At 63.8% G+C, this 54,962-nt stretch carries 54 protein-coding genes and 1 tRNA gene (1 of these 55 running past the window's edge); 23 read left to right on the top strand and 32 right to left on the bottom strand.

Annotated features, from left to right (window positions below):
- Positions 1-159 precede the first annotated feature (159 nt).
- A complete protein-coding gene (locus RFN28_RS06460; protein ID WP_320286539.1) occupies positions 160-318 on the top strand; it encodes a hypothetical protein in 159 nt (52 codons plus the stop codon).
- Positions 319-535: 217 nt separating this feature from the next.
- On the opposite strand, the gene RFN28_RS06455 is transcribed toward RFN28_RS06460, so the two are convergent.
- Positions 536-2,605, bottom strand: coding sequence for an ASKHA domain-containing protein (locus RFN28_RS06455; protein ID WP_320286538.1), 2,070 nt, complete (start codon positions 2,603-2,605; stop codon positions 536-538).
- 89 nt (positions 2,606-2,694) lie between these two features.
- Here RFN28_RS06455 and RFN28_RS06450 point away from each other — a divergent pair, with 89 nt between their 5' ends.
- Positions 2,695-2,937, top strand: coding sequence for a hypothetical protein (locus RFN28_RS06450; protein WP_320286537.1), 243 nt, complete (start codon positions 2,695-2,697; stop codon positions 2,935-2,937).
- A 79-nt stretch (positions 2,938-3,016) separates the two neighbouring features.
- Here RFN28_RS06450 and RFN28_RS06445 read toward each other — a convergent pair whose 3' ends face one another.
- The 7 genes from RFN28_RS06445 to RFN28_RS06415 all read right to left on the bottom strand — a co-directional run bounded on the left by RFN28_RS06445 (position 3,017) and on the right by RFN28_RS06415 (position 8,352).
- Positions 3,017-3,994 (bottom strand): methyltetrahydrofolate cobalamin methyltransferase, encoded by a 978-nt coding sequence (locus tag RFN28_RS06445; RefSeq protein WP_320286536.1) that lies wholly within the window; start codon positions 3,992-3,994, stop codon positions 3,017-3,019.
- A gap of 79 nt (positions 3,995-4,073) precedes the next feature.
- Positions 4,074-5,165, bottom strand: coding sequence for a methylenetetrahydrofolate reductase (locus RFN28_RS06440; protein ID WP_320286535.1), 1,092 nt, complete (start codon positions 5,163-5,165; stop codon positions 4,074-4,076).
- Positions 5,162-5,761, bottom strand: coding sequence for a methylenetetrahydrofolate reductase C-terminal domain-containing protein (locus RFN28_RS06435; RefSeq protein ID WP_320286534.1), 600 nt, complete (start codon positions 5,759-5,761; stop codon positions 5,162-5,164). The genes RFN28_RS06440 and RFN28_RS06435 overlap by 4 nt, the downstream gene beginning before the upstream one ends.
- A complete protein-coding gene (locus RFN28_RS06430; protein ID WP_320286533.1) occupies positions 5,754-6,056 on the bottom strand; it encodes a virulence factor in 303 nt (100 codons plus the stop codon). The genes RFN28_RS06435 and RFN28_RS06430 overlap by 8 nt, the downstream gene beginning before the upstream one ends.
- Positions 6,057-6,190: 134 nt before the next feature.
- Complete coding sequence (locus RFN28_RS06425; RefSeq protein ID WP_320286532.1) at positions 6,191-6,973, bottom strand: formyl transferase; 783 nt, start codon at positions 6,971-6,973, stop codon at positions 6,191-6,193.
- Positions 6,974-7,116: 143 nt separating this feature from the next.
- Positions 7,117-7,695 (bottom strand): DUF4893 domain-containing protein, encoded by a 579-nt coding sequence (locus tag RFN28_RS06420; protein ID WP_320286531.1) that lies wholly within the window; start codon positions 7,693-7,695, stop codon positions 7,117-7,119.
- Positions 7,696-7,719: 24 nt separating this feature from the next.
- Entirely contained in the window at positions 7,720-8,352 is a 633-nt protein-coding gene (locus tag RFN28_RS06415) for a DUF1638 domain-containing protein (RefSeq protein ID WP_320286530.1), read from the bottom strand.
- A gap of 58 nt (positions 8,353-8,410) precedes the next feature.
- Here RFN28_RS06415 and RFN28_RS06410 point away from each other — a divergent pair, with 58 nt between their 5' ends.
- On the top strand, positions 8,411-8,548 hold the full coding sequence (locus RFN28_RS06410) for an EncA/B family entericidin (RefSeq protein WP_320286529.1): 138 nt from the start codon (positions 8,411-8,413) through the stop codon (positions 8,546-8,548).
- Between the two features lie 86 nt (positions 8,549-8,634).
- Here the strand turns inward: RFN28_RS06410 and RFN28_RS06405 are convergent, their stop codons facing one another.
- Positions 8,635-9,333, bottom strand: coding sequence for a cobalamin B12-binding domain-containing protein (locus tag RFN28_RS06405; protein WP_320286528.1), 699 nt, complete (start codon positions 9,331-9,333; stop codon positions 8,635-8,637).
- Between the two features lie 271 nt (positions 9,334-9,604).
- Between RFN28_RS06405 and RFN28_RS06400 the strand changes: the two genes are divergently transcribed.
- The 6 genes from RFN28_RS06400 (at position 9,605) to RFN28_RS06375 (ending at position 16,023) form a co-directional block, all read left to right on the top strand.
- Entirely contained in the window at positions 9,605-11,179 is a 1,575-nt protein-coding gene (locus RFN28_RS06400; RefSeq protein ID WP_320286527.1) for a trimethylamine methyltransferase family protein, read from the top strand.
- An 89-nt stretch (positions 11,180-11,268) separates the two neighbouring features.
- A complete protein-coding gene (locus RFN28_RS06395) occupies positions 11,269-11,958 on the top strand; it encodes a 4Fe-4S dicluster domain-containing protein (protein ID WP_320286526.1) in 690 nt (229 codons plus the stop codon).
- A 104-nt stretch (positions 11,959-12,062) separates the two neighbouring features.
- Positions 12,063-12,794 carry a dienelactone hydrolase family protein gene (locus RFN28_RS06390; RefSeq protein WP_320286525.1) on the top strand — a complete coding sequence of 244 codons (732 nt, stop codon included), beginning with the start codon at positions 12,063-12,065 and terminating at the stop codon, positions 12,792-12,794.
- 122 nt (positions 12,795-12,916) lie between these two features.
- Positions 12,917-13,480 (top strand): RNA polymerase sigma factor, encoded by a 564-nt coding sequence (locus RFN28_RS06385; RefSeq protein WP_320286524.1) that lies wholly within the window; start codon positions 12,917-12,919, stop codon positions 13,478-13,480.
- 2 nt (positions 13,481-13,482) lie between these two features.
- Positions 13,483-15,609, top strand: coding sequence for a vWA domain-containing protein (locus RFN28_RS06380; protein ID WP_320286523.1), 2,127 nt, complete (start codon positions 13,483-13,485; stop codon positions 15,607-15,609).
- Between the two features lie 132 nt (positions 15,610-15,741).
- Positions 15,742-16,023, top strand: a complete 282-nt coding sequence (locus RFN28_RS06375; protein WP_320286522.1) for a hypothetical protein — start codon at positions 15,742-15,744, stop codon at positions 16,021-16,023.
- Positions 16,024-16,139: 116 nt separating this feature from the next.
- Here the strand turns inward: RFN28_RS06375 and bmt are convergent, their stop codons facing one another.
- Positions 16,140-17,156, bottom strand: a complete 1,017-nt coding sequence (gene bmt / locus RFN28_RS06370) for a betaine--homocysteine S-methyltransferase (RefSeq protein ID WP_320286521.1) — start codon at positions 17,154-17,156, stop codon at positions 16,140-16,142.
- A gap of 103 nt (positions 17,157-17,259) precedes the next feature.
- A complete protein-coding gene (locus RFN28_RS06365; RefSeq protein ID WP_320286520.1) occupies positions 17,260-18,117 on the bottom strand; it encodes a helix-turn-helix domain-containing protein in 858 nt (285 codons plus the stop codon).
- A 227-nt stretch (positions 18,118-18,344) separates the two neighbouring features.
- On the opposite strand from RFN28_RS06365, the gene RFN28_RS06360 reads away from it, so the two are divergent.
- Together RFN28_RS06360 and RFN28_RS06355 are read left to right on the top strand one after the other, a co-directional pair.
- Positions 18,345-19,355, top strand: coding sequence for a fatty acid desaturase (locus RFN28_RS06360; RefSeq protein WP_320286519.1), 1,011 nt, complete (start codon positions 18,345-18,347; stop codon positions 19,353-19,355).
- Positions 19,356-19,430: 75 nt separating this feature from the next.
- Complete coding sequence (locus RFN28_RS06355) at positions 19,431-20,276, top strand: phosphate/phosphite/phosphonate ABC transporter substrate-binding protein (RefSeq protein WP_320286518.1); 846 nt, start codon at positions 19,431-19,433, stop codon at positions 20,274-20,276.
- On the opposite strand, the gene RFN28_RS06350 is transcribed toward RFN28_RS06355, so the two are convergent.
- From RFN28_RS06350 to RFN28_RS06335, 4 genes are all read right to left on the bottom strand, one after another.
- Entirely contained in the window at positions 20,238-21,584 is a 1,347-nt protein-coding gene (locus RFN28_RS06350; RefSeq protein ID WP_320286517.1) for a M24 family metallopeptidase, read from the bottom strand. The genes RFN28_RS06355 and RFN28_RS06350 overlap by 39 nt on opposite strands.
- Positions 21,585-21,598: 14 nt before the next feature.
- Entirely contained in the window at positions 21,599-22,999 is a 1,401-nt protein-coding gene (locus tag RFN28_RS06345; RefSeq protein WP_320286516.1) for an ArnT family glycosyltransferase, read from the bottom strand.
- Positions 23,000-23,283: 284 nt separating this feature from the next.
- Positions 23,284-25,866: a GcvT family protein gene (locus RFN28_RS06340; protein ID WP_320286515.1), complete on the bottom strand. Its 2,583-nt coding sequence runs from the start codon at positions 25,864-25,866 to the stop codon at positions 23,284-23,286.
- 182 nt (positions 25,867-26,048) lie between these two features.
- Positions 26,049-27,626, bottom strand: a complete 1,578-nt coding sequence (locus RFN28_RS06335) for a trimethylamine methyltransferase family protein (protein ID WP_320286514.1) — start codon at positions 27,624-27,626, stop codon at positions 26,049-26,051.
- Between the two features lie 211 nt (positions 27,627-27,837).
- Here RFN28_RS06335 and RFN28_RS06330 point away from each other — a divergent pair, with 211 nt between their 5' ends.
- Genes RFN28_RS06330 through RFN28_RS06320 form a run of 3 tightly spaced genes read left to right on the top strand, consistent with a single transcriptional unit; the run spans position 27,838 to position 31,551 of the window.
- Complete coding sequence (locus tag RFN28_RS06330; RefSeq protein WP_320286513.1) at positions 27,838-29,946, top strand: prolyl oligopeptidase family serine peptidase; 2,109 nt, start codon at positions 27,838-27,840, stop codon at positions 29,944-29,946.
- Positions 29,947-29,997: 51 nt separating this feature from the next.
- A complete protein-coding gene (locus tag RFN28_RS06325; RefSeq protein WP_066999731.1) occupies positions 29,998-30,120 on the top strand; it encodes a capsid protein in 123 nt (40 codons plus the stop codon).
- A 51-nt stretch (positions 30,121-30,171) separates the two neighbouring features.
- Complete coding sequence (locus tag RFN28_RS06320; protein WP_320286512.1) at positions 30,172-31,551, top strand: aspartate aminotransferase family protein; 1,380 nt, start codon at positions 30,172-30,174, stop codon at positions 31,549-31,551.
- Positions 31,552-31,898: 347 nt separating this feature from the next.
- Here RFN28_RS06320 and mmsB read toward each other — a convergent pair whose 3' ends face one another.
- A complete protein-coding gene (gene mmsB, locus RFN28_RS06315; RefSeq protein ID WP_320286511.1) occupies positions 31,899-32,783 on the bottom strand; it encodes a 3-hydroxyisobutyrate dehydrogenase in 885 nt (294 codons plus the stop codon).
- A gap of 24 nt (positions 32,784-32,807) precedes the next feature.
- A complete protein-coding gene (locus RFN28_RS06310) occupies positions 32,808-33,974 on the bottom strand; it encodes an isobutyryl-CoA dehydrogenase (RefSeq protein WP_320286510.1) in 1,167 nt (388 codons plus the stop codon).
- A 138-nt stretch (positions 33,975-34,112) separates the two neighbouring features.
- On the opposite strand from RFN28_RS06310, the gene RFN28_RS06305 reads away from it, so the two are divergent.
- Together RFN28_RS06305 and RFN28_RS06300 are read left to right on the top strand one after the other, a co-directional pair.
- A complete protein-coding gene (locus RFN28_RS06305; RefSeq protein WP_320286509.1) occupies positions 34,113-34,718 on the top strand; it encodes a dimethylsulfonioproprionate lyase family protein in 606 nt (201 codons plus the stop codon).
- On the top strand, positions 34,718-36,193 hold the full coding sequence (locus tag RFN28_RS06300) for a cobyric acid synthase (protein ID WP_320286508.1): 1,476 nt from the start codon (positions 34,718-34,720) through the stop codon (positions 36,191-36,193). Before RFN28_RS06305 ends, RFN28_RS06300 begins: the two co-directional genes overlap by 1 nt.
- A 68-nt stretch (positions 36,194-36,261) precedes the next feature.
- Here the strand turns inward: RFN28_RS06300 and RFN28_RS06295 are convergent, their stop codons facing one another.
- Positions 36,262-36,432, bottom strand: coding sequence for a hypothetical protein (locus RFN28_RS06295; RefSeq protein ID WP_320286507.1), 171 nt, complete (start codon positions 36,430-36,432; stop codon positions 36,262-36,264).
- Between the two features lie 52 nt (positions 36,433-36,484).
- The gene (locus tag RFN28_RS06290) at positions 36,485-37,270 is read right to left on the bottom strand and encodes a TSUP family transporter (protein WP_320286506.1); all 786 of its coding nucleotides are present in this window, start codon (positions 37,268-37,270) and stop codon (positions 36,485-36,487) included.
- A gap of 109 nt (positions 37,271-37,379) precedes the next feature.
- Here RFN28_RS06290 and RFN28_RS06285 point away from each other — a divergent pair, with 109 nt between their 5' ends.
- A complete protein-coding gene (locus RFN28_RS06285; protein ID WP_320286505.1) occupies positions 37,380-37,811 on the top strand; it encodes a TerB family tellurite resistance protein in 432 nt (143 codons plus the stop codon).
- A gap of 104 nt (positions 37,812-37,915) precedes the next feature.
- On the opposite strand, the gene RFN28_RS06280 is transcribed toward RFN28_RS06285, so the two are convergent.
- The 5 genes from RFN28_RS06280 to RFN28_RS06260 form a co-directional block, all read right to left on the bottom strand.
- Positions 37,916-39,538, bottom strand: a complete 1,623-nt coding sequence (locus tag RFN28_RS06280; RefSeq protein WP_320286504.1) for an ABC transporter ATP-binding protein — start codon at positions 39,536-39,538, stop codon at positions 37,916-37,918.
- Entirely contained in the window at positions 39,535-40,404 is an 870-nt protein-coding gene (locus RFN28_RS06275) for an ABC transporter permease (protein ID WP_320286503.1), read from the bottom strand. The genes RFN28_RS06280 and RFN28_RS06275 overlap by 4 nt, the downstream gene beginning before the upstream one ends.
- On the bottom strand, positions 40,401-41,348 hold the full coding sequence (locus tag RFN28_RS06270; protein ID WP_320286502.1) for an ABC transporter permease: 948 nt from the start codon (positions 41,346-41,348) through the stop codon (positions 40,401-40,403). The genes RFN28_RS06275 and RFN28_RS06270 overlap by 4 nt, the downstream gene beginning before the upstream one ends.
- Before the next feature lie 28 nt (positions 41,349-41,376).
- Positions 41,377-42,855: an ABC transporter substrate-binding protein gene (locus RFN28_RS06265; protein WP_320286501.1), complete on the bottom strand. Its 1,479-nt coding sequence runs from the start codon at positions 42,853-42,855 to the stop codon at positions 41,377-41,379.
- 117 nt (positions 42,856-42,972) lie between these two features.
- Positions 42,973-44,250: an acetylornithine deacetylase/succinyl-diaminopimelate desuccinylase family protein gene (locus RFN28_RS06260; protein WP_320286500.1), complete on the bottom strand. Its 1,278-nt coding sequence runs from the start codon at positions 44,248-44,250 to the stop codon at positions 42,973-42,975.
- A gap of 273 nt (positions 44,251-44,523) precedes the next feature.
- Here RFN28_RS06260 and RFN28_RS06255 point away from each other — a divergent pair, with 273 nt between their 5' ends.
- On the top strand, positions 44,524-44,955 hold the full coding sequence (locus RFN28_RS06255; RefSeq protein ID WP_320286499.1) for a L,D-transpeptidase: 432 nt from the start codon (positions 44,524-44,526) through the stop codon (positions 44,953-44,955).
- A 199-nt stretch (positions 44,956-45,154) separates the two neighbouring features.
- Positions 45,155-45,994 (top strand): hypothetical protein, encoded by an 840-nt coding sequence (locus tag RFN28_RS06250; RefSeq protein WP_320286498.1) that lies wholly within the window; start codon positions 45,155-45,157, stop codon positions 45,992-45,994.
- A gap of 93 nt (positions 45,995-46,087) precedes the next feature.
- Here the strand turns inward: RFN28_RS06250 and RFN28_RS06245 are convergent, their stop codons facing one another.
- The 7 genes from RFN28_RS06245 to RFN28_RS06215 form a co-directional block, all read right to left on the bottom strand.
- Positions 46,088-47,035, bottom strand: coding sequence for a lipid A biosynthesis lauroyl acyltransferase (locus RFN28_RS06245; RefSeq protein WP_320286593.1), 948 nt, complete (start codon positions 47,033-47,035; stop codon positions 46,088-46,090).
- 44 nt (positions 47,036-47,079) lie between these two features.
- Positions 47,080-48,108, bottom strand: a complete 1,029-nt coding sequence (locus RFN28_RS06240) for a zinc-binding dehydrogenase (protein WP_320286497.1) — start codon at positions 48,106-48,108, stop codon at positions 47,080-47,082.
- Between the two features lie 38 nt (positions 48,109-48,146).
- Positions 48,147-49,418 carry a beta-ketoacyl-ACP synthase gene (locus tag RFN28_RS06235; RefSeq protein ID WP_320286496.1) on the bottom strand — a complete coding sequence of 424 codons (1,272 nt, stop codon included), beginning with the start codon at positions 49,416-49,418 and terminating at the stop codon, positions 48,147-48,149.
- A gap of 79 nt (positions 49,419-49,497) precedes the next feature.
- Positions 49,498-50,688 (bottom strand): beta-ketoacyl-ACP synthase, encoded by a 1,191-nt coding sequence (locus tag RFN28_RS06230; protein WP_320286495.1) that lies wholly within the window; start codon positions 50,686-50,688, stop codon positions 49,498-49,500.
- A 35-nt stretch (positions 50,689-50,723) separates the two neighbouring features.
- Positions 50,724-51,005, bottom strand: a complete 282-nt coding sequence (locus RFN28_RS06225; RefSeq protein WP_320286494.1) for an acyl carrier protein — start codon at positions 51,003-51,005, stop codon at positions 50,724-50,726.
- Positions 51,006-51,240: 235 nt separating this feature from the next.
- Positions 51,241-52,386, bottom strand: a complete 1,146-nt coding sequence (locus tag RFN28_RS06220) for a slipin family protein (protein ID WP_320286493.1) — start codon at positions 52,384-52,386, stop codon at positions 51,241-51,243.
- A 364-nt stretch (positions 52,387-52,750) separates the two neighbouring features.
- Positions 52,751-52,816 (bottom strand) — tRNA-Ile (locus RFN28_RS06215).
- 304 nt (positions 52,817-53,120) lie between these two features.
- Between RFN28_RS06215 and RFN28_RS06210 the strand changes: the two genes are divergently transcribed.
- Genes RFN28_RS06210 through RFN28_RS06200 form a run of 3 tightly spaced genes read left to right on the top strand, consistent with a single transcriptional unit; the run spans position 53,121 to position 53,842 of the window.
- Positions 53,121-53,387 (top strand): hypothetical protein, encoded by a 267-nt coding sequence (locus tag RFN28_RS06210; protein ID WP_320286492.1) that lies wholly within the window; start codon positions 53,121-53,123, stop codon positions 53,385-53,387.
- Positions 53,374-53,556 carry a hypothetical protein gene (locus RFN28_RS06205; protein ID WP_320286491.1) on the top strand — a complete coding sequence of 61 codons (183 nt, stop codon included), beginning with the start codon at positions 53,374-53,376 and terminating at the stop codon, positions 53,554-53,556. The genes RFN28_RS06210 and RFN28_RS06205 overlap by 14 nt, the downstream gene beginning before the upstream one ends.
- Positions 53,543-53,842, top strand: coding sequence for a hypothetical protein (locus RFN28_RS06200; RefSeq protein ID WP_320286490.1), 300 nt, complete (start codon positions 53,543-53,545; stop codon positions 53,840-53,842). Before RFN28_RS06205 ends, RFN28_RS06200 begins: the two co-directional genes overlap by 14 nt.
- Here the strand turns inward: RFN28_RS06200 and RFN28_RS06195 are convergent.
- Positions 53,832-54,380, bottom strand: coding sequence for a histidine phosphatase family protein (locus RFN28_RS06195; protein WP_320286489.1), 549 nt, complete (start codon positions 54,378-54,380; stop codon positions 53,832-53,834). The genes RFN28_RS06200 and RFN28_RS06195 overlap by 11 nt on opposite strands.
- A 147-nt stretch (positions 54,381-54,527) precedes the next feature.
- On the opposite strand from RFN28_RS06195, the gene RFN28_RS06190 reads away from it, so the two are divergent.
- Positions 54,528-54,962: the 5' portion of an AEC family transporter gene (locus RFN28_RS06190; RefSeq protein ID WP_320286488.1), read on the top strand. 516 nt of this gene lie beyond the right edge of the window; the window shows 435 of its 951 coding nt (coding positions 1-435); it begins with the start codon at positions 54,528-54,530; the stop codon falls past the right edge of the window.

Below are 54,962 nucleotides of genomic sequence, written 5' to 3'. Positions count from 1 at the left end.
CATTGCCAAGCGATCTTCGGTGAATGAGGTCGCCGCACCGAGGGAACTATATTCGTCCCGTGCGTTGTGGATGGCAAGATCTGTTCGTGGGAAGGGGAATTCACAACTCCCCGGATCTGATCTAGTCTTGCCGCTCAAAGAAATCGCAAGGTGGCAACCATGGAAGCGATCTTTGACGACATAACAGCAGTTCTTCGGCAACCCCGTACAGACGTTTGGGGCAAGGTCCGCGCCATTGTCCTCGATCTGGCCGGCAAGCTCTTCACCGGCCTCGCGATCGGCGTAGGCTTCGCAATCGTCCGCGCCATCGCCGGTTGAAACTGCTTACACAGCTGTCGCGACAGGTTCGGTGCCGATCGCGCTTAAGGATGGCTGGCAGGGCTGGATTCTGCGCGAGCTGCCCGCTTGGTCGCTGCCGTGACGGCGGATCATCCTAAAGCGCATCGCGATCTTTCAGATTCGCTCTATGCGCTTAGGCTTTTGATTTACGCATGTCCTTGTCTCGAAACCGGTTCCCAATTTCGGGAGACATGCTTTAGCCGCGGCCGCGCCGAGCCGCACGCTCCTCGCGCGAGCGCCGGCGCGGGGTGGCATCGCCGGCGGCGCCGTCGTCGCTTATCGTCTTGCGCGGCGGCAGCTTCACTGCGGCGGCCAGCTTCGGGAACGGGTCGATCTTGTTCGGCAGCGCCATGGCGTAGACGAAGTGCTCCTGGAATTTTGGCTCTAGCGCCGTCTCGATCTTCTCGATCCGGCTCACCGTCTCTTCGATCTCGCGGCGGTAGCCGCGATTGAGGAGCGCCATGCGCGCGCCGGCACCGGCGGCGTTGCCGACAGCCTTGACCTTGGCGAGGTCGCAGTCGGGGATCAGCCCCAGCACCATGGCGTATTTCGGATCGATGAAGGAGCCGAACGCGCCGGCGAAATGGATGCTGTCGACATGGTCGGTGTGCTGTTTTTCCATGAGCAGCTTGGTGCCGGCATAAAGGGCTGCCTTGGCAAGCTGGATGGCGCGCACATCGTTCTGGGTGATGGTGATCTTCGGCTCGCCGTCCTTCAGCACATAGGAGAAGGTGCGGCCGTTGGCGACGACGCGCGGCGAGCGCTCGCTGAGCGAGCCGTCGACGACGCCGTCTTCCGAGATGATCCCCGTCAGATACATCTCGGCCACCACTTCGATGATTCCGGACCCGCAAATGCCGGTCACACCGGTCGCCTGAACGCTTTCGGCGAAACCCGGCTGATCGGACCAGAGCTCGGAGCCGATGACGCGGTAACGAGGCTCAAGCGTTTCGGGGTCGATACGCACGCGCTCGATGGCACCGGGCGCCGCGCGCTGGCCGCCAGAGATTTCCGCGCCCTCGAAGGCCGGGCCCGTTGGGGAGGAGGCGGCCACGACGCGGGTGCTGTTGCCGAGCACGATCTCGGCATTGGTGCCGACATCGACGATCAGCATCATCTCGTCCTGGCGATGCGGGCCTTCGGAGAGGGTGACGGCGGCGGCGTCAGCGCCGACATGGCCGGCAATGCAGGGCAGCATATAGAGGCGCGCGCCCTGGTTCAGCTTGAGGCCGAGATCGGAGGCCTTGATGCGCACGGCGCCAGAGACGGCCAGCGCAAACGGCGCGCCGCCGAGCTCGGTCGGATCGATGCCGAGGAACAGATGGTGCATGATCGGATTGCCGACGAACACTGCGTCGAGGATGTCGTTACGCTGGACGTTGCCTTCCGCGCAGACCTTGTCGACGAGGCTTGAAACCGCCTCGCGCACGGCGACCGTCATGCCTTCGCGGCCGTCCGGATTCATCATCACGTAGGAGACGCGGCTCATCAGATCCTCGCCGAAGCGGATCTGCGGATTGGAGGTGCCTGAGGAGGCGGCGACGCGGCCAGAGAGCAGCGACACCAGATGCATAGCAATCGTCGTCGAGCCGATGTCGCAGGCAAGCCCGTAGGCCTCGTTCTTCAGGCCCGGCCACAGCGCGATGACGCGCGCGATGTCGCTGTCGGCATCCTTGTGGATGGCGGCGGTGGCTGTCCAGTTGCCCTTGCGCAGGATGCCCTGCACCTGCGGCATGAGGTAGAAGTCGAATTCGAGGTTCTTGAAGCCCCAGTCCCTCATCAGCGCGAGCTTCAGGCGGTCGAGATCGCCGAGCGGCTTGTGCATGTCGGGTTCTTCGATCTCGACATAGCACATGCGGATCGCCGTATCGCGGGCGATCACCCTGGTGTCGGCGTCCTTGCGGATGGTCTGGGCGTTGATGACCGTGTCCTGCGGCACGTCGACTACGAGGTCGCCGAGGATCTGCGCCGAACAGGAGAGGCGGCGGCGTTCGGGCAGGCCGCGCACGCGCTCGTAGCGCTCTTCCTTGGAGCCCTTGGGCGAGATGTGGTCGTTGGACGAGACGATCTTGTGCTTGGCGAAATTGCCTTCCTGCACCTCGATCTGGCAGCGCCCGCAAGTGGCCCGGCCGCCGCACACGCTCTCGACATAGACGCCGAGCTGGCGCGCGGCATCAAGCACCGGCGTACCAACAGGGAACCGCCCGCGCTTGCCGGACGGCATGAACAGCACGAGCGGATCGGTGATGTTGGGTGGCGGATTCATGCTGGCACGAGTCTCAATGGCAATTGCCGATGCCGTTTAACGGATCGTTTTACTATTGGGCAGAGAGTCTGATGGTCCAGGGGCCAACCATGTCGGATCTTTTGCTGTCCGCCGTCTTCACCGCGTTCACGATGGTGCGCGTGCTCAAGGGTCCATGGCTGCGCAATCCGCAATACCTGGCCACCGGAATTCTCGGCGCGATCGTCGGAGCACTCGTGCTGCATGGGTTCTGGCCCGCTTACGATGATGATTTCATCTTCGGCGGCGTGACCGGCATCTTCGGATCGTGGGGGGGAATAGCGTTGTTCGACGCCATACTGGGCAACGCCTGACCGCAAAGCAGACCTGTCCGACCGCATCAACGATGCGATCGGTTCAACGAGGTTCGCGGTGCGGGCCACGATTGCGCGCTTACACCCTGGCCATACGGGCCTCACGGCCGCCACGGCGGCGGCCGCCGGCTGCGGCGCCGCCTTCGCCGGGGGCGGTCACCGCGACCGGAGCGGCAACAGCATGGCCGCCCTCGGCCGGCTTGTAGTCCTTGTAGGTCCGGATCCAGGTCGAGCAGTTCTCGTCGGTGCCGTTCAGCACATTGGCGCCGCGCACGGCCTCCATCTCCTGCGGGCGGACCGGGTTCATGATCGCCGAGGTCATGCCGGCGCCAATCACCATCGGGATGAAGGCGGCGTTGATGCCGTGACGGTGCGGCAGGCCGAAGGAGATGTTGGAGAGGCCGCAGGTGGTGTTGACCTTGAGTTCCTCACGCAGGCGGCGCAGCAGCGCGAAGACCTGGCGGCCGGCGTCGCCCAGCGCGCCGATCGGCATCACCAGCGGGTCGACGACAACGTCATGCGAAGGAATGCCGTGGTCGGCGGCGCGTTCGACGATCTTCTTGGCGACGGCGAAGCGGACATCCGGGTCCATCGAGATGCCGGTCTCGTCGTTGGAGATGGCGACGACCGGAACGTTGTATTTCTTGACCAGCGGCAGGATGGCCTCGAGCTTCTCTTCCTCGCCGGTGACGGAGTTGACCAGCGGGCGGCCCTTGGCGACCTTCAGCGCCGCCTCGATCGCGGCGGTCACCGAAGAGTCGATCGACAGCGGCAGGTCGACCAGGTTCTGCACGATCTCCAGCGTCTGCACCAGCAGCGCCGGCTCGGTCGCGTTGGGATCGACAGCGGTGACGCCGGCATTGACGTCGAGCATCGTGGCGCCGCAGGCGGCCTGTTCGAGCGCGTCCTTGACGACGGTCTCGAAATTGCCGGCCACCATCTCGGCGGCCAGCTTCTTGCGGCCGGTCGGGTTGATGCGCTCGCCAATCACGCAGAAGGGCTGGTCGAAGCCGATGACGATTTCTCGGGTTGCCGATGCGACGATGGTGCGGGTCATGCGATCTCTCCGTCGGGATATAAAGAGTTCTTTATATCGTTATCTGATTTTGTTCAAGCGGATGGTGCCGGCCGCGCCTTCAATGCGCGGTCTTCACCATGTCCACCTGGGTTTCGGTAATCTCGTCGTGCAGTATGTGGTCGAGCCGCTCGGCGACGATCTGGTCGTCGCGGCGGATCTCCCGCTTCCAGGGCTGGCGGCCTTTCAGCACGCCCGATTCATCGACGATCTCGGCGACATATTCTTCCTGGCGGTAGGCCATCACATGGACGCCGGCGACGCCCGGGATTTCCTTCACCTCGTTGATGATGTCGATGCAGAGCTGCTTGCCTTCCTTCTTCTGGTCCTGCGCGCCTTCGAGCCGCTTGATCACCGCATCGGGGATATGGATGCCCGGCACGTTGGAGCGGATCCATTTCGCGGTCTTTGCGGAAGCGAGCGGCCCGACGCCGCACAGGAGGAAGACCTTCTCGGTGTGGCCGAGGTCGCGCGCCTTCTGCATGAAGGTTCTGAACATCGGCACGTCGAAGCAGTATTGCGTTTGAATGAACTGGGCACCGGCGGCGATCTTCTTGCCGAGATGGATCGGGCGGAAATCGTAAGGCGGCGCGAAGGGGTTGACGGCGGCACCCAGGAAAACCTGCGGCGGCGTCGTCAGCTTACGGCCGGACAGGAACTTGCCGTTGTCGCGCATGATGCGGATGGTTTCGAGCAGCGACATGGAATCGAGGTCGAACACCGGCTTGGCTCCCGGCTGGTCGCCGGCCTGCACGCCGTCGCCGGTGAGGCACAGCATGTTGGCCACGCCCATCGCCGCGCCGCCCAGCACGTCGCCCTGAATGGCTATGCGGTTCTTGTCGCGGCAGGCGATCTGCATGATCGGGGCATAGCCCATGCGGGTCAAAAGCGCGCAGATGCCGACCGACGACATGTGGCAGTTGGCACCGGAGGCATCTACGGCGTTGATGGCGTCGACCCAGCCGTCGAAGATCTTGGCGCGGTTGTAGACATCTTCCGGGTCGGCGCTGTCGGGCGGGTTGAGCTCGGTCGTCACGGCGAACTCGCCGCGGCGCAGCACGCGCTCCAGCCGGCCGCGCGAAGTGTGGCCGGGCAGGGGATCGAGCGGCAGGTGGATGCCCGCCGGGTTCTCGTCGCGCTGGCGGGCGATCATGCCGAAGCTCCGGTGTTCTGCTGGTTGTTGGAAGTTTCACGCGCTGCCGCGGCCTGCGCGGTCACCCTGAGCCAGGCCGAGGTTTCGCGCAGCGACTGGTCGACCGGCTTCTGCACTTTGAGGATGTTGTCGCCATGCACCATGTTGCGGGAGCCTTCCCAGGCCTTGACCCAGACGCAGGGCATATCGGGCTCGACCTCGCAATTGCCGTTGGCGCGCACGCCGCCGCAAGGGCCATTGCGCAGCTGTTTCGGGCAGTTCATCGGGCACGACATGCCGGTCGACGACAGGATGCACTGGCCGCACATGCGGCAGTCGAACATGAAGCCCTTGACGCGCTTCTCGACGAATTTCACCGGGGCTTCGACACGGCCATAGCCGATGCCCTTCCACAAAGGATGCAAGAGCAGGAAGACGTCGGCGAACCTGCTATAGAACCACTCGAGCAGTCGCGAGTGCCGGATAGACCACAACCTCACAGCGAAAGTGCGCTGGACGCGCCGCTGCGGCGACACGTCGGCAGGCTTGTAGTCGGACTTCGGCGCGGCCTTCTTGACCAAAGTGGCCTGGGTAACCGTCGGCTGCTTCTCAGACATTTTCTTTCCCGCCAGCCTTGACCAGAGCGACCAGCCGCTCGCGGTCATATTTCGCGTCGAGGTCATGATAGGCCTTCTCGACTTCGGCCTCGATGTCGTCGCCGACCGGAACCGGATCGGCCTTGCGCCATTCGGCCAGGTAATCGTCGGTACCGCCGGCGCCGGTGCGCATGGCGCACATGTCGATCGCCTCGGTGAAGCGCAGCGGCAGCTCGCGCTTGGCGTTCTGCCGGCCCTTCTTGACGATGACCTGCGCAGGGATGTCGCGCCAATAGACGACGATCAGATCGGCCATGAAGTCTCAACTCCTCGATGTTGGGAGCATTGCCGCATGCGCCCTTGGGCCGCTTGTTATGGGACGACGCGCGCGCCTTCAAAAGCGACGCTGTCGATGACGCAAAGCGAATGCCGAAATCCGACGCCGGCTGATTACCAGACGTGCTTCGTCAGGCCGGTCCAGAGATAGAACCAGATCGTGGGGTGATACCACTGCTTCGAGGGTAGGCGGGGGTCGATCGTGTCGAGCTTGCCGGCCAGTGCATTTCTGACGGCCTCGACGCAGATGTCGCGGGAAAACGCAGCCTGCCGCAGTGCGTAGCTGGCGATGGTGTCGCCCCGTTTTGGCTTGCCACGCGCCTGCTTCAGCGCGCCGCCGGTGTCGACGCCGGCATCGACCAGATGCACGGTGGTGCCGAAATTCTGCGCATCGCCGGAGGCCAGCGCCCAGTAGCCGCCATTCATGCCGCGATATTTTGGCGCGATGCCGGCATGATAGTTGAGCACCGGGCAAGGCATCCTCGCGAGGGTGTCTTTCGACAGCAGCCGGCAGCCGGCGAGCAGCACGACGCCCGGCTTGATGCTTGCAATCTCCTTGAGACACTCCGGCCCGTTGGCGGACGGAACATGGATCACCGTCTGGCCCGGGCGAGGCTCGGTCTCAAGCTCTTCCTCGGCAATCAGGCGTGCGGCGTGTCCGGCAAGAAACCGCTTGCCGAGCCTGGTCAGTACCATGGTGCCGAGCTGGCCGATGGCCGAGATCCAGCCCTGGCGGCGGGCGCGGCCAAGCAGCAAATGCTTTTTGGATTCAGGGGTTTCGAGGATGACGCTGACAGGGCCGACGCGATCGGCGATGGCATTGACGATCGCCCAGATATGCGGACCACCCTCGGTGACGACCACGATCGGTCGCGGACTGGATTCCGACGCTGCCATGCCAAGCGCACCCGTTCACAAAGCCGGGCGGATGCTATGCGGGGTGGGTTAATCCTTGGTGTGCCAGTGGTCGACGCATGATCCTGGTCCGAAACGTCTGCAACTTTTTGCTGCGCTGACCTTCGGTTCGGTATCATGCTCGGTCAGCGCTTGAACTCCATGATGTCGAGCTTCGATTCGTAATAGGGCGAGGGGAATTCGATGCGCCATTCGGTGGCGCTGTTGCGGAAGGCGTAGCCGACCTGGTCGCTTTCCGGGCCGCTGCCATAGGGCTTGGCCTTGTCGTCATTGACCGAGAACGAGCCGAGATAGATGGCGCGCTTCTCGCCGTCGTCGAAGAAGCGGCCGGTCGTGCGCTGCGAGCCGCTGGTCTTTTGCAGCCGCCAGCCGGAACCGTCGTCCGTCACCTTGCATTTGAACCAGCCATAGATGATGAGCGGGCTCAAGCCGCCTGCCTTGATGGTGCGGCATTTCCAGTTGCCGGTCAGGTCCTTGTCGGAGAAAGCGACCAGCGGCTTGGCGAGCAGCGCATCGAGCTCTCTGACCTCACCCGGATTACCGGCCGTCGCCTCCTCGAGGGCGGCCTTGCGCGTCTCGCCATATTTGTCGAGCCGCGCCTTGTCGGCGGCGGTGACCAGCTTCTGTACCTCGCCATCGGCATAGGCCTGCGCGACTAAGCAGATGCCCATGCACACAGACAGAAGCAACGACCGAACAGGCATCCAATTCCCCCTCTATCGGGCACCTCAGCCGGCTGCGGCGACCCGCGCCAGCTCATCCGTCAGATCGCCGTAGCCGGTGGAGCGGCGCTCGTAGGCGAGGCCAAGCAAGGCGGCGGCTTTCTCGGCAACCTTGTCCAGTTCCGGATCATCGGTCTGCGCCAGGTAGATCAGCTTCTCGTAATTGCCGAAATAGTCCTTGATCAGTTCGGGATGCCTGTCGAGGCCGAGCGGCTTGATGAAGAAGGCATCGAACTGGCGGCAGAGGAAGTCGGTCATGTAGAACGACATCATGTCGTCGTCGGCGACCTTCGCGTAAGCGTCCATGCCCTGATAGAAGGCGAAGCAGTGCGGGCCGGCCATCCGTTCGACACCATGCTTCTCGATGATACGGTCGAGCATGCCGCCGGTGCCGCAGTCGGCATAGCCGACGAAGATGTGCCTGTAGCCTTCCGCCTTGGCCTTCTCGATCGCCTTGTCCATGGCCGGTGCGATGCGGTCCGGATAGAAGTGGAACTCGGCCGGCAGGCAGGTCAGCTCGAGATGGTCGAGGCCGAGCCGCTCCTTGACGGCCAAAACTTCGCGCGCAATCATCCCGCAGGCTATGACGAGCAGCCTGTCTGCTGTTTGATTCGGTTTCGTTTTCCGCGTTTTGACCATGAACCAGTCGAGCCGGCTTTCGCTGCGGGGCTAATATCTGTCGAAGGAGACACCGTCCATGAAACTGCAACGCATCGCGCCGATGGCCATCCTTGCCTGCGCGCTTGCACTCACGGCCTGCGCCAACACCATCCGGGGCGTCGGCAAGGATGTCAAATCGACGGCAAGGGCGGTCAAAGACACTGTCGCCAACTGATCTGTAGCCTCGTCCATCATCTGGGAACGAAAAAGCCGCGCTGCAAGGCGCGGCTTTTTCTGTCGACCCATGATGGATGCCCGGGATCAGGCGGTAGCGCGAACGTTATGCTTGCGCTTCATGAAGTCCTTGGCGGTCTCGACCGCAACCGCGGCGTCGCGGCAATAGGCATCGGCGCCGACGGCCTTGCCGAATTCCTCGTTGAGCGGCGCGCCGCCGACCAGCACGACATAGTCGTCGCGAATGCCCTTTTCCTTCATCGTGTCGATGACGACCTTCATGTAGGGCATGGTGGTGGTGAGCAGCGCCGACATGCCGACGATGTCGGGCTGATGCTGCTCGATCGCATCGAGATATTTCTCGACCGCGTTGTTGATGCCGAGGTCGATAACGTCGAAGCCGGCGCCTTCCATCATCATGCCGACGAGGTTCTTGCCGATGTCGTGGATGTCGCCCTTGACGGTGCCGATCACCATCTTGCCCTGCTTGGGCGCGCCGGTGGCGGCAAGTAGCGGGCGCAGAATGGCCATGCCGGCCTTCATGGCGTTGGCTGAGAGCAGCACTTCCGGCACGAACAGGATGCCGTCGCGAAAGTCCTCGCCAACGATGCGCATGCCTTCGACCAGCGCTTCGGTCAGCACGGTGTAGGGCTGCCAGCCGCGCTCCAGAAGGATATTGGTGCCTTCCTCGATCTCTTCCTTCAGCCCGTCATAGAGGTCGTCGTGCATCTGCTGCACAAGCTCCTCGTCGGAAAGCTCGGAAAGGATGATCTCTTCGTCGGACATTTTTTCTCGGGCTCCTTGCTGCTCGGAATGCTTGCTGCAGCCTAAAATCGATGCGCCAATACCTAACCCGCGAGGGCAGGGTAGCCATAGCTGATTTGCGACTTCCCGCAAAAGGAAAGCGACTGGAAATCTATTGGTTTTCTTGTCGATTTTGCGACAGGCGTTGGCGCTGGCGGGCCGTTTCGAATAGGGTGCATGGTTACGATCCGGCGAGAAGCGGCGTCAAACCGGCCGCGAGCCAATTCAGGCCAAATCTATAGGATGAACGATCATGAGCGATAACGCGTCAGTCGAACAGGAAGCGTCGGGTGGACGACGCGGACGCGGCGCCAGCGGCGGCGCGGCGGCCAGGCGCGCCGCCCGCGCCGGCGGCGGTCCGGGCACCCAGCTCACCTATATCAAGCGCAAGATCAACGTCTACGAGGTCCTCAACGAGGAAGGCCTATCGCTAATCGAGAAGAATACCGACACGGTTCTAGAAGAGATCGGCATCATCTTCCGCGACGACGCGGAGGCGCTCGCGCTCTGGAAGGAGGCCGGGGCGGACGTGAAGGGCGAGCGCGTGCATTTCCCCAAGGGGCTCTGCCGGTCGCTGCTCAAGACCGCGCCTTCGATCTATACCCAGCATGCGCGCAACCCCGAGCGCTCGGTGCAGATCGGCGGCAACGCAACGGTGTTTGCGCCGGTCTACGGCCCGCCCTTCGTGCGCGACCTCGACGGCAACCGCCGTTATGCGACGCTCGAGGATTTCCAGAACTTCGTGAAGCTCGCCTATATGGCGCCGTCGATCCACCATTCCGGCGGCACGGTGTGCGAACCGGTCGACGTGCCGGTCAACAAGCGGCATCTCGACATGGTCTACAGCCATATCCGCTATTCGGACAAACCGTTCATGGGTTCGGTGACGGCGCCGGAACGCGCCGAGGACACGGTGGCGATGGCCAAGATCGTGTTCGGCGACGACTTCGTCGAGAACAACACGGTGCTGACCAGCCTGATCAACGCCAACTCGCCGATGGTGTTCGACGAGACGATGCTCGGTGCGGCGAAGGTCTATGCGCGCCACAACCAGGCCTGCATCGTCACGCCGTTCATCCTCGCCGGCGCAATGAGCCCGGTGACGGTCGCGGGCACGCTGACGCAGATCCTGGCCGAGGTGCTGGCGGGCGCATCGTTCACGCAGCTCATCCGTCCGGGCGCGCCGGTGCTGTTCGGCACCTTCGCCTCGTCGATCTCGATGCAGTCGGGCGCGCCGACCTTCGGCACACCGGAGCCGTCGCTGGTTTCCTATGGCGCGGCGCAGCTCGCGCGCCGTCTCGGCCTGCCGTTCCGCACCGGCGGATCGCTGTGCGCCTCGAAGGTCCCAGACGCACAGGCGGCCTATGAGAGCGCCAACACGCTGAATTCGACGATCCTTGCCGGCACCAATTTCGTGCTGCATTCGGCCGGCTGGCTCGAGGGCGGTCTCGCCTCCTGCTACGAGAAATTCATGATGGACATCGATCAGCTCGGGATGACGCAGAAGTTCTCCGAAGGCGTCGACCTATCGGAGAACGGGCAGGCGATGGATGCCATACGCCAGGTCGGTCCGGGTAGCCACTATCTCGGCTGCGACCACACGCAGGCGAATTTCCAGACCGCCTTCTACCGGTCCAACATCGCCGACAACAATTCCTACGAGCAGTGGCTGGCCGAAGGCGAGAAGACCGCGCCGCAGCGAGCCAACGAGCTCGCCCGGCGCTGGCTGGAAAGCTACGAGGCGCCGCATCTCGACCCGGCGATCGACGAGGCACTGAAGGACTTCATCGCCAGCAAGAAGGCCTCGATGGCCGACGCCTTCACTTGAAAGGAGCCCGAGTCAGGCCGGGCTAAAGTCGCCAACATCATCCACAAGGAAGTCTGGCGGAGCGCGTTCTCCGACCCGGACCGGAAGGAATGATTTTTTCGCGCGGCACGATCGAAGGGATCGCGGCCGCGCTTGCCGCCGATGGCCTGATCCTTCGCGGCGGCTTCCGCTTTGCCGGCGATGAAGCCGCGCCTGCCGGGCTTTCAGGCGCGCCCGCAAGGTCCGTCCTCCTGGTCGGACAGGCCGGCGCGGCACCCTGGCCGCATTTCCAGCGTTGGTTCGAGAGGCAGCCGCAGCTCGTCGCCAATCCGCTCGACACGTGGTCGCGCGAGGTGATCGGCGCGGTCGCGCAAGAATTCGGCGCGCGCGCCGTGTCGCCTTCCGATCGGCCCTATCTGCCGTTCCAGCAATGGGCGATGCGGGCTGAGGGTCTAAAACCGTCGCCGCTCGGCATCCTCATGCATCCAACCTATGGGCTCTGGCATGCCTATCGCGGGGCGCTGCTGTTCGAAGAGGAGATTTTTCTCCCCGAGCCTCAGGAAGCGATTCATCTTTGCGACACATGCATCGATAAGCCTTGCATGAAATCCTGTCCGGTCGATGCCTATTCCGGGCAGGGTTTTGCCCATGAGGCTTGTCTCGGACATGTGCGTGGTCCTAGAGGCGAGCCTTGCCGGAGCGGTGGCTGTCTCGACCGCAACACCTGTCCCTACGGCACGAGCTTTCGCTATCCGCCGGAGGTGCAGGCCTTCCACATGGCGGCGTTCGCCAGCCTGTAAGCGGTCCTCGGCGTCGCACGGAATCTTGAATGCGGTTGAGATGTCGTGGCTTGCCCTGACGGCCGGCGCGGATATCTATCGCGTGGCAACAGGCGGAGCGCGTAATGACGAAGCAGGACATCGAGATCAAGACCCAGGACGGCACGGGGAAAGCCCGGCTGTTTCGTCCAGCGGCGCCCGCCAAGACCGGCGTCATCCTCTACATGGACATTTTCGGCCCGCGCCCGGCGCTCGACCAGATGGCAGAGCGCCTTGCCGGGCATGGCTATGCCGTGCTGGTGCCCGATCTCTTCTACCGCAGTGTGCCCTATGGTCCGTTCGATCCCAAGACCGCCTTTGCCGAGGAAAAGAGCAGGGCCGCGCTGTCGGCATTGAGCGGCGGCACGACGCAGGACATGACCATTCGTGACGGCGCCGCCTTCCTCGATGCGTTGGCCGCCGAGGGCATTACCGGACCAGTCGGCGTCGTCGGCTACTGCATGGGAGGCGCGCGGGCACTGAACGCGGCTGCAACCCATTCGGCCCGCATCGTTGCGGCGGCGAGCTTCCACGGCGGCAATCTAGCAAGCGATGCGCCCGACAGCCCGCACCGCAAGGCGGCGTCGATCAAGGCGCGCGTCTATGTCGGCACCGCCGGCGTCGACCGCAGCTTTCCGCCGGAACAATCGGCGCGGCTGGCCGAAGCGCTCAGGGTCGCCGAGGTCGATCATACGATCGAGAACTATGTTGGCGTCGGCCATGGCTGGTGCATCGAGGACCACAGCGTCTACAACGAAGCCGCTGCCGAGCGTCACTGGAAGCGGCTGACGACGTTTTTCAACGAAACATTGGGCTGACTTTTCTGACGCTGTCGAGCTGCCCCTCACCCGCCCCGTGAACAGGGAGAAGGAAAACGGCTCCACAAAAAAATCCTTCCATAGCCCCAAGGAATCGCCATTAGCCTTCGTCCAACGGGCAAATGACGGCGATGATGCTGGACGACAGCGAAGCCTCCGATGCCGAATTGATCGGGCGGGCGAGGGGCGGAGACAGGGGGGCTTTCGGCAAACTGCTCGAAAGGCACTATGGCTTCGTCTATCGCGCCGCCTATCGCTGGTGCGAGCGGAAGGCAGACGCCGAGGATATCGCCCAGGACGTCTGCGTGCGGCTCGGTCGGGCGATCCGCGACTATCAGGGCAATGGCGCCTTCACGACCTGGCTCTACGCCATGACGCTGAACGCGGCGCGCGACATGATGCGCAAGCGCGCCCGCGACACGGCCAAGACCGAGGCTTACGGCACCTATGCGCTGATAGCGGGAGAGGGCTCGGCGGACGGCCAGGACCCGACCGAGGCGCTGTGGGCGGCGGTGCGGATGCTGCCCGACAAGCAGCGCGATGCGGTGCTGCTCGTCTATGGCGAAGGCGTCAGCCACGCGATCGCGGCGGAAGTGATGGCGATCTCGGAGACGACGGTTTCCTGGCACATCCATGAAGCGAAGAAGCGGCTGAAAGCGCTCATGCGTTCAGCCGGGGAAGTGTGACCATGGTCGACGACAACGAACTCGAAACGCTGCGCGATCTCGCAGTTCCGGCACCGGACGGCGAGGCGAAGGCGCGCGCCTTCGCCGCCGCGATGCATGCCTTCGACGGCCAAGAAAATATTTCGACCGCCCCCCAAGGAACTGCAGCAGGTCTTCGTCTCACGGAGCGAGCAAGAACGCTCTGGAGAGAGATCATGCAACAGAAACTCATTGCCACACCGGCCATCACCGCGCTGGTTGCGCTGCCTATTGCCGGATATGCCGCTTTTGAGATGTTGAAGGGGCAGCCGCCTGTTATCGGCGGGAATGACGGTAAGGTGACCGAGACGGTGGCCGACAAACCGTTGGCGCAGAAGCCTGCGGCCAACGGGCTGGCGACCAACGAACCGCTGGCGGCCGCGCCCGCCAAGGAGAAGAAGGCCGACACCGACAGCGAGGAGCGCCTCAAGGATGAGGCGCAGGTTGCGCCGGCATCGCCGCCGAAGCCGACAACCGAAGTCGACAGCCTAGTCAAACAGGAGACGGCGCCCGAGGCGCTGCCCACACCGGCGCCGGCGGAGAGTGGCCAACTTGGCGGAAGTGCCAACGCGCCTGCGGCTGCCATGCGGTCCGCTCAGGCGCCGGCGGGTGCTGTCGCCGATTCCAAGCTGATGGTGCAGCCCGCGCCCCTGCCGGGGGACCAGATGCAGCCGCAGGAGGAAAACCGCGACCGCATCGAGACCTTCAAGACCAATCTGCTGCACGAAACCGCTCAGGATCCGGTGTCGACCTTCTCGATCGATGTCGACACGGCTTCTTATTCCTTCGTCCGCCGCTCGCTGAAGGAAGGCACTCTGCCTGACCCGAATACGGTCCGCGTCGAGGAGATGATCAACTACTTCCCATATGGCTGGAAGGGGCCGGACTCGGCTGCCACGCCGTTCAATTCGACCGTCACCGTCATGCCGACGCCCTGGAATGTGCGCACCAAGCTGATGCATGTCGCGATCAAGGGTTTTGACGTGAAGCCGGCCGAGGCGCCCAAGGCCAATCTGGTATTCCTGATCGACGTATCAGGCTCGATGGACGAACCGGACAAGCTGCCGCTCTTGAAGTCGGCCTTCCGGCTGCTGATCAGCAAGCTGAAGCCCGACGACACCGTCTCGATCGTCACCTATGCCGGTAATGCCGGCACGGTGCTGATGCCGACGAAAGCGACGGAAAAGCAGAAGATCCTTGCGGCCATCGACAATCTGGAGCCCGGCGGTTCGACGGCCGGCGAGGCCGGCATCAAGGAAGCCTACAAGCTGGCGCAGCAGTCCTTCGTCAAGGACGGGGTCAACCGGGTTATGCTGGCCACCGACGGCGATTTCAACGTCGGCCAGACTGATGACGACGACCTCAAGCAGCTGATCGAGAAGGAGCGCGGCACCGGCGTCTTCCTGTCCGTCTTCGGCTTCGGCCACGACAACCTGAACGACCAGATGATGCAAACCATCGCCCAGAACGGCAATGGCACCGCAGCCTATATCGATACGCTCGCCGAGGCCGAGAAGGTCCTGGTCGAGGATGCCTCCTCGACGCTGTTCACCATCGCCAAGGACGTCAAGATCCAGGTCGAGTTCAACCCGGCCAAGGTCTCGGAATATCGCCTGGTTGGCTATGAGACCCGCGCCTTGAAGCGCGAGGATTTCAACAATGACCGTGTCGATGCCGGCGACATCGGCTCCGGCCATTCGGTGACGGCGATCTACGAGATCACGCCCAAGGGCAGCGGCGCCGAGCAGGTCGATCCGCTGCGCTACGGCCAGGCCAAGGTCGACAATGCCGGCGTCGCCAACGCCGACGAATATGCCTTCGTCAAGATCCGCTACAAGCTGCCGAACGAGGATGTCTCCAAGCTGATCACCACGCCGGTGACCGCCGCCAACGAAGTACCGTCCTTCGACCAGGCGGGAAGCGACCAGCGCTTCTCGGTCGCGGTCGCCGCATTCGGACAGAAGCTGCGCGACGAGGATCAGACGGCGAATTTCGGCTACGACCGCATCCTGGAGATCGCTAATGCCGCCCGGGGTGCCGATCCGTTCGGCTATAGGGCCGAATTCCTGTCGCTGGTGCGGCTTGCGTCGTCACTGGGCGGCAACAAATAGGATAGGCGGAGTGAGCGAAAGGCCGGCGGAGAAAGCCGCCGGCCATTTGGCCGATCGTTAAATTGCGTGGCTTTTCCGGAACCTCATCGCAATGCCCTCCTGTTAGTCAAAGCTGATAAAGGACTTGGGGGAATGGAATTGCATATCACCGGGAACGCAACGCCGACGGCCGGCAATCTCACGGCGCGAGAACCGTCCGCTCCGTCGGCTGAATCGACGCGCATCAGCGATGTCCACGCAGCCCGCAACACGGCGCGCTCTGCGCTCAACAACGACCGCTTCCGCGTGATGCTGGAACAGATCAGCGACCCGCGCGCGTCCGGCGCGTTGCTGACGATGGGCGCTGACAGCAAGACCGGCGCCAGCACCGATTTCAATACGGCGCTCTCGCGCTACGCCGAAAACAACGATTAATGCATGTCGCCCAAAAGTGCGCAGCGGTTTTGGGAGAACGACATGCATGAAAACAAAGACTTAAAGCGCGTCGCCTGAATCCGTTTCTGCGCGACGCGCTTTAAGACCGGGCAGCTTCAGGCGCGGCTGCGCCGGCGCTCACGGCGGCCTTCGCCTGCCTCGCCGGCGCTCGCCGTCTTGTTGCGCATCGGGCCGATGCGCTCGACGATCGTTTCGACCGTCGGGCGTGACGACTTGGTGTGCCCGTCGAGCGCCTTGCGCATGGCGGCGAGATGGGCGAACGTGGTGCCGCAGCAGCCGCCGACGATTTTCGCCCCGGCATCGACCGCCAGCCGGACATAGTCGGCCATCAGCTCCGGCGTGCCGGAATAGTGGATCTCGCTGCCGCGGAATTCCGGAATGCCGCAATTGCCCTTGACGATCACGGTCGCTTCCGGCTTCGCGTCGGTCATATCGAGCAGCGACGACAGGATATCGGCGGCACCGACGCCGCAATTGGCGCCGACTCCGAGCGGGGCCTGCGAAAGGCCATCGGTGACGCCGTGGATATCCTTCGGCAGCAGACCCATCATGGTGCGGCCGGCCGTGTCGAAGGAGCCGGTGTAAGTGTAGGGCAGGCCGACGCGGATCGCGGCTTCGGCCGCGGCGCGAATCTCGTCCGGCGCCGACATGGTCTCGATCCAGGCGACTTCGGCGCCGCCGGCCTTGAGGCCCTCGATCTGTTCTGCAAAGGCATCGACCGCGTCCTCATAGGTCATGGCGCCGAGCGGTGCCAGCAGCTCGCCGGTCGGGCCGACGGAGCCGGCGACGATCACCTTGCGGCCGGCCTTGTCGGCGACGGAACGTGCAATCTCGGCGGCGCGCTTGTTCAGCTCGCCCACCCGGTCCTGGGCGTGATGCAGCTTCAGCCGATGGCGGGTGCCACCGAAGGAATTGGTCAGGATGATGTCGGCGCCGGCGTCGACGAAATTCTGGTGCAGCTTCGTCACGGTGTCGGGCGCCGTTTCGTTCAGCAGCTCGGGCGCTTCGCCGGCCTCGAGGCCCATCGCGAACAAATTGGTGCCGGTGGCGCCATCGGCCAGCAGTACGCCTTTTTCGGCAATCAGCGCGTCGATTGGATTGTTCGCGGTCATGGCTTCGGCTTTCGTTCCGGAATACGAATAACGATATAAAGAAGTCTTTATATGTAGTCAATGAAATTGCGGCCGCAGGGATGCCGATATGAGATGGCCGCGATCAGACAGCGCCTGGCGGGAACGTCATGCCGGCCAGCTTCTGCGTGAAACTGGCCGCCTCATGCGCATTGACGTCGGCGGCGCGGATCAGATTGTCGAAATGGCTGGTTAAAGTGCGGACCGGCTGGGTGGCATTCAACACCAGATACATGTCGCCGACATAGATCGCGGCGCGATAGGGGCCGAAGATCGTGTAGGGGATCGAATAGCGCATGCGGCCGTCATAGAGGAACAGGCGGAAGGTCGGGTAAAGGTCGTCAAGCAGCGTTGCCATGTGCAGCAATTGCCGGCGGCGCTCAGCCTCAGGAAAACGGTCCCAGATGCCGAGGCCGCGCGCGAAGATTTCCAGCGTATGGCGCGGCATGCAGACTTCCATGTCGGTCTCGGGCCGTCGGTTGTAGTCGATGCGGTATTGCGTTTCGCCGGCCTGCGCCTCGCGGCTCTTGTTGGCGATGCCGGCCTCGTAGTCGACCAGCGCCTCGGTGCGCAAAAGGTCCGGAATGCCCGCCGGCACATAGCGGATCTTGGTGCCGGCCGCCTCGGCATGCCACTTGGCGAGCAGCGTGCGATCGAATCCGTCCGGCGCCTCCTCGATCTCCAAGCTTTCGCGGATCTCGCCGGTGACGCCCTCGTCCTGGCTCAAGCCCAGCAGCCAGTCGAGCGACACCTTGAACTCGGCGGCGATGTTGAGAAGCGTCTCGGCGCGGGGCAGGCGGGTCGAGGCGCCGGACAAGAGCTGCGACAGCGCCGAACGGTCGATGCCGACGGCGGTCGCGAAGGCCGACTGGTTCAAGTCGGAGCGTGTCAAGAGCAATTTCAGCCGCTCCCGAAAGATCGTCGAAAGATCGCGCTTGTCCATGTTGCCGCTCCTGTTCGGGGAGGAAAAATTTGCGCTGTGGCCGCTCTGGTCGCGGCTCAGGCGTAAATGAATCCTCCTATTTGTTTACAATACATAACATTTGCCGCCAAGAGTGCGCATTCGCAACAGTTTGTGCGCTTTGTCGCGTTGCGACAACGAAAGGCTCCTGACACAATGTTGTCAGGAATCAAAGTGGTTCCGGCGACTGGAAGGCAGTGGTCGATAGCATGACTGGCATAAGCAAGAGACGTAGCAGCACACCGGCCGTGGAATGGCCGACCGTATTCCTCACACTCTTCTGTTACAGCACCTGGCTCGCCACCGGCTTCCTGCTCTGGCCGACCCATCCGCTGATTGCACTCGCCGCCCTGGCCGTGATTTTGGCCTTGCAATCCTCGCTCATGCACGAAGTTTCGCATGGCCACCCTACCCGCAACTCCAGGATCAACGAAGCCTTCGTCTTCCTCCCGATCGGCTTCGTCTGGCCGTTTCGCCGCTTCAAGACGATCCACCTTCGCCATCATGCCGACGAGAGGCTGACCGATCCGCTGGACGACCCGGAAAGCTATTACCAGGCGCTCTGGATGCATGAGGAACTGCCGCCGGCGATGAAGTTCCTGCTCAAGCTCAACAATACCGTGGTCGGCCGCCTCATTCTCGGCCCGTGGCTGTCATCGATCGGCTTCTTCATCGACGACGCCAGGCAGATGGCCGCCGGCGACAAGGCGATTCGCAAGGCCTGGCTGCTGCATGCCGTCGGCCTTGTCGCGGTCGTGCCGATCGTGACGTTGGGCTTCGGTATCCCGCTCTGGCTCTACATTCTGGTGCCGGTGTGGCTCGGCCAGTCGCTGATCTCAGTGCGCACCTATGCCGAGCATCAGTGGTCGGAACATCCGGAAGGGCGTACGATCATCGTCGAGCGGTCGCCGCTGTCGCTCCTGTTCCTCAACAACAACCTGCATTTCGTGCATCACAAGAGCCCGACGGTCGCCTGGTATAAACTGCCGAAGATGTTTCGCGACCGCCGCGAGGAATGGCTGCGGATGAACAACGGCTATACCTTTCCGAACTATTTCGCGCTGCTCAAATCCTACGCCTTCAAGGCCAAGGAGCCGGTGGTGCATCCGGTGCTGCGGCGCACGCCCGAACCCGGCCGCGCCTTCAAGCCGCGCGTCAGAGCGCGTAATGTGAATGGACTTGGAACGGCTCCGGTGCCGGCTGAGCCGCCCAAGGAATAATTCGACTTTTCCGCGACTGCTTTTTCGCCGCGGGACACAGGCGCCGATAGTCGCCTGTTTTGAAAGCTGTTCGTCATGAGTGAGTTGGTTGCGGCCTTGCCGATGTATGACTGGCCCGAGATGCGTGGCGAGGTCGACGCGCAATGGGCGCGGCTCCGCGACGCCTTCCGGCAAAGGGGGATCGATGCGCCGGAGAGAATGGCGCGCAGCAATCGTGACCTGCCGCCGGTGCCCGGCGGCATCCGCGACGGCGCCGGAAATTTGATCGCGCCCGACCCGGCGACATTGCCCCCGGACGAGTTCGATTTTCACCAGCTTTGGCTGAGCCCGGCGCTGCTTTTCGGGCAAACCTGCTGGGGGCCGATGGAACTCGGCCTTTCCGAGCATGTGCAGGTGATTGCCCAACCAAGCTACGAAGAAATCGAGGGCGGGCAGGGCGAGCTCTACTCCAGCGCGCTGGTGATGCTGGCCGATGGCGGGCCGTCGGTCGCCTCGCCCGACGACGGCAAGGCCGTCATCCCGCTCGACCTCATCCGCGGCAAGCGCTTCGCCTTCAACAATCCGGATTCGATGTCCGGACTGCTGGGGCTGACGCACGACCTGGAGGCGATCGGCGAAAGTCTCGACATCTTCGCCTCGCGCAGCGAAAGCGGCGGCCACCGGTTGTCGATCATTGCCATCGCCGAGGGCAGGGCCGACATCGCTACCATCGACTGCCAAAGCTGGGTACTGGCACAGCGCTTCGAGCCGGCGGCGCGGCAGGTGAAGGTGGTCGGCTGGACGGCCAGGCGGAAGGGCCTGCCGTTTATTACCGCTAGGACCACATCGGCGGGCGTCGTCGCGTCCATGCGCGAGGCCGTCGCCGAGCTTGGCCTGACAGGGTCAGTTGCCAAGCAAGCGTTCGTCGAGCGGATAGTTTGAGAGCTTTTCGTTACCGGTCTCAGTGATCAGGACCTGCTCCTCTATCTTGACGCCCTCGTGTCCGCCGAGCCTGCCGATATAGCTTTCGACGCACAGTACCATGCCGGGCTCGAGCACGCCGTCCGGTGTGTCGTCCGTCCAGTCGCTGGCATGCGGCAGGGTCGGGTACTCGTCCGCCAATCCGACACCGTGGTAGAGCACGCCGTAGCGCGCCGGGAAGCAGTCGCCGGGCGGCACCGCGGAGCGCTCGACGAGATCGCGGAAGGAGATGCCCGGCCGCATCAGCTCGGTGTTGTTCGCGATCTGATCGGCGGCGATGCGGAACAGGTCGCGCTGCTCGTTCGATGGCCTGCCATCCCCGCAAAGCCAGGTGCGCGAAAGATCGGCGCAGAAGCCGTAGGGACCGATGAGATCGGTGTCGAAGGCGACGAGGTCGCCGTCCTCGACGATGCGCGACGAACATTCCTGGAACCAGGGATTGGTGCGCGGCCCGGACGACAGAAGCCGGGTCTCGATCCATTCGCCGCCGCGCGCGATGTTGCCGCGATGCAGTTCCGCCCACAGCTCGTTCTCGGAAATGCCGGGCTTCAGCGCCGCTTCCATCTCGCCCATCGCGGCCTCGCAGGCGACGATGGCGCGACGCATGGCAAGGATCTCGTCGGGCGACTTGATGAGGCGCGCATTCTCCATCACCGCCTCGCCATTGCCGACCGTGATGGCGCGGCGGGCAAGCTCGTCCACGCCTTCCGGATTGATGTGGTCGACCGCGATGCGGCGGTTGCCGCCGCCGTGCTCGGCAACGAGGTCGACTATGCCGGCGGCCCAGCGACGGACCTTCTTGTTGGTCAGCTCGCCGCTGTAGAGATACATCCACGACACCGCCGGTCGCACTTCGTCGACGACGCCGGCCTGATCGGACAGGTGCTCGCAGGAGAAGTAGTCGAACAGCACCACGGGGCCTTCGGTAGCGACGAAACAGTGGCGGGTCGGGTTATGCGCGACCCAGGGCTGCATGTTGGTCGAGTCGGTCGCGTAGCGGATGTTGACCGGGTCGTAGAGCAGGGCGCCGGCATAATCGCGTCGCTTGAGCTCGGCGCGGATGCGCTCGAGCCGATAGCGTCGCATGGCGGGCAGGTCGGGGGCGGCAATGCCTGCCGCTGCCCATTCGGCTTCGGCCATCGTGCCATAGCCCAGGACATGCTGGTTGAGCGCGGCTGCCTTCTGCCGGGAAGCCTCGCGCAACGCTTCGATCGAGCCCGGTTCGAACGGCATGATCTTGCGGTGGCGGCCGAAGCGAAGTTTGTCCATACGGTCCCCCAACGTTATTGCGCCGTCGTTCTGAGCAATCTGGTAATTGTCACCTCGCGCGGCGCGCCTCCGAACCGCTGCGGCACCGCGATGCTCCGATGGACGGTGTCCATGATGTAACCGGCTTTGGCGATCCTGTCGAAAATGATTGAAGCCGGCTCTTCGTCATCGGCCAGGACAAGCACTGCCGGCTCGCGGATTGCCTTGGCGAAATCGGGTATCTCGTCGTCGAGCACGACGAGATCGGGATCAATCAGGCGAAGATTGCCGATCCAGAACCAGCTCGAGACGACCGTGCCGACCGGCCCCTCGGCCGTCAGCTGACGATAGAGCGAAACGTAGTCCATCCGCACGATGCTGCCGCGGTTGTCGCCGCCATGGACATGCATATACCAGCTCACCGGCAACGCCAGGATGGCGATTACGGCGCCGACGAAGACGATGGTAGCCTGTGTCTTCCTACCCCTTTCCCCCATGGCGTCAAGGCGCATGGCAAGGGCGGCGGGCAGCAGCACGAAGACGGGAAGCATCCAGCGGTCGCGAAACTGGGTTATCCCACCTGCCAGCACCACCAGGAGCGTGATCAGCAAGGCGAAGGCAATCGCCCGCCAGACCAGCCTTTCGGACCACGATCCCAACTCAGGCGGCGCGGGTTTCTTTCGCGCCAGGAAGAACGCGACGGCAAAGACCGCTGTCGGCAACCCGGCGAAGTTGAGGATCGCCTTGCTGAGGCCAATGATGCCGAGAGATGCGGTGTTCGCCACGCCGCCGCCCTCGGCGACGCCGAAACCCTCGCTGTGCGAGAGCAGGTCTCCGAGATGCGTGAGGCTCCAATAGAATGTCGGCAGGCAGACAAGGATCGCCACGGCCATGCTGATCAGGAAACGACGATCGAAGATCGCCTCACGCGTCTCGCGAAGCGACAGCGCCGACAGGAACAGCGCGGCGAGAAAGACGACGATGTTGTATTTCGAAAGCATCGCCGCAGCCGCCGCAAGGCCGAGCAGCACATAAGCGATCGTGGATCGTCGTTTCTGCAGCTCGACCAGCGCCAGGAGAAGCGCCGACGAGAAGCAAAAGACGGCGACGGAGTGGGTCAAGGCATGCTGCATCTCCCATACGATCTGCGGAAAAAGCAGCAGGCCGAACATGGCGGCGGCGGCGGCGCGGTTCGAGTGGCCCAGCCGGCGCACCGCGGCAAAGGACGCGATCAATCCGCCGACTAGCAGGGCGTATTTGACGATCTTGAGCGCGAGGATGTTGGTCCCAACCAGCGAAGCGGTGAAAATGCTGAGCCAGGTAAAGAGCGGCGGCTGCGAGCTGCCATAGCCGGCCGCGAGGAACCGCATCGCCATCAATTGTTCGGCGTCGTCGACGCCGACACCTGTGCCCATGAAGTGGGACGTGAGCGTCATCGCCACGATCTGAACGAGGCAATACGCAAGGGCAAATGCGATCGCGGCGCTGAAAGGGCCGACCCGTTCATCGCAGAGCCAGTCGGTCCATTTCTCCAGCCGCTGCAAAGGGTCTTCTTCTCTTCTGATGTGTCGGTGGCCGCTTTTTATAGCCGGCCACCCACACGATCGAAACATCCCGCCACCTGGAGCAGTTCGGCGATGAATCGCCGAACTGCTCTGACTTTTTTTGCTTTTACGCAATTCCGGGCGGAAAACCGTGACCCACTTTTTCCGGAATTGCTCTATGCGCGCATTTTCTCGCCGCTCGGGTCGAAGGGCGGCTCGACATTGATGCGGGCGGGGCGGCGGTGGCCGAGGATCTCGATCTCGAACAGGCCGGCGCTCTCGTCTTCCGCGAGGGTCGCCGGCACATAGCCCTGCGCCATCGACTTCTGCACGTAATGCGCATAGCCGCCCGAGGTGACCCAGCCCACAACGCGCCACTCACCGTCGACGATGCCGCGCACCGCGGAGGCGCCTTCGGCGGCCTTGGAGCCGCGCACTTCCTTGCCGGCCTCATCGAAGCGCGGCGCGCCATAGCCATGCGGCTTTTCCACCGTGCCGTAGTCCTTGCCGACCTTGGCCCAGATCGGCTCGTCGCCCATCACGTCGGCGTCGGCCGCATCGACGATGAAGGAGACGCGGCGCAGCTTCGGGCCTTGCGCCAGCTCCTTGGCGGCCGCCTCGCGGCCGATGAAGTCGTTCTTCTCGAGCTTGATGAAGCGGTCCATCGACCCTTCGAACGGACCGTAGATCGGGCGCAGTTCGCGGAACCAGGTCGGGAAGTTCTTCTCCAGGCGCATCGACAAGAGCGCGCGCATGCCGAAATCGACGATGCCGAATTCCTCGCCTGCGTCCTTGATCGCCTTGTAGACCAGGCGCTGATAGGCGGGCGCCATCCAGATCTCGTAACCGAGGTCGCCGGTATAGGTGATGCGGTTGACCATGCAGGGCGCGCCGCCGACTGCCATCTCGCGGAAGTCCATGAAGCGGAAGGCCTTGGTCGAGACATCGACATCGACGAGCTTCTGCAGCAGGTCGCGCGATTTCGGTCCGGCGATGGACAGCCCGACCAGCGTCTGGTCGAAACGGTGGATGCGCACCTCTGACGTCCTTGGGCCGTCCTTCGGCAGGTGCTTCTCGAACCAGCGCATGTGATATTTCTGCGCGGCCGACGAGCCCCAGATCATGAAGCGGTCCTCGCCGGTCTTGGCGATGGTGAAGTCGCCGATCAGCTTGCCGAACTCGTTGACCATGGGGGTCAGCACGATGCGGCCGGTCTTCGGCATGCGGTTGGTCATCAGCCGGTTGAGGAAATCCTCGGCACCCGGACCCGACACCTCATACTTCGCAAAGTTGGCGATCTCGGTGACGCCGACCCGCTCGCGCGTGGCGCGCACTTCCTCGCCGATCGGGCCGAAATCGTTCGAGCGGTGGAAGGAGACGATGTCCTTGGGCTCGGTGCCCTTCGGCGCGAACCAGAGCGGCGTCTCGAGGCCCCACGAGTCGCCCATCACCGCGTTGTTGGCGAGCATGGTGTCGTAGAGCGGCGTCGTCTGCGCCGGACGGGCGGCCGGCAGCTCCTCGTTCGGGAAGCGGATCGAGAAGCGCCGCGAATAGTTCTCGCGCACCTTGGCGTTGGTATAGCGCAGCGTCGCCCATTCGCCGAAGCGGGCGACATCCATGCCCCAGACGTCGAAGCCCGGATCGCCGTGCACCATCCAGTTGGAGAGCGCCAGGCCGACGCCGCCGCCCTGGCTGAAGCCGGCCATGACCGCGCAGGCGCACCAGAAATTGGTCAGGCCCTGCACCGGGCCGACCAGCGGGTTGCCGTCGAGCGCGAAGGTGAAGGGGCCGTTTATGATCTGCTTGATGCCGGCCTTCTCGATGCCGGGGAAATGCTTGAAGCCGATCTCCAGCGACGGCGCGATGCGGTCGATGTCGGGCTGCAGCAATTCATGGCCGAAATCCCAGGGCGTGTTGACCGGCGACCACGGCTTGCAGGCCTTCTCATAAGTGCCGAGCAGGATGCCGTTGCGTTCCTGGCGGGTGTAGATCTCGCCCTTGAAGTCGAGCACGCCGATCATCTCGCGGCCGGTCGACTTGTTGAATTGCTCGACCTCCGGCATCGGTTCGGTGAGTAGGTACATGTGCTCCATCGCCAGCACTGGCAGCTCGACGCCGACCATGCGGCCGATCTCGCGCGCCCACAGGCCGCCGCAGTTGACGACATGCTCGGCCTTCACCGTGCCTTGCTCGGTGACGACGTTCCAGGTGCCGTCGACCTCCTGCGTCAGTTCGACGACGCGGTTGCGCAGCACGATCTCGGCGCCGAGTTTTCTCGCGGCCTTGGCATAGGCATGGGTGGTGCCGGACGGGTCGAGATGGCCTTCGACGGGATCCCACATGGCGCCGACGAAATTGTTCTCGTCCATCAGCGGGAACATCGCCTTCGCTTCCGAAGGCGTGATCAGCTCGGTGTCCATGCCGAGATAGCGGCCCTTGGCGTGGGCAAGCCGCAGGAAGTCCATGCGCTCGGGCGTATCGGCCATCATCACGCCGCCGGTGAGATGCAGCGAGCAGGACTGGCCGGAGAGCTCCTCGATCTCCTTATAGAGCTGGACCGTGTAGGCCTGCAGCTTGGCGACGTTGGGGTCGCCGTTCAGCGTGTGGAAGCCGCCAGCCGCGTGCCAGGAGGAGCCGGAGGTCAGCTCCGAACGCTCGATCAGCATGATGTCGGTCCAGCCGGCCTTGGCAAGGTGATAGAGCACCGAGCAGCCGACGACACCGCCGCCGATGACAACCGCTTTTACGTGGGATTTCATAGAGATAGATCCGTTTTTGTAGAGACTGAATCGAGTGAGCGGGGTCCCCCCTCCGGAGGGAGAGGAAAGGTGCCGGCTGGAGTCGCTTCACGCCTTTCCTCTCCCCCGTCGATCGGGGGAGAGGTGTCGAGCGAAGCTCGACGGAGTGGGGGTCGACCGCTCATTGGACTAGAACAAAATGATCAGAAATCAGTCGGCGCGCCGCCTTCGGCGCGGCGCTTGTCGACGAAGTCGTTGAGCTCCTCGCGGATTGCTGGGTCCATATAGGGCTCCTCGTAGGCGGCAAGGCGCTCCTTCCACACCTTGTTTGTCCGCTCCAGCGCCGTTGGCGAGCCTGCCTCGGCCCAGGTCTCGAAATTGCGCCAGTCGGACACGATCGGCGAATAGAAGGCGGTCTTGTAGCGTTCCTGCGTGTGCCGGGTGCCGAAGAAATGGCCGCCCGGGCCGACCGACTGGATGGCGTCGAAGCCCAGCGCATCCTCGGAGAGATCGAGCGGGGTGAGAAACTCGGCCACCATCTGCAGAAGATCGATGTCGAGGATGGTCTTTTCGTAGGAGCAGCGCAGGCCGCCTTCCAGCCAGCCGGCGCCATGCATCATCAGATTGCCGCCGCCCTGAATGGCGCCCCAGAGCGAGAAGACGCTCTCATAGGCCGCCTGCGCGTCGACCGTGTTGGCGGCGCAGGTGTTGGAGGTGCGGTAGGGGATATTGTAACGGCGGGCGAGCTGACCGCCGGCGAGCTGCGCCTTCATGTATTCCGGCGTACCGAAGGCCGGCGCGCCGGACTTCATATCGACGTTCGAGGTGAAACCGCCATAGCCGACCGGCGCGCCCTTCTTCACCATCTGCGCAAAGGCGATGCCGGAAAGAGCCTCGGCATTCTGCTGCACCAGCGCGCCTGCAATAGTAACGGGCGCCATGGCGCCGGAGAGCGTGAACGGGGTGACGATCACCGCCTGGCCCATGCTCGCCATCTGGATGATGCCTTCCATCATCGGCACGTCGAGCTTGAGCGGCGAATTGGTGTTGATGATGGTGAAGATCGACGGCTCTTCCATCAGCTGCTCGCGGCTGACGCCGCGGGCAATGCGGGCGATCTCGATGCCATCGACATTGCGTTCCTTGCCGAGCGAATAGATGTGGAAGACCTTGTCGGTCAGCGTGGCGAGGTCGCGAATGCATTCGAGATGCCGGACCGACGGATGGATGTCGATCGGCTCGACCGGATAGCCGCCGGTGCACTGCAGGATGTTGTGCATCTGCGCCAGGCGCAGGAAGTTGCGGTAGTCGGCCTGGTTGCCGGGGCGCCGCCCGCGATCGAGATCTGAGCAATTGGGTGCCGAAGCCATCATCGAAAGGATGACGTTGTTGCCGCCGAAGCACAGATTGTGCGCCGGATTGCGTGCATGCAGCGTGAATTCCGGCGGGCAGTGCGCGATGAGCTCGAGGATCATGTCGCTGTCGAAGCGCACGCGCTCGCTGCCCTCGCTGACGTCGGCGCCATGCACCTTCATGATGCGGCGTGCTTCCTCATGCAGCACGTCGACGCCGATTTCCTTCAAAACGCGAAGCGAGGCGAGGTGGATCGATTCCAGCTCGTCGTCGGATACCAGCTTGGTCGGCGTCAGCGGGTTCTTGAGCTGCCGGAAAGGCGGCTGCTCGAAGGCGACCGATCCGCCGGCGCGCTTTCCCGCACGGCCGCCGCGGCGGGCGCGATCGGTTGCCAAAGCCGGTTCGGCGGGATGAAGAGCGGCGGTCATAATAAGCCTCGTGAGGATGCGAAAGTGGCCGGCATAATGGACCGGCGGCAATCCCGCCGGTAAGGAGGCGGCGACCACTAGGGCGAGGGAAGCGACATGACGGAAGGGCAGCCGGCTGGCTGCGTCACTAACCCAGGTTCGGGCGACGCTGCTCTTGAATGTTGGCGCGTCGAACGCGATGTAGGCAGGGCCGCCAGACCCGGAGACCTGCATGACCAGCGCGATGACCAGAACCCAGTCCGAATTGGAGGCCGAGGATCCTTTCCTCTGGCTGGAAGACCGCAACGGCAAGGAAGCGCTCGACTGGGTTCATCGCCAGAATGCCGTGACGGTCGGCGAATTGCAGGGCGATCCTTCCTACCAGGCTACGTTCGACACCGCGCTCGATCTGATGACCGCCGAGGACAATATCGCGGTCGGGGCGGCGCTAGCCGGCCACGTCTACAATTTCTGGCAGGACAAGACCAATGCGCTCGGCCTGTGGCGCCGCGCGCCGGTCGCTTCCTACAAGACCGACAAGCCGGACTGGGAGACGATCATCGACTTCGATCAGCTCTCGGCCAAGGAGGGCGTGAAATGGGTGTTCGGCGGCGCCAGCCGGCTCTATCCGGATTTCGACCGCTGCCTGCTGTCCATGTCGCCGGATGGCGGCGACGCCAGCGAGATGCGCGAGTTCGACATGGCGACGAAATCCTTCATAGAGGACGGTTTTCGCGCGCCGGCCTCGAAGTCGGGCTTTTCCTGGCTGGACAGGGACACGGTGATCGTCTCCGCCGCTTTCGCGGAAAAGGACAAGACCCAGTCGGGCTATCCACGCGTGATCAAGCTCTGGCGGCGCGGTACGAAGATCGAGGATGCAACGCCGATCTTCGAGGGCGAGAAGCATCACCTCGCGGTCGGTGGCGGCGTGGAATTCGACGGCGACAAGCGGCATGTGCTGCTTGGCAAGACCATCGACTTCTTCACCTCGCACAGCTTCCTGCGGCTGGCGTCGGGCGAGAACAGGCGCATCCCGCTGCCGGACGACGCCACCGACACGGCTATCTTCAAGGGGCAGTTCGTCTTCGGCGTGCGCAGCGCGTGGACGGCTCCCGATGGCACCCGCTGCCTGCCCGACGGGCTCTACTCCGTGGATTTCGAGCGCTGGATCGAGACCGGTGCGTTCGAACCGATCGAGACGCTGCTCAAACCGGAGCACCGTGTTTCCATTGCAGGTCTGGCGAGGACGCAGGACCGACTGTTCATCAACCTGATGGACAATGTGCGGGGCAAGGTCGTTGTGTGCGATCGCACCGATAAGGGCTGGTCACTGAAACCGGTCGCGCTGCCCGACAACGGCAATGTCGGCATCAGCCATGCCGAGCATTTCGGCGCAAGCGTCTCCTTCTCCTTCACCGATTTCCTGACGCCGAGCTCGATCGTCTGGTCGGACGATAACGGCGAGACGCTGGCAACTGTGAAATCGCAGCCGGCGCGCTTCGATGCCGCGCCTTACGTTTCGGAGCAGTTCGAGGCGCGCTCGAAGGACGGCACGATGATCCCGTATTTCGTCGTGCGGCGCCGCGACCAGACGGGACCGGTGCCGGCGCTGCTCTACGCCTATGGCGGCTTCGAGGTGCCGCTCTTGCCAGGCTATGGCGGCATCCGCGGCAGGTTGTGGCTGGAGAAGGGCAACGCGTATGTGCAGGCCAACATCCGCGGCGGCGGCGAATTTGGTCCGGCCTGGCATCAGGCGGCGCTCAAGGGCAACCGCCAGAAAGCCTTCGACGATTTCGCGGCGGTGGCCGAGGATGTGGTCAGGCGCGGCATTACCACGGCTGCCCAACTCGGCATCCAGGGCGGCTCGAATGGCGGCTTGCTCACCGGCGTGTCGCTGACGCAGCGCCCGGACCTGTTCGGCGCGGTCATCATCGACGTGCCGCTGCTCGATATGTTGCGTTACACCGAATTGCCGCCCGGCGCGTCCTGGATCGCCGAATATGGCGATCCCTTGAAGCCGGAGGAGGCGGCCTGGCTGGGCGCCTATTCGCCCTATCAGCATGTCGCGGCTAATGCCGCTTATCCGCCGGTGCTGTTGATGACCTCGACCGCCGACGACCGCGTCCATCCCGGCCATGCGCGCAAGATGGCTGCGCGGCTGCAAGCCACTGGCCATGCGAGCACGCTGTTCTTCGAGGAGACCGAAGGCGGCCATGGCGGGCGCGGCGATCGGCGGCCGCAGGCGGCGCAAACGGCGATGCGCTATGTCTTTCTGCAGCGGGCGCTGAGCATCGGACCGAAAGGTGGAAGCCGGTTTTCGGACAATCCGGTGCTCGACTGAAAACGCGGCACGGCTTGAATTCGAGGCATCAGGCAGCATAAGCTGCCGGCCATGGTCCGCATCAGCACATCAGGCGCCTTCGGGGTTGCGGTGACGCCGTCACCGCGCACGCTGCGTGCCGAGCTTTTGCGGCTTTGCGCCCGCATCGGCTATTCGCCGCCCCGTTTCCTCTGACGAATCCGCCCCGGCTTCTGCCGGATTGATTCCAGAGGAAAGATCAAATCCATGACCTATCAGAACTATTCGCTGAAGCAGCTTCAGCAGATCGATGCCGCGCATCACCTTCATCCCTTCACCGACCACAAGGAACTGCGCGAGATTGGCTCGCGCATCATCACCCGCGCCGACGGCCCGTTCATCTACGATTCGGAAGGATCGGAAATCCTCGACGGCATGGCGGGCCTCTGGTGCGTCAATGTCGGCTATGGCCGCAATGAGCTGGCTGATGCCGCCTATGCCCAGATGAAGGATCTACCTTACTACAATTCCTTCTTCAAATGCTCGACGCCGACGCCGGTGCTGCTGTCGAAGAAGCTGGCGGAATTGGCGCCGAAGCATGTCAGCCAGGTCTTTTACGGCTCGTCCGGCTCGGAGGCCAACGACACCGCGCTGCGGCTGGTTCGCCACTACTGGGCGCTCGAAGGCAAGCCGGAGAAGAACCGCATCATCTCGCGCAAGATGGGCTATCACGGCTCGACCATAGCCGGCACATCGCTCGGCGGCATGGAGCCGATGCACAAGCAGCTCGGCGGCGCGGTGCCCAACATCGTCCATGTGATGATGCCCTATGCCTATGAGCTCGCGCTGCCCGGCGAAAGCGACCATGATTTCGGCCTGCGGGCGGCGAAGGCCGTCGAAGACGCGATCATCGAGGCAGGCGCCGACAAGGTCGCCGCCTTCATCGGCGAGCCGGTGATGGGGGCGGGCGGGGTGAAGATCCCACCGATGAGCTATTGGCCGGAGGTGCAGCGCATCTGCCGCAAATACGACGTGCTCTTGATGCTGGACGAGGTGATCACCGGCTATGGCCGCACCGGCGAATGGTTCGCGGCGCAGACCTTCGATGTGCAACCCGACACCATCACTACCGCCAAGGCGCTGACGTCAGGCTACCAGCCGCTGTCGGCGCTGCTCGTCGGCGACCGTGTCGCCAAGACGCTGGTCGAGAAGGGCGGTGAATTCTATCACGGCTATACCTACTCCGGTCATCCGGTGGCCTGCGCGGTGGCGCTGAAGAACCTCGAGATCATCGAACGGGAAGGCTTGGTCGATCGCGTCAGGACCGACACCGGTCCCTATTTCGCGCAGGCGCTGCAGGAACGCATCGCCGGCCACCGGCTGGTCGGCGAAGTGCGCTCGATCGGCCTGATGGGCGCGATCGAGATCGTCAAGGACAAGGCGACCAAGGAACGCTATCTGCCTTCGGGAAGTGCCGCGGTCGTTGTGCGCGACCACGCGATCTCGCAAGGCATGATGCTGCGCGCCACCGGCGACACGATGATCCTCTCGCCGCCGCTGATCTGGACGCGCGCCACCATCGACATGGCCTGCGAGCGCATCGCCAAGGCGCTCGACCTCGCCGAGGCGGATCTGCGGAAGCGCTGAGCGAAGCGAGATCGCCGGGCGCTTGTCAACAAGGGCGCCCGGCGACTGACACCGTGCATCGCTGCGGAAGACGCTCATTTGCCGGCAGGGGCGTAAACGCAAAAACCGCGTCCCAACGGGAACGCGGCTTTGCCAGATACGCATGGCGTTTCGCTACGAGAGACTTGCGAAACTTACGGGCTCCGGTACGCGAGACCTGATCCGGAGCGCCGGGCGGTTGCGATGTCCGCCTCGCAGTCTGTTTTAGAGACACATCGTTACCGGCGGGTTATCGAGACCTTAAGCAAATCTAAATTTGCCGGTTTTCTGTCGAAAAAATCCGCTAATAACCCTTTTAAAGCAGTCACTTAGTCTTTATTGCCGCGCAGGAAATTTATGATGCCGGAAAAATCGGCGCCCGCGTTCCCCTGCGCATTGAACAGGGCGTAGAGCTGCGTCGCTTCGGCGCCGAGAGGCGTCACCGCGCCCGCGCTTTGCGCGGCTTCCTGCGACAGTTTCAGATCCTTGAGCATCAGCGCCGCGGCAAAGCCTGGCTTGTAGTCGCGGTTGGCGGGCGATGCCGGAACAGGGCCGGGCACCGGGCAGTAACTGGTGAGCGACCAGCACTGGCCCGAGGAGGTTGAGGCGACATCGAACAGCGCTTGGTGCGAGAGGCCGAGCTTTTCGGCGAGCACGAAGGCTTCGGCGACGCCGATCATCGAGATGCCGAGGATCATGTTGTTGCAGATCTTGGCGGCCTGGCCGGCGCCGTCGCCGCCGCAGTGGACGATGCGGCCGGCCATCGGCTTAAGGACCGGCTCGGCGGCGGCAAAAGCCTCGTCCGAGCCGCCCGCCATGAAGGTCAGCGTGCCGGCAGCAGCACCGCCAGTGCCGCCGGAGACCGGCGCGTCGATCGACGGCAAGCCATGCTTAGCGGCAATCGCATGCGCCTTGCGGGCCGATTCGACATCGATGGTCGAGGAATCGATCAACAGCGCGCCTTTTTTGGCCTTGGGCGCGACGTCCCCGTAGACCGACAGCACATGCTTGCCGGCCGGCAGCATGGTGATGACGACATCGGCATCCTTCACCGCCGCGACAGCGTTGGCCATGACGGTGACTCCGTGTTCTTTCGCGATGGTGAGGTTCTCCGGCACGAGGTCGAAGCCCAACACCGCGTGGCCGGCCTTGACCAGATTGGCGGCCATCGGATTGCCCATGTTGCCCAGGCCAATGAAGGCGATCGTCGTCATTCCTGTTCCTCCGGATATCTTCGGTCAGCGGCCTATCAGCGTACGCGCGATGATGACGCGCATGATCTCGTTGGTGCCTTCGAGGATCTGGTGGACGCGCAGGTCCCGCACCAGCTTCTCGATACCGTAGTCGTGCAGATAGCCGTAGCCGCCATGCAGTTGCAGCGCTTCGTTGGCGACGTCGAAGCCGATATCGGTGACGAAGCGCTTGGCCATCGCCGACCATTTGCCCGCGTCTGGGGCCTTGCGGTCAAGCTTCGAGGCGGCGGCGTAGAGGAAGATGCGGGCGGCCTGCAGCTCCGTCTCCATGTCGGCCAGTCTGAACTGCAGCGCCTGGAACTGGTTGATCTTCGAGCCGAAAGCCTTGCGTTCGGCCGTGTAGGCGAGTGCCTTGTCGAGCGCCGACTGCGCGCCGCCCAGTGAGCAGGCGGCTATATTCAGCCGGCCGCCATCGAGACCGGCCATGGCGATGCCGAAGCCTTCGCCTTCGGCTGCAAGCAGGTTCTCGGCCGGTACCTTGCAGTCCTCGAAGATGACCTGACGGGTCGACTGCATGTGCCAGCCCATCTTGTGCTCGTTGGCGCCGAAGGAGAGGCCCGGCGCGTCTTTGGGCACGACGAAGGTGGAGATGCCTTTTGGGCCGTCGCCGCCGGTGCGCGCCATGACCACATAGAGGTCGCTGTCGCCGGCGCCGGAAATGAACTGCTTGGTTCCGTTCAAGACATAGTCGCTGCCGCTCTTCGCCGCCCGCGTCTTTAGCGCGGCGGCATCCGAGCCTGAGCCGGGCTCGGTCAGGCAGTAGCTCGCCAGCCATTCCATCGAGGCCAGCTTCGGCAGGAAGCGCTGGCGCTGCTCGTCGCTGCCGAAGCGGTCGATCATCGAGGCCGCCATGTTGTGGATGGAAATGAACGACGAGAATGCCGGATCGGCGCGGGCGAGCGCCTCGAAGATCAGCACGGCATCGAGACGTCCAAGCGCCGAGCCGCCGACATCGTCGCGCACATAGATGCCGCCGAGGCCGAGCGGCCCGGTCTCGCGGATCACATCGGCGGGAAAGTGCTTTGCCCGATCCCAGTCGAGCGCGTTGGGCGCCACGCGGTCGGCCGCGAAGGCCTCTGCCATCTCCTTTATGGCGCGCTGTTCCTCGGTGAGTTCGAATTGGCCAGTGCCCGCATCGACTGCCGCGTCCATGGCGTGCTCCCTGTCGTTTCAGGCCTTGTGGCCTGTCGTTTTTGGCTTTGCGCAGCGATCAATCTAGACCAATGATGCCGCCGCGCAACCCGGCCCTCCGCGGACCGGCTGTGCACGGATTGATCAACGGAGCCCTGCGTGCCGACAATTTTCGATCAGTTGCTGGAGCGGTTCCACAGCTATCTCGCTGGTGTCGACAGCGGCCTTGTCGCAGATGCTGTCGCACGCATCGGCTGGGACATGCCCTCCCGCCCGCTCGAACCGCGTCCGCTCGGCTGCCTTCGCCATCTCGATCGTATCGCGGAACTTGCGCCGCAGGACGCAGGGCCGCTGGCACAATTCGTGGCCGACCATCGGGACGAGCTGAGCTGGGGGCAGACCTATACGGCCGCCGATTTCGGCCAGACCTTCATCGACAATTACGGCTGGCTGGAAATGTTCGGCACACGCGGGCATTTCGTCAATGACGAGGTCGCCGCCGGCCTGCTCATCCTCGGGCCCGGCATCGTCTATCCCGACCATCACCACATTGCTGAGGAGATCTATATCCCGCTGACCGGCGGCACCGAATGGCGTATGGGCGAGGGCGGTTTTCACGTTCACGAGGCCGGCGACGTCATCCACCACGCGTCAAACGTCAGTCACGCCATGCGCACCGGCAAGGAGCCTTTGATGGCGCTCTATATCTGGCGCGGCGGACCGCTGGCGCAGAAATCGACCATTGGATCGGAGGGCAGGGGCTGATGGCCAGAGCGATCATGCTGCAAGGCACCGGCTCGGATGTCGGCAAGACCGTGCTGGTGGCGGGGCTGTGCCGGGCCGCGAAGAAGCGCGGACTGAAGGTGAGGCCGTTCAAGCCGCAGAACATGTCGAACAATGCCGCCGTCGCCGACATTCCCGGCGACAACACGGCCGGCGGCGGCGAGATCGGCCGTGGGCAATGGCTGCAGGCGCTGGCCTGCGGGGTGAGGCCGACCGTGCATATGAACCCCGTGCTGCTGAAGCCGCAGAGCGACATCGGCTCGCAAGTGGTGGTGCAGGGCAAGGTGTTCGGCGAGGCGCGGGCGCGCGACTATCAGGCGATGAAGGCCCGGCTGATGGACGCTGTGCTGGAGTCCTGGGCGAAGGTCGGCGAGGGCGCCGATCTGGTCATCGTCGAGGGCGCAGGCTCGCCGGCAGAAATCAATCTCAGGAGCCGCGACATCGCCAATATGGGCTTTGCGACGCGCGCCAACGTGCCGGTGGTGCTCGTCGGCGACATCGACCGCGGCGGCGTCATCGCCTCTGTCGCGGGCACGCATCTGATCCTGCCGGAGGAAGACCGGCGCATGATCGCCGGCTATCTCATCAACAAGTTCCGCGGCGATATCTCGCTGTTCGACGACGGGATCAGCGTGATCGGCAAGTTCACCGGCTGGCGCTGCTTCGGCGTCGTGCCCTGGCTGAAGGCGGCCGCCCGGCTGCCGTCCGAGGATTCGGTCGTGCTGGAGCGTCTCGCCGCCGGCGAGAGGCGGGCGCTGAAGGTGGCGGTGCCGATGCTCGCGCGCATCGCCAATTTCGACGACCTCGATCCTCTGAAGGCCGAGCCGCAGGTCGAGGTGGTGTTCGTGCCGGCGGGCAAGCCGCTGCCGGAAGACGCCGGGCTGGTGGTCATTCCCGGCTCGAAATCGACCATCGGCGATCTGATCAAATTCCGCGAGAATGGCTGGGATCGCGACCTCGTCGCGCATCGTAAGCGCGGCGGCAATGTCGTCGGCATCTGCGGCGGCTATCAGATGCTCGGCCGCATGGTGCGCGATCCCGACGGGATCGAAGGCGGCGTCACCGAAACGGAAGGACTCGGCCTCCTCGACATCGAGACTGTGATGGAACCGGAAAAAACAGTGCGCAATTCAAGCGCCCGTTCGGTGCAGTTCGGCCTGCCGCTCGAAGGCTACGAAATCCATCTCGGCCGCACCACCGGCCCGGACACGGCGCGACCTTCGGCGATCATCAACGGCGTCGAGGACGGCGCGATCTCGGCCGACGGCAAGGTGATCGGCACCTATCTGCATGGGCTGTTCTCCGCCGACGCTTTTCGCGCCGCGTACCTTGCGAGCCTGGGCCTCAGCGGCGGCGGCATCGACTACCGCGCCGAGGTGGAGAAGGCCCTGGACGAGGTCGCGGCCGAGCTGGAAGCCCATCTCGACTGCGATGCGATCTTCGCCCTAGCGAGGTAGTCTTCAAACCTACAAACAAAGAGCGCCCGGCAGGGCCGGGCGCTCCGAGTTTCCGGAGATTGCGATACTTAGGTGCCGCGCATCAGGCAGCCGGCGGCAAGCACGATATAGGCGATGAGCATAATCCACACCGCTGCAACAGGAATGAACGCAAGAAGGCCAAGAGCGGCGAGAAGGCCGATGATGGCGATGACCAACGAAATAATGAACACAATCTGGGTGGGTGCACTGAGATTCATGCTTAGTCCCTCCAACATGATTCGCAACGCACGAATTCTACCAGCAGGGGCCTCACACACCAATTAGCTGGCGTAAGGGATTGGCCGGGTCGGCAAGCAGCTTGACCGCCAGCGCCAGGCACACGATCACCAGGAGCGGCTTGATCAAGCTTGCGCCGATGCGGATGGCAAGGCTGGCGCCGAGACGGGCGCCGAGGAACTGCGCCACGCCCATCATCAGACCGATCTTCCAGGCGATGACGCCGACGGCGGCAAAAACGACGAAGCCGCCAATGTTGGAGGCGAAATTGAGCAGCTTGGTGTGCGCCGTCGCCTTGAGCACGCCGTAACCAGCAAGCGCAACGAAGGCCAGCATGAGGAACGAGCCGGTGCCCGGGCCGAACAGACCGTCATAGAAGCCAACGGCCGGCACGACCGTCAGACCGAACAGAAAAGGAGACAGACGCTCGGCGCGGTCGACGTCGCCCATGTTGGGCTTGAAGGCGAAGTAGAGAGCGATCGCGATCAGCAGGACCGGCAGGAGCGCGCGCAGGAAGCCGCCGGGCACGATCGTCGCGAGAAGGGCGCCAACCGCGCCGCCGACGAGCGCCAACAGCGCGGAAGGGAGCTGTCGGCGCAGATCGACTTGGCCGTTGGCGGCATAATGGATGGTGGCCGAGCCGGAGCCGAACATGCCTTGCAGCTTGTTGGTGCCAAGTGCGGCGACCGGCGAGAAACCCGCCAGAAGCAGCGCCGGAATGGTGATCAGGCCGCCGCCGCCGGCGATCGAATCGACAAAGCCCGCCGCAAAAGCGGCAGCGGCGAGCATAAGGGCAGTCTGCAGGGTAAGGTCGATCATCGGCTGCGGGTCACGGCGAGGGGAAGCCGCAGCTTCCATCACGCCGACCCAGTTTGCGCAAGCCCGATTCCACGCTAACAATCAAACCGGAATCACGAAGGGGAGGCCGATGGTGTTGGCGCTGCTCGATCAGATACGTTCGATCTTCGACGGCGACCCGGGCGTGCGCAAGGTGGCGGACGATCCGGTGCTGTCGGCGGAGCTTCTGATGCTGTTCCGCATGATCCTGGCCGACGGCTCGGTTTCGGAGAGCGAGATGGTAGCCTTCCGGCGCATCTGCAGGGAAGCCTTCGGCATCCCGGAAACCAGCGTCGACAGCGTCATCGAATATCTCAACGACTACGGCTACGAGACTAACGGCTCGCAGGCGATCGCGCTGTTCCGCGACCTCGACGTCGAACGGCGCAAGCTGCTCGCCCGCCACATGGCGGACATCGCCAAGGCGGATGCCAAGCTTGCCGACAGTGAGGTGAAGCTTCTGCGCCGCACGCTCGACCTGCTCGATATCAGCCCGGTGGATGTGGTCAAACCGGAGGGCTGAGCGCGGCTGCCCGGCCGGGTCCCCGCTGCTTCGCAGCATCCCGGCGTTCGCTGGCCTTTCATCGTGCCACTGGCACGTTTGAATTCGCTGCGCGAACCGGCTGCTCACCCCTGTTCCTGCATGCGCCGCGCGATCGCGCGGTGAAGATCGGGCGCCGCCGCGACCAGCGCCTGCGTCGCTTCCGAGCGCGGATTGTCGAGCACGTCGGTGGTCCGACCGCGCTCAACGATTTTGCCTTCGTGCATGACCAGCACCTCGTCGGACATGGCGCGGGCAACCGTCAGGTCGTGAGTGATGAAGAGATAGGCGATACCGAGCTTCTGGTTGAGCTCGGCAAACAGGTCGAGGATCTGGGCGCGGATCGAGACATCCAGCGCCGAGACCGGCTCGTCGGCGACGACCAGTTTCGGCCGCGTGATGATGGCGCGAGCGATCGACAGGCGCTGGCGCTGGCCGCCCGAGAATTCGTGCGGGTATTTGTCCATATCGCGCGGACCGAGTCCGACTTCGTCGAGCGCGTGCGCGACCATCTCGCGGCGCTCGGCTTTTGACGGCTGCTTCTCCAGAAGGTGCAGCGGTTCGGCGATCAGCTTCTCGACCTTCTGGCGCGGGTCGAACGAGCCGTAAGGATCCTGGAACACCACCTGCATGTCGCGCCGCGCCGGCTTCAGCGCCGCTTCGGACTTGCCGGTGATGACCTCGCCGCGGAAGCGGATCGCGCCGGCCGTTGGCTTGTCCAGCGCCAGGATCATGCGGGCGAGCGTGGACTTGCCGCAGCCGGAGCGGCCGACGAGCGCCACCGACTGCGCAGGCTCGATCGTCAGCGACACATCGTCGACGGCGCGGACCGGTTGCGCCGGCCGGAACAGGGACATGCGCCGTCCCGGATAGGCGCGGCTGACGCCCTCCACCTCGAGCAGCGGCTTGGCCGAACCCGCCCGATGCGTCTTCGGGCGCGCCGGCATATGCATCGATGCCAGCGCCAGCTCGCGCGTGTAGGGATGGCGTTGTGCGGACAGCGTGCTCGCAGTGTCGCCGGCTTCCATCACTTCGCCACGGCGCAGGATGGTCAGGCGGTCAGACATTTCGGTTACCACCGCCAGGTCATGTGAGATGAGCAACAGGCCCATGCGGTTTTCGCTGACCAGATCGCGCAGCAGGTCGAGGATCTGCGCCTGGAGCACCACGTCAAGCGCCGTGGTCGGCTCGTCGGCGATCAAGAGCTTGGGCTTCAGCGCGCAGGCGATGGCGATGACCACGCGCTGACGCTGGCCGCCGGACAGTTCATGCGGGTAGCGCGACAGCGGGAATTTTGTCCCCGGCAGACCCACGCGGTCGAGCATTTTTCGCGCGCGTTCCTCCGCTTCGGCGCGGCTCGCCTTGGTATGCCAGCGGATGCCTTCGGCCACCTGTTCGCCGATGGTCTTCACCGGATTGAGCGCCGTCATCGGCTCCTGGAAGACCATGCCGATGTCGTCGCCGCGCAGCGCGCACATCTGGTCCTCGCTCGCGGCCAGGAGGTCGATGCCGTCGAAAGTGACGCGTCCACTGGTGCGCGCCAGATGCGGTAGCAGCCGCATGATGGTCAGCGCCGTCATCGACTTGCCGGAGCCGGATTCGCCGACCAGGCCGACCACCTCGCCGGGCGCGATTGTGAGCTCGACCCCTTTCAGGATCGGCGTCTTGCCGATGGCCAGCGACAGGTTCTCGATCTCGAGCAGGCTCATCGCTGCCGCCGCGATTTCGGATCGAGGATGTCGGCGATGCCGTCGCCGAGCAGATTGAGCCCAAGCACGGTGACGACGATCGCCATGCCGGGAAAGATCGCCATCCAGGGCGCGGTCACCATGCGGGTCTGCGCGTCGAACAGCATGCGGCCCCAGCTCGGCATCGGCGGCTGCGCGCCAAGGCCGACATAGGACAGCCCGGCCTCGGCGAGGATGCCCAGCGCGAATTGGATGGTGCCTTGGACGAGCAGCAGCGTCGCGATGTTGGGCAGGATGTGCTCGATCGTGATCTCCGTCATGCCCTTGCCGGCGGCGCGCGCGGCAAGGATGAATTCGCGCGGCCAGATCGCCAAGGCACCGGCGCGGGCGACGCGCGCGAAGACCGGTATGTTGAAGATGCCGATGGCGATGATGGCGTTGACGGCGCCGGGGCCGAAGATGGCGGTGATCATGATCGCCGAAAGCAGCGCCGGGAAGGCGAAGACGAGGTCGTTGATGCGCATCAGTGCCTCGTCGGCGATGCCGCCGCGTGCCGCGGCGAAGGCGCCGAGCGGCACGCCAACGCCCATGCCGATGCCGACCGCCACCAGCGCCACGGCGATCGAGTTGCGTGCTCCCACCATGACCATCGACAGGATGTCGCGGCCGAAGTGATCAGTGCCGAACCAGTACACCGGCGATGGCGCCTGCGTCTTGTCGGCGATCACCAGTTTGGTGACGTCATAGGGTGTCCAGACGAAAGACAGAAGCGCGACCGCAGCGACCAGCAGCGTGATGGCGAAGCCGATGAGGAAAGAGCGGTTGCCGAAGGCCTTGGCCAGGACGTCGGCAAGGGTTTCTTCGGGCAGGTCGATGCGCATCGTCATTGCCGACCCCTCAGGCGCGGATCAACCACCGCATAGGAGAAATCGACCAGCAGGTTAACGGCGATCACGGCCGCGACCAGCAGCATGACGACGCTCTCGACGACGATCAGGTCGCGCTGGGTGATGGCCTGGAACACCAGCCGGCCGAGCCCCGGCAGGTAGAAGACATTCTCGATGATGATGGTGCCGGCGAGCAGGAAGGCGAATTGCAGGCCGAGGATGGTGAGCACCGGGATCATGGCGTTGCGCAGGGCATGGCGCCACAGCACGGCGCGGTAGGGGAGGCCCTTGGCGCGGGCGGTACGGATATAGTCTTCGTTCAGCACCTCGATCAGCGCCGAGCGGGCGACGCGCGCCAGGATCGCGGCCTGCGGCAACGCCAGCGCGACTGCCGGCAGGAGCAGTGACTTCATGGCCGGCCAGATGCCGGCACCCCAGCCGGGGAAACCCCCGGCTGGCACCAGCCGCAGCCAAACGGCGAAGAGATAGATCAGCATCAGCGCGAACCAGAAGTTCGGCACGGCGACGCCAAGCTGCGCGGCGCCCATGGCAAGTGCATCTCCGGCGCGGCCTTGCCGGCTGGCGGAAAACACGCCGACCGGAACGGCGATGACGGTCGACAGCGCCAGCGCGATAAGCGCCAGCGGCAGGGAAACGACGACGCGCTCACGCACCAGGTCGATGACGGGAACCGAATAGGTGTAGGAGCGGCCGAAATCGAGGCTGAGCAGCCCGCTCGCCCAGTGCAGATAGCGCAGGACAATCGGCGCGTTCAGTCCCATCTGGTTGCGCAGCTGCTCGACCTGGTCGGCGCTGGCGTTGAAGCCCAGCATCAGGCGCGCGGGGTCGCCGGGCAGGATCTCCATGACCGCAAACACCACCATCGAGGCCAGCACCAGCGTGATGGCCGCGATAATGAGGCGTTTTGCGAGGTAGGCGGTCATGGGAGGCGATCGGGCGATCGCGCCGCCGTCAGTCCGTCCACTTCACCTTGGTGAGATCATTGGCCTGGATCGGCGCGTTCTCCCACAGGCCCTGCAGCTTGGCGTCCCAGACCCCGACCTTCGGCAGCTCGTAGAGGAAACCAACGACGGCGTCGTCGGCCAGGATCTTCTGCGCTTCGCCGAGCAGTTGCTTGCGCTTGGCCTCGTCGGAGGTGAGGTTGAGCTCGGCGATGATCTTGTCGAAGGTCGCGTTGTCGTAATTGAAGTAATAGTCCTTGCGCGAATAGATATCGATGTCGTTGGGCTCAGTGTGGGAGACGATGGTGAGGTCATAGTCCTTCTTGGTGAAGACCTGGTCGAGCCACTGCGCCCATTCGACCGGAATGATCTCCAGGTCGATGCCAACCTCGCGTAGCTCCGAGGCGATGATCTCGCCGCCAAGCCGTGCATAGGAAGGCGGCGGCAGCTTCAGCGTCGCCTTGAAGCCTTTTTCGAGGCCGGCCTCCTTCAGCAGTTCCTTGGCCTTGTCGATATTGTGCGGATAGAGACCAGTGAGGTCGACATAGTCCTTGTTGGCGGGCGACATATGCGAGCCGATCGGCACGCCGAGGCCGGCCGAAGCGCCGTCGATGATCGCCTTGCGGTCGAGCGCGAAGGAGATCGCCTGCCTGACCTGCAGCTTGTCGAAGGGCGGCTTCTTGTTGTTGATCGAAAGGATCGTTTCGCCTTCGGTCGAGCCGATCACCACATGGAAGCGCGGATCGCCCTTGACCTGGGAGACGCTGTCGGGGTCGAAGAAGGGGAAGGCCTGGATGTCGCCGGAAAGCAGCGCCGGCACTGCGGCGGCGGCATCAGGCACGATGCGGAACTCGACCTTGTCGAGGAAGACCGGCGCGCCCCAGTAATTGTCCGACTTCACCAGGGTGATCGATAAGCCCTTGGCCCAGTTCTGGAACTTGAAGGGCCCGGTGCCGATAGGCTTTTCCTTGTTCGTGTCCGCTGATTTCGGCGACACGATCACCGCGTCGCCCCAGCCCATATTGTAGAGGAAGGAGCCCTGCGGGTTCTTCAGCGTCACCTTGACGGTGGCCGGGTCGACGACATCGACCTTGTCGATCTGCGCGAACAATCCCTTTTGGGCATTGATCGAATTGTCGGCGCGGGCGCGGTCGAGCGAGAATTTCACGTCGTCGGCGCTGAAGTCGCTGCCATCGTGGAATTTCACCCCCGTGTGCAGCTTGAAGGTGTAGATCTTGCCGTCATCCGAGATGGCCCAGCTTTCGGCGAGGTCGGGCAGCACCTCGCCGTTCGGGCCGATGCGGGTGAGGCCCTCGAAGACATTGGCATAGAGCACTTCGTCGATCGCCGCGGCGGCGCCGGCGGTCGGATCGAGATGCGGGGGCTCGAGCGGAATGCCGATGACGAGGTCGGTGCGCGCGGCAAATGCCGACGTCGCGGCGGCGAATGTCAGCACGGCCGCGGCAAAAATGGTCTTCCACAATCTCATTGCTGAACTCCCCTATGCTCAAACGTGGTCAAGCCCGGCGGATAGAAGCGTGATTTGGCGCGCGAGTAAATTGTGTTTCGTGCTGACTGATCGCGCAGCGAGAAATGTTTTTGCGCCTTAGCCGGTTGTTCCGCGCAGCAGCACGTTGAGGCCGATCGCCATCACTTTGGCCGATTCCACCATGTCGGCGATGCCCACCCATTCGTCCGGCCGATGGGCAAGATCGAGAATGCCGGGGCCGTAAGCGATGCAGTCGTAGATGTGGCCGATGCGGGCGATATGCTTCTGATCGTAGGTGCCGGGCGAGATCACGTAGTCCGGCTCGCGGTCGAAGATTTCCATGATGCCCTGCGCAACGGCTTTCACCACCGGCGCGTCGCGCTCGGTCATCAGCGGCAGAACCTCCATCAGGTCGCGGATCTCATAGTCGAATTTCTTCCGCTCGCGCTTCAGTCGGTCGAGGATGCTGGTGACTTCCCCCTTGACGGTGGCGAGGTCCTCTTCGAGCAGGAAGCGGCGGTCGATGGTCAGCCGGCAGGAATCCGGCACGTTGGGCGAGGGCAGTCCCGGCCGGAAATCCTCGGTCTGACCGCCATGGATGGAATTGATGTTCATGGTCGAGCGCCGGGCGCCCTCGGGCACCACCGGCATGCGCGTCACCTTGCGGTCGAGCGCCGGGAACAACTCGTCCTCGAACGCCTGCAGGACAGCGCCCATGTGGTGCACCGCATTGTCGCCGAGGAAGGGCATCGAACCATGCGCGATCTCGCCCTTGGTCTCGATCTCCGCCCACCAGACGCCGCGATGGCCAAGGCAGATACGATCCTTATTCAGCGGCTCGGGGATGATGACGTGGTCGACCTTCGGCTTTGAGAAGTAGCCGAGCTTCGCCAGATGCGCGACGCCGCCGAAGCCGCCGGACTCCTCATCGACTGTGCCCGATATCTCGATGGCGCCGGGGAAGTCGGGATAGACCTCCATGAAAGCTTCCGCGGCGACGACGGATGCGGCGAGCCCGCCTTTCATGTCGCAAGCGCCGCGGCCGTAGACCCGGCCGTCCTTCACCAGTCCGGCGAAGGGATCGACGGTCCAGCCGTCCCCCGCCTCGACCACGTCGATGTGCGAATTGAAGTGGACGCAGGCGCCGGGCGAGCGGCCGTCGAGGCGGGCGACGACATTGACGCGCGGGTAGCGGTCGGTGTCGCCGGGCACGCCTTCGGCGCGAATGAACTCTGTCTCGAAGCCGAGCTTCTTGAGGCGCGCGCCAAGATACTCGGCGCACGGCCGGTAGGCCTCGCCGGGCGGGTTGACGGTCGGAAAGCGGATCAGGTCGGCGGTCAGCGCGACCAGGTCGTCGATTCGGTCATCGACCGCCCGCAGGAGTCGTTCATTCATCCGATGGATTGAAGAAGCAACGCCGCGGTTTTGCAAGCTGCCTCTTGCTCGCTGTCGAACATAATCGGGCCAATCGACGATCCGGGCAGGGCCAACGGATTAAACCGTCGAGGGTGCGTGTCGTGCCGGCAGCTATGGCGGGAAAATCATTCAAATTCGCCGCATCGGATTGGCGGATTCGTCAACGAGTGTGTGGTATTTAACGCACCTGCCAGAAAAATGATGGAAAGAAAACCGTGTGATGGCAAGGGGCAATCGTAGGGGTTTGATCGCATGAAAAAGTCCGTTCTCATGGCAGCCGTGCTGGCAACAACGTTGCTCGGCACGTCGATCGCAAGTCGCGCGGCCTCGCTGGTCGCCAACATCGATGTGTCATCGCAGACGATGACCGTCAGCAAATACGGCCAGGTGCTTTACCGCTGGAACGTGTCGACGGCCCGCAAGGGCTACTTCACGCCGCGCGGCAGCTACCGGCCGCAATGGACGGCGCGGATCTGGTACTCGCGCAAATATGACAATTCGCCGATGCCGTATTCGGTGTTCTTCCACGGCGGCTACGCCATCCATGGCACCGGCGCGGTGAGATATCTCGGACGCCCGGCATCACATGGCTGCGTGCGTCTCCACACGGCCAACGCTGCGACCTTCTATGCGATGGTACGCGAGGCCGGCTACGGTAACACGCGGATCGTCGTCACCAACTGAAAACGGACAGGAGAGGGCTCGCCGAAGTCGCAGGCGGCAATTGCTGCCTGCGCATCAGCTCGTCTGTCAGCGTTGCAGCAATGTCGCACATGCTTCGAAAAACAACGATTTACGCCGGCTCACAGTATTGCCCAAGCTGGTTTGCATGACGCGGCAGTGATAAGCAAGAATTGTCAATTCTGACGGCTTGGGGACTACTATGCATCGCTTTCTTCTCGGTGCCGCGATCGCGGCAACGGCGACTTCGGCTTTCGCTGCGGACACGCCGGTTGTTCTGGACCAGGAACTCGCGCAGCCGCATATTTCGGGCTATGGCGAACTTTATGTGGGCGGCCTCTATTTCTCGTTCCCGGGTGGTCATGACACTGGCACAACCGCCGGCGGCGCAGCTCGGATCAACTTCCCAATCGACGGCCGCTGGAACATCCAGACCGATGCGGTGATCGACTCGATATGGATCGAGGGTACCAACATCTATAGCTATGGTGGAGCAGTCCACGGCTACTGGCGCGATCCAACCTCCTATGCGCTTGGCGGGTTTGCTACGATCACCGGATACGGCGGCGACGAGATTGGCGACGAAAACCTTTATACCTTCACCGTAGGTCCGGAGGCCCAAGCCTATTTCGGCAACGTGACGCTTTACGGCCAGGTCTATTACGGCCAGTTGCGGGCCAGCGGCGAATCCGAGCATCTCGACGATTGGGGCGCTCGCGGCGTGGTGCGCTATTTCGCCCAGGACGACCTTCGCTTCGACGGCGAACTGGGCTTTTCGCGATTGTCCGGGTTTGGCGCGCATTTCGACACGGTCACTGCGGCACTTCAGGCTACCTACCGTTTTTCCGGCACGCCGTGGTCGGTGTTCGGGCGCTACCAACTGGACCACCTGACTGTCTCCGAAGCTTCGGGCAGCGCGAACATCCACAAATACGTGATCGGCCTGCGGGCAAGCTTCGGTTCCAACTCGTTGCTCGACGAGGATCGCAACGGCGCAACGATGGATACTTACCGCCCCAACTTTACAGTGCCGTTATTCTAGGAATTGCTCAGCCAGTTCTGATTGCCGACATCGAAGCCGCGAAGAAATCTTCGCGGCTTTTCCTTGCAAGAGGACCGGGTGCATTCCGCACTCTTAGCCGACTTCCTTGGCTTGCCCGCGCTTACGGCGCCGGCCGCTCATCTCCCAGCGCTTGTGGAACCACATCCATTGGCCAGGATCCTCGCGCACCCAGCGCTCGACCACGTCGGCCAGCAACTGCGTGGTGGCGTGAACATCGACGCTGCCCCCTTCGGTACGCGGCAGGGTCAGCTTGTCTTCGATTTCCAGGCGGAATCGGTTTCCCGGGAGCCTGACGCAGCGGGCAGGATAGACATCGCAGTCATAGTGGCGGGCGAGCATGCCCAGCACCGGGTTGCTCTGGCAGGGGCGGCCGAAGAAGGTCGTCTCGACGCCGTTGGTAAACTTCTGGTCGACCAGGACGCCGATATTGCCACCCTTCTCCAGGATGGCAGCCAACGCAAATGACGCGCCCGTGGAAGAGGGCAGTAGGCCGCCCATCGTCGAACGGCGGGTCGAGTGGATGTAGTCGGCAAGGTAGGGATTGTTCGGCGGGCGAAACAGCGCCGTTATATTCATGCCGAAAGTGGCGGCGGCGACAGGCAGCAGTTCGAAATTGCCGAGGTGTCCGGTAAACAGGATATGCGGCTTCTTCTCGCCGGCGATCTCGACGAAATGGTCGATGCCGCGGACCTCGACGCGCCCCGGCTTTGTCGCATTCGGATCGAAATCGAAGAGCGCATCGAGGAAGATGTATTCGGCGGCCAGGCGGGCCATGTTGCCCCACATGTCCAACGCAATGGCCCCGATCTCGGCGTCGCTCTTTTCGGGATAGGCCAGCCGCAGATTGTTGACCGCCACCCGATGCCGGCCGACGATCGGCCCGATGCAGCGGGCGACGCGGTCGGCGAAGTTGAGCGCGCTGTCCGGCGGCAAAAGGCGCAGCACGCCGATCATCGCCATGGCGAGCCGCGCCACCAGCCAGTGCTCCAACTGGCGCAGCCGCCGGCCGTAGCGGAACATGAAGTCCCGGCGGGCTTTCTTGAGCACCTTGCGACCCTCTGCCCCTAGGAAACGCGCAGGATGATCTTGCCGAAGACGTCGCGGCCTTCCATGCGCTTCAGCGCGGCGTCGATATCGTCGAAGCCGACTTCGGTATCGATGACCGGAGCGACGAGGCCGGCCGCCATCTTCTGCATGGCATTGGCCATGTTCTCCATGCGGCAGCCGAAGGAGCCGAGCAGCTTCAATTGCTGCTGGAAGAGCTGCATCAGATTGACCTGCGTCGACACGCCCGAGGTGGAACCGCAGGTGACGAGACGCCCACCGCGCTTCAAGGAGAGCATGGAGCCGGCAAAGGTATCGGCGCCGACATGCTCGAAGACGACATCGACCCCCTTCTTCCTGGTCAACTTGCGCACGACGCCTTCGAAGCGGTCCTCGCGGTAATTGATGACATGGTCGGCACCAAGCGCCTTCGCCTTGTCGATCTTGTCGTTCGAGCCGACGGTGGTGATGACGGTGCAGCCCATGCGCTTGGCAAGCTGGATGGCGGCGGTGCCGATGCCGGAGCCGCCGGCATGGACGAGGATGGTTTCGCCGGGCTCGAGCCTGGCATTGTCGAACAGCATGTGCTCGACCGTGCCGAAGGTCACAGGCGCGACCGCGGCGCCGATCTCGGACACGCCGGGCGGAGCGGGCACAAGAAGGCGGGCCGGCAGGTTGATCTTTTCCTGCGCGAAGCCGTCAAGGTGGAAGCCGTGGACGCCGGACACGTACTCGCAGAGATTGTCGCGCCCTTCGCGGCAGGCGCGGCAAAGCCCGCAGGTGCGCGCGCCATAAATCGACACCAACTGCCCCGGCAGAAGGTTGGAGACGCCTGGCCCGACGGCCTCGACCTCGCCCGAGGCTTCGGCGCCGACGACCAACGGCAGCTTGCGCTTGGCGAAGGCCATGCCGCGCCAGCCCCAGACATCGATATGGTTGAGCGCCACCGCCTTGATGCGGAGCGTCACTTCGCCGAGCGAAGGCGGCGGGGGAGGCGGCAGGTCCACCGTTTCAAGGCGGCGGTCCTCGATAAGTTGCAATGCGCGCATTTGGCCTGTCGGTACTGTGGAAGCGGGAAAACGTCCGCTTAGACCGGTTCCCGCGCCATGACAAGGCAGGTGTTCTGGCCGCCGAAGCCAAAGGAATTCGACAAAACCGTGCCGACTTCGGCGTTGCGCTTCTTGTTCGGCACCACGTCGAGCACGATCGCCGGATCGGGATTGTCGTAATTGATCGTCGGCGGGATGACGCTTTCGCGCATGGTCATCAGCGAGAACGCGGCCTCGACCGCGCCGGCGGCCGACAGCGTGTGGCCGATCATCGACTTGTTCGAAGAGATCGGCATCGAGCCGACCCGCTCGCCGAACACCGTCGACAGCGACAGGTGCTCCATCTTGTCGTTTTCCGGAGTCGAGGTGCCGTGCGCGTTGACGTAGTCGATTTCGTCCTCGCTCAAGCCGGCATCGGCAAGGGCGGCGCGCACCGTGGCGATCGCCGGCGAAGCATCGGGCTTGGAGCGGGTGCGGTGGAAGTCGTCGGCGCGCTCGCCGCAGCCGCGCATGATGCCGAGGATGGTCGCGCCGCGGGCAAGGGCGGCCTCCAGCGATTCCAGCACCAGCGCACCGGAACCTTCGGCCAGGACAAAACCGTCGCGGTCCTTGGAGAAGGGCTTTGAGGCCTTCTCGGGAATGTCGTTATGGGTGGAGAGCGCCGAAAGCAGCGAGAAGCGGATCAGCGCCTCCGCTGTCGCGGAGCCGTCAGCGCCGATCGACAACGCCTTGTCGCACTCGCCGCGGCGGATCGCCTCGACACCGAGCTGGATGGCGGTGGCGCCGGAGGCGCAGGCGGTGGACAAAGTGATCGGCAAGCCGCGCGTGCCGAAGCGGTCGGCCAGCCGGTCGGCGATCGAGCCGAACTGCGTGGTCTCGAAGATATCGAGCTCCTTCAGCCCGCGCGCTACCCGCAGCAGCCTTTCGGAACCGCTTTCCTTCTTGTCGGAATTGTAGAGCGAGAAGCGGTCGGCCCAGTCGAGCTCGACCGGCGGCGAGGCGAGAAACAGCGGTCCGCTGAAATCGCCGGAATCGAGGCCTGCCTCCGATACCGCTTCCTGGGCGGCTGTCTCGGCCAGCTCGTAGGTGAGGGGGCTGGCACCCTTGGAGCTCGACGGCAGGAAATCGACCATTCCGGAGATGCGGGTGTTCAGATGATCGACGGGAAAGCGGGTGATCGGATGGATGCCGGATTTGCCCGAGGTCAGTGCCGCCCAGTTGTCGGCCTTGCCGACGCCGAGCGAGGTCACGACGCCGATGCCGGTCACGGCGACGATCGGCCTGCCCATGTGATCGCGGAGATTGGCCATGTTGTGTCTGCCTCGGTCCAGAGCAATTCCAGGAAAAAGCGTGTCGCGGTTTTCCGTCCGGAATTGCATAAAAACAAATCTAAGCGGCCTTGATCAGCCCCAGCCCCTCGAATTGGTGATAGCCGATCGCCGTTGCAAGGACGGTTGCGGGAGTGCCCGCAAATTGCCGCTCCGCTGTTGCATCGAAGGCTGGATAGCCGGCCTTGCGGTCGACGGCGAGTGCCGCCAGCGCCACCGCGAAGGGAAACTGCGCTTCCTTCAAATGGCCGGTGAGCGTCGAGAAGGCGCGCACGGCAAGCGCCGGGTTGGCGTCGAGCGCTTCCTTCTCCGCCGCCGTGGCGGCGTGGGCGCCCGAGGCGCCGGAAATGGTCAGCAGCTCGCCGTTTGGCAACGCCGCCTGCTTCAGCAGCGCGGCGATCTCGGCGTTCAACTCGCCGCGACTGCGCCGGGCGCGGCCGGAGACAATGGGGCCAAGCTCAGCGTAGATCTTGCGGCCACGGCTTTTCGCGTGCTCGCGCTGCTCCAGCACCAGGAAGGCGCCGCCCGAGCCCGTCACCACGCCGCCGCCCTCGGTGCCCTGCCGCTGCCAGACCGGCCTCCAGGGGCCGCGATGCAGATAGCCAGCGAGCTCATAGCCAAGCAGCATGTCGGAATGTTCCGTCTGGAACGCGCCGCCGACCAGCACGTGGGTCGACTGGCCGGAGCGGATGCGCGCGGCGGCCGTCTCGACGGCGGAGACGCCGGCGCCTTCCTCGCCCATGAAGGTGCGGGACGAGCCGGTGACCTTGTGGACGATCGAGATGTTGCCGGCGAGCAGGTTCGAAAGCTGGGCGAGGAACAGCGTCGGCCGCAATTCCGTGGTCAGCTTCTCGTTGAGCAGCACGTCGCGGTCGTTGCGGCTTTCGGAAGCGGCGAGGATTGCGGCATCGACGGCCTCGTCGCGTTCGCCGCCGCCGGCCGCCACCACCATGTCCATGGTCGTGCAGAGCTCGTCATTGCCCTTGATGCCGGCGTCGTCCAGCGCAAGGCCGGCGGCATAGGTGCCGAGCCGCTGCCAGGTCTCCATCTGGCGCTGGTCGCCGCGCTTGGCGATCTGCAGGTTCCAGTCGATCTCGGGCAACGGGTGGATGGTATAGGGCGCGAAACGCGCCGCATCGAGCACCGGCTCGAGGCCTGGCCGGGTCAGCTTCTGCCAATGAGCATCCGGGCCTTCTCCCAGCGAGGAGACAAGGCCTATGCCGGTGATGACGACGTCGTGCGGACTGCTCATGGACGGCTTTGTGGGTTAGGCAGGTGAGTGCGACATCAGGCGGCCTTGGCCGCGACGAGCGCGTCGATCTTGGCGCAGAGATTCTTCATGACGAAGTAGTCGTCGGTCGAGGCCTTGCCGTCATTGACCTCCTGCGTCCACTTCTCGAGCGGCACCTTGATGCCGAATTCCTTGTCGATGGCAAAGACGATGTCGAGGAAATCGAGGCTGTCGATGCCCAGATCGTCGATGGTGTGGCTTTCGGGCGTGATGGTGTCGATATCGATCTCGCTGGTGTCGGCAATGATCTTGGCGACTTTCTGGAACGTCGTGGACAAGGGCTCTTCCTTCGGTTGCGGGCGGAATCTGTCCGCATCTTGTTTGGGCGCTGTCTAATCGGTTTTTCCAGGCAGGAAAAGGCCGAATGCACGGCGCGCAGATGGGATGCCGGCTTTCGAAACGCAAGAAGGGCCGCCGGTCGGCCCGGCGGCCCTTCCCATATGACGCACCGTCAGTCTTTGTTTCGATGCATGTCGTTACCCCAAAACCGGAACCACTTTTGGGCGACATGCATCAGCTTTCGCGGAGCTTGACCAGGTCGTTCAGCAGCCCGCCCGTTCCGTTGTGGACGGTGAGCCGCTCGACCTTGCCGGCGATGGCCTCGAGAGCCTCAAGCTCCTTCAGCCGCAGCATCACCGGGTTCTCGGCCATCACCCTGGCCGTGTTGAGCAGCGAACGCGTGGCGTTCGTCTCCTCGCGGCGGCGGATGATATTGGCCTCGGCCTGCTTCTCGGCCGAAACCACCTGGTTGAGGATCTCGCGCATCTCGCCCGGCAGGATGACATCCTTGAGCGCGATATCGCTGACCTCGAGGCCGATCGCGGCCATGTCGCCACGCACCTTGGCCGCCGCCTCCTCGTCGACCGTCACCTTCTTGTCGAGGATCTGGTCGAGGGTGAGCGCACCAAGCGTCTTGCGGAAGGCATACTGCAGAGCGCGGTAGAGGGCTTCGGAAAAGTCCTTCACCGTGCTCACCGCCGTCACCGGATCGACGACCCGGTATTCGGCGGCGATGTTGACGCGGATCGTCACACGATCCTTGGTCAGCATTTCCTGCCCGGCGACATCAAGCGACTGGCGCTTGAGGTCGACGACCTTCACCTGGACCATGCGCCCGACATTCCAGAAGGCGTGCACGCCCGCGGCAAGCGTGCGGGTGTAGACGCCGTCCACGAACAGCAACCCGACCTGGCCGTCCACGACCGGATGCAGGAACAGGTGTTCCGTCTTCCGGGCCTGGCCGATCCGGCGCATCAAAGCCCGATCGACGGCGAGATCGGCCGCCGTGTCGACGGACGTCACCTTCCAGGGGCCGGCATCCGTCCACAGCACGAGCTTGCGGTCCGGAATGAGAACGGCGTGGAGGGCGCCATCGCGCTCAATGACGGCAATGTCGGTGCGCCCGGTGCGAACGACCGTGAAGTGACGCGCGGCCACGTCCGGGAGCTTGTCGAACAACGCCTTCTCGTAAGCCGAAACGAATTCCGGGTTCTTCAGGTCGTGCCTGGAGATTTCCAGGTTGCCGCGCCGGTTGGCAAGCCAATGCTCGCCCGGCATCAGGACAGCCTGGATCTCGCCCTTGTAGAGGGCGACGGCACGCTCATTTTCCTTCACGAGGACGCGCTGGCGTCCAAGAAGCTTTTCGAGAATGGTCTTCATTGTCTTACTCCTGTCGGGCATGGCCCCACGCGAGGCGTCACGTCATGCTTCGATCGTCCTTTCGTTTCTCGTTTCTCTTCACAGTTCCGGGCACGAATGATCCGGAGACCGGTGGCATCGCCAAGCGACGGGCCTTCGGGAGCGGATCGCGGGACGGCAATGCGGGCGCAGAAGGCCGAAGCCTCCTTGCAGGCGCTGCCGCGCCTTGATCGTCACCGCGGGCCTGGCCGCGAGCCGACGGCGCAGGACATCGCGGGAGCCGGCGAGACCGAAGTCCTGCCGTCCTTGAAATCCTCGCATTCCGGTCCCCGGACCGTTTTTTAGATAACACCGTAAAAGGGTGCCTTTGGCTTATCAGGCCAAATGGAGAAGGATTCGAACCTTCGGCCGTCAGATTATGAGTCTGATGCTCTACCCAACTGAGCTATCCGTGTCGTGGGTGTGGGAATCGAACCCTGCCTCCGGACCAAATCCGGCGCTCTCCATGAGCTACACCCGCAAGTCCCAACACTCCCAAGCGGCGCCGTACACAGCGCGGCAAAGCCGGCTGCGCGGGCGGAGACGAAAGCTCCAACCGTTGTGCTGGCTTCGGTTTTCGTGACCGGGAGCGCGCCTATAGACCCTGCGACGGGTTGTCGCAAGCCGCATTGTGGCGGCGAATCCGCGCTTCTTCTGGTGGTGGCATTTTGGCAACACTTGCTTGCGCTTACCTATGTACCATGGTACATAGTGGCATGACTGTAGAGCGCGTGCAGACCGGGGTTCGCCTGGAAAAGAGATTGGTGAAGGTGCTCAAGGCCTTGGCCGAGCATCGCGACATGAGCCTCGGCGACCTCATCGAAGGCATCGTACTGCATGCCTTCGAAGGCCAGGAGCCCTTCTCGCCGGCAACTTTGGAAACGATCGGCCAGCTGAAGCGCATCTACGGGCTGGAACTCGGCGCCGCGGATAGTCATCGCCTTATGGAACCGACGGAGAAAGCAGACGATGAATCATCTTGAACGCAGCCACAGGATCGTGCTTGCGGGTCCGGTCGAACGCGTCTTTCCGTTGTTTACGCCAATCGGGGAAACCTTGTGGGTGGATGGCTGGGATCCGGAATTTCTGCACCCCAAAGACGGAGAGACGCGGGACGGCATGGTCTTCCGGACAAGCCATGGCGGGCGATGAGACCACGCTTTGGGCCTGCACGGACTGGGACCCTCAGGGTCATAGGGTGCGCTATGCCAGGGTGACGCCGGAGTCGCGTTTCGGATTTGTCGAGGTAGCTTGCCGCGAGGCCGGCTGCGGGGGCACGGAAGCGTCGATTGCCTATACGCTCACAGCCCTGAACGAGGCGGGACGGTTGTATCTATCCGCGCTGACGGAGAATGCCTTCGCGCAGATGATCGAGGCGTGGAAAGTCCGCATCGACGCGTGGCTGCTGAACAACGCGTCCGCCATGGCTAAAACGTGACGCGGCCGAGCACCTTGAGGCTGTCGCCATCCGGCGCCACCACCACGGCTTCGCCCTCGCGCGGCGCGATGCCGGTGAGCGCCTCGATATTTTCCAGATGCGTAACCAGCACCAGGTTGTCGGAGCCGGAATAACCTCGAATCTCCTTCATGACCGCCTCCATCTGGGCGGCCTTCTCAGCGGGATCGGCCTTGAGCAGATCGAGCGGCGCGAACGGTTCCGGCTCGGCCTCGAAGGCGATGCGGGCGGTGTCGAGGCAGCGGCAATAGCGGCTGGAGAGCACGCGCCCGATGGGCGCCGCGCGCGCCGCGAACAGTGCCCCGATGCGACTTGACTGCTGCTTGCCGCGCTCCGACAGGTTGAGCTGGGTGGCGCAATTGCCGATGTCGAAATTCGCCGGGTCGGTATTGCCGGTGACGAAGGCATGGCGGAGCAGGACGACATGGCCGCCGTCGCGCAGCAGCGCCCAGCCCGCGTCGGTTGCGTGGGCCAGGCTCGGAACGGCAAGCAGGAAAAGCGCCAGGGCAAGTCGCAGCATGAGAAGTCCTTATGGCGGCCCGAGAGGCCGGGGGCCATGATCGGCATATAGGGACCGCAAAGCCGGCTGAAAAACAAGCAGTGGCCCGGCGGTCGGCCCGAGAGCGGCCGATTGCACGGCGATCGGGGCTCGCCTATCACGGGAAAAATGACTCCGCTCACCGAAACCGTCCTTTTCGTCTTCAGTCTCGTCGCGCTCGGCTATCTCGCCGGCCTCACCGGATATCTGAAGCCGGTGAGCGGGGAGGGCATATCCGAATTCGCCGTCAACGTGGCGATGCCGCTGCTGCTCTTCCAGACGATGGTGAAGTCGGATTTCCACGGCGTGGCACCATGGTCGCTCTGGGGCGCCTATTTTGCGGCGGCTGCCGCCACCTGGGCCGCCGGGCACCTGGTCATGACGCGCCTCTTCGGCCGCGACGCCCGCGCCGGCATCGTCGGCGGCGTGTCCTCGGCCTATTCCAACGTCGTGCTGCTCGGCGCGCCTTTCATCCTCGGCATATTCGGCGCGAGCGGCTTCGAGGTGCTGTCGCTGCTGGTCTCGATCCACCTGCCGGTCATGATGATGGCCTCGATCGTGCTG

This window comes from Mesorhizobium album (assembly GCF_033977205.1).
In the GTDB taxonomy this organism is placed as follows: Bacteria; Pseudomonadota; Alphaproteobacteria; order Rhizobiales; family Rhizobiaceae; genus Mesorhizobium; species Mesorhizobium album.
The sequence above is the reverse complement of the archived record's forward strand: the minus strand, read 5'-3'. Positions and strand labels throughout refer to the sequence as shown.

Bases quoted from the DNA above. Each gene is read 5' to 3' on its own strand.
- RFN28_RS06460 (WP_320286539.1), top strand. From the start codon at position 160: ATGGAAGCGATCTTTGACGACATAACAGCAGTTCTTCGGCAACCCCGT.
- RFN28_RS06455 (WP_320286538.1), bottom strand. From the start codon at position 2,605: ATGAATCCGCCACCCAACATCACCGATCCGCTCGTGCTGTTCATGCCG.
- RFN28_RS06450 (WP_320286537.1), top strand. From the start codon at position 2,695: ATGTCGGATCTTTTGCTGTCCGCCGTCTTCACCGCGTTCACGATGGTG.
- RFN28_RS06445 (WP_320286536.1), bottom strand. From the start codon at position 3,994: ATGACCCGCACCATCGTCGCATCGGCAACCCGAGAAATCGTCATCGGC.
- RFN28_RS06440 (WP_320286535.1), bottom strand. From the start codon at position 5,165: ATGATCGCCCGCCAGCGCGACGAGAACCCGGCGGGCATCCACCTGCCG.
- RFN28_RS06435 (WP_320286534.1), bottom strand. From the start codon at position 5,761: ATGTCTGAGAAGCAGCCGACGGTTACCCAGGCCACTTTGGTCAAGAAG.
- RFN28_RS06430 (WP_320286533.1), bottom strand. From the start codon at position 6,056: ATGGCCGATCTGATCGTCGTCTATTGGCGCGACATCCCTGCGCAGGTC.
- RFN28_RS06425 (WP_320286532.1), bottom strand. From the start codon at position 6,973: ATGGCAGCGTCGGAATCCAGTCCGCGACCGATCGTGGTCGTCACCGAG.
- RFN28_RS06420 (WP_320286531.1), bottom strand. From the start codon at position 7,695: ATGCCTGTTCGGTCGTTGCTTCTGTCTGTGTGCATGGGCATCTGCTTA.
- RFN28_RS06415 (WP_320286530.1), bottom strand. From the start codon at position 8,352: ATGGTCAAAACGCGGAAAACGAAACCGAATCAAACAGCAGACAGGCTG.
- RFN28_RS06410 (WP_320286529.1), top strand. From the start codon at position 8,411: ATGAAACTGCAACGCATCGCGCCGATGGCCATCCTTGCCTGCGCGCTT.
- RFN28_RS06405 (WP_320286528.1), bottom strand. From the start codon at position 9,333: ATGTCCGACGAAGAGATCATCCTTTCCGAGCTTTCCGACGAGGAGCTT.
- RFN28_RS06400 (WP_320286527.1), top strand. From the start codon at position 9,605: ATGAGCGATAACGCGTCAGTCGAACAGGAAGCGTCGGGTGGACGACGC.
- RFN28_RS06395 (WP_320286526.1), top strand. From the start codon at position 11,269: ATGATTTTTTCGCGCGGCACGATCGAAGGGATCGCGGCCGCGCTTGCC.
- RFN28_RS06390 (WP_320286525.1), top strand. From the start codon at position 12,063: ATGACGAAGCAGGACATCGAGATCAAGACCCAGGACGGCACGGGGAAA.
- RFN28_RS06385 (WP_320286524.1), top strand. From the start codon at position 12,917: ATGACGGCGATGATGCTGGACGACAGCGAAGCCTCCGATGCCGAATTG.
- RFN28_RS06380 (WP_320286523.1), top strand. From the start codon at position 13,483: ATGGTCGACGACAACGAACTCGAAACGCTGCGCGATCTCGCAGTTCCG.
- RFN28_RS06375 (WP_320286522.1), top strand. From the start codon at position 15,742: ATGGAATTGCATATCACCGGGAACGCAACGCCGACGGCCGGCAATCTC.
- bmt (WP_320286521.1), bottom strand. From the start codon at position 17,156: ATGACCGCGAACAATCCAATCGACGCGCTGATTGCCGAAAAAGGCGTA.
- RFN28_RS06365 (WP_320286520.1), bottom strand. From the start codon at position 18,117: ATGGACAAGCGCGATCTTTCGACGATCTTTCGGGAGCGGCTGAAATTG.
- RFN28_RS06360 (WP_320286519.1), top strand. From the start codon at position 18,345: ATGACTGGCATAAGCAAGAGACGTAGCAGCACACCGGCCGTGGAATGG.
- RFN28_RS06355 (WP_320286518.1), top strand. From the start codon at position 19,431: ATGAGTGAGTTGGTTGCGGCCTTGCCGATGTATGACTGGCCCGAGATG.
- RFN28_RS06350 (WP_320286517.1), bottom strand. From the start codon at position 21,584: ATGGACAAACTTCGCTTCGGCCGCCACCGCAAGATCATGCCGTTCGAA.
- RFN28_RS06345 (WP_320286516.1), bottom strand. From the start codon at position 22,999: ATGACGCTCACGTCCCACTTCATGGGCACAGGTGTCGGCGTCGACGAC.
- RFN28_RS06340 (WP_320286515.1), bottom strand. From the start codon at position 25,866: ATGAAATCCCACGTAAAAGCGGTTGTCATCGGCGGCGGTGTCGTCGGC.
- RFN28_RS06335 (WP_320286514.1), bottom strand. From the start codon at position 27,626: ATGACCGCCGCTCTTCATCCCGCCGAACCGGCTTTGGCAACCGATCGC.
- RFN28_RS06330 (WP_320286513.1), top strand. From the start codon at position 27,838: ATGACCAGCGCGATGACCAGAACCCAGTCCGAATTGGAGGCCGAGGAT.
- RFN28_RS06325 (WP_066999731.1), top strand. From the start codon at position 29,998: ATGGTCCGCATCAGCACATCAGGCGCCTTCGGGGTTGCGGTGACGCCG.
- RFN28_RS06320 (WP_320286512.1), top strand. From the start codon at position 30,172: ATGACCTATCAGAACTATTCGCTGAAGCAGCTTCAGCAGATCGATGCC.
- mmsB (WP_320286511.1), bottom strand. From the start codon at position 32,783: ATGACGACGATCGCCTTCATTGGCCTGGGCAACATGGGCAATCCGATG.
- RFN28_RS06310 (WP_320286510.1), bottom strand. From the start codon at position 33,974: ATGGACGCGGCAGTCGATGCGGGCACTGGCCAATTCGAACTCACCGAG.
- RFN28_RS06300 (WP_320286508.1), top strand. From the start codon at position 34,718: ATGGCCAGAGCGATCATGCTGCAAGGCACCGGCTCGGATGTCGGCAAG.
- RFN28_RS06295 (WP_320286507.1), bottom strand. From the start codon at position 36,432: ATGAATCTCAGTGCACCCACCCAGATTGTGTTCATTATTTCGTTGGTC.
- RFN28_RS06290 (WP_320286506.1), bottom strand. From the start codon at position 37,270: ATGATCGACCTTACCCTGCAGACTGCCCTTATGCTCGCCGCTGCCGCT.
- RFN28_RS06285 (WP_320286505.1), top strand. From the start codon at position 37,380: ATGGTGTTGGCGCTGCTCGATCAGATACGTTCGATCTTCGACGGCGAC.
- RFN28_RS06280 (WP_320286504.1), bottom strand. From the start codon at position 39,538: ATGAGCCTGCTCGAGATCGAGAACCTGTCGCTGGCCATCGGCAAGACG.
- RFN28_RS06275 (WP_320286503.1), bottom strand. From the start codon at position 40,404: ATGACGATGCGCATCGACCTGCCCGAAGAAACCCTTGCCGACGTCCTG.
- RFN28_RS06270 (WP_320286502.1), bottom strand. From the start codon at position 41,348: ATGACCGCCTACCTCGCAAAACGCCTCATTATCGCGGCCATCACGCTG.
- RFN28_RS06265 (WP_320286501.1), bottom strand. From the start codon at position 42,855: ATGAGATTGTGGAAGACCATTTTTGCCGCGGCCGTGCTGACATTCGCC.
- RFN28_RS06260 (WP_320286500.1), bottom strand. From the start codon at position 44,250: ATGAATGAACGACTCCTGCGGGCGGTCGATGACCGAATCGACGACCTG.
- RFN28_RS06255 (WP_320286499.1), top strand. From the start codon at position 44,524: ATGAAAAAGTCCGTTCTCATGGCAGCCGTGCTGGCAACAACGTTGCTC.
- RFN28_RS06250 (WP_320286498.1), top strand. From the start codon at position 45,155: ATGCATCGCTTTCTTCTCGGTGCCGCGATCGCGGCAACGGCGACTTCG.
- RFN28_RS06245 (WP_320286593.1), bottom strand. From the start codon at position 47,035: ATGTTCCGCTACGGCCGGCGGCTGCGCCAGTTGGAGCACTGGCTGGTG.
- RFN28_RS06240 (WP_320286497.1), bottom strand. From the start codon at position 48,108: ATGCGCGCATTGCAACTTATCGAGGACCGCCGCCTTGAAACGGTGGAC.
- RFN28_RS06235 (WP_320286496.1), bottom strand. From the start codon at position 49,418: ATGGCCAATCTCCGCGATCACATGGGCAGGCCGATCGTCGCCGTGACC.
- RFN28_RS06230 (WP_320286495.1), bottom strand. From the start codon at position 50,688: ATGAGCAGTCCGCACGACGTCGTCATCACCGGCATAGGCCTTGTCTCC.
- RFN28_RS06220 (WP_320286493.1), bottom strand. From the start codon at position 52,386: ATGAAGACCATTCTCGAAAAGCTTCTTGGACGCCAGCGCGTCCTCGTG.
- RFN28_RS06210 (WP_320286492.1), top strand. From the start codon at position 53,121: ATGACTGTAGAGCGCGTGCAGACCGGGGTTCGCCTGGAAAAGAGATTG.
- RFN28_RS06205 (WP_320286491.1), top strand. From the start codon at position 53,374: ATGAATCATCTTGAACGCAGCCACAGGATCGTGCTTGCGGGTCCGGTC.
- RFN28_RS06200 (WP_320286490.1), top strand. From the start codon at position 53,543: ATGGCGGGCGATGAGACCACGCTTTGGGCCTGCACGGACTGGGACCCT.
- RFN28_RS06195 (WP_320286489.1), bottom strand. From the start codon at position 54,380: ATGCTGCGACTTGCCCTGGCGCTTTTCCTGCTTGCCGTTCCGAGCCTG.